Source organism: Actinomadura sp. NPDC000600, assembly GCF_040492135.1.
Taxonomy (GTDB): Bacteria; Actinomycetota; Actinomycetes; order Streptosporangiales; family Streptosporangiaceae; genus Spirillospora.
On record NZ_JBEUPD010000033.1, the window covers coordinates 1 to 56,103 of the forward strand.

The window sequence follows — 56,103 nt, forward strand, 5'->3', positions numbered from 1 at the left end:
CGCTGGTCGCCGCCCAGGTCGCGACGGCGCGGGCGCGCTCGGCGGGCGCGGGGTAGAGGCGGGCGATCATCGCCATGGACGCGGGCACGCAGGCCGCGGCGGCGGCGCCGAGGACCGCCCGCAGCGCGACGAGCGTCCACAGGTCCGGCGCGGCGGCGCACAGCAGCGATCCGGCGCCGAACGCCGCGATCCCCGCGCGGAAGACGCGGTGGGCGCCGTACCGGTCGGCGACGGCGCCGGCCGACAGCAGGAGCGCGCCGAACACGACGGTGTAGCCGGTGACGGCCCATTGCAGGCCGGCGACCGTGCCGTGCAGGGAGCGGGCCAGGTCGGGTTCGGCCACCGACAGGACGGTCGTGTCGAGCAGCACCATGAAGTAGCCGAGCGAGATGCCCAGCAGGGCGGGGCCGCGCCGCCCGGGGGCCGTGCCGGCCGGTGCGGGTGAGAGAACCGAGGTCATGGCGCCCCAGTCTGGGAATCCGGGCCGCCCGGCTCCACCGGCTGCGCCGCACGCCGCGTTCGGAATATCCGAACGCGCGGCCCGGGTTGGCACCGGCATGGAACTGCGCCAGCTGCGGACGTTCGAGGCCGTCGTCGCCCACCGGACCGTCACCGACGCCGCGAACGCGCTCGGCCTCGCGCCGTCGTCGGTGTCGGAGCAGATCCGCGCGCTGGAGGCGTCGCTGGGCGTGCCGCTGTTCCACCGCGGCCCGAAGGGCATGCGGCCGACCGAGCAGGGCGAGCGGCTGCGCGGCTGGGCGCGGCGCCTGCTCCGGCAGGCCGAGGAGGCCCGCCGCGACGTGGCCGGGGAGCGGCCGGTGCTGCGGCTCGGCGCGCTGGAGTCGATCGCCGCCGCGTACGTCCCCCGCGTCCTGGCCAGGCTGGCCGAGCGGCGGCCGGGCCTGCGGGTCGACGTCCGGTCGGACGCGGCCCGCGACCAGCTCCTCGACGCGGTCGCCGCCGGGGACCTGGAGGCGGCGCTGCTGCTGGACGCCGGCGACGACGTGGGCGGGCTCGGTTTCACGCCGCCGCCCGCACCGCTGGACTTCCTCGACCTGGAGCCGGTGCCGCTCGCGCTCGTCGCCGCGCCGGACCACGTGCTCGCCGGGGCGCGGCGCCTTGCCGCGGGCGATCTGCGCGGTGAGAGGCTGCTGGTCAACGTGCCGGCGTGCTCGTTCTGGATGGCCGGCGAGCGGCTCCTCGGCGACGCCGTCGAACGCGTCCGGGCGGGGAGCGTGACCGTGATGGCGTCCTGGGCGGAGCAGGGCCTCGGCATCGCCCTGCTCCCGGAGTTCGCCGTCCGCGACCGGCTCGCGGCCGGGACCCTCGCCCGGCTCGCGATCGACGTTCCCGACCTGGGTCTTCGCCTTGTCTGGCGGGCTGACCGGGAGACCGTACCCGGTATGCGAGAGGTCCTCTACGCGGCCAGCGCCTGAGGGCCCCGGGGCCGCCGCGGCGCAGCGTTTGCCCCAACCCGCCCCGGGTAGCCGCCCCAGGGACACGACGGCCGGGCCGGGGAGAGCTCTATGGCGGTACAAAACGGGAGAGAAAGCGCCAAATCAGAGCGGGTGCAGAAACTCTTCTGGGGCGTCAACGACCGGCTCGGCTCCACCGAGTTCCTGGACAAGAACATCCGGAAGGCCTTCCCCAAGCACTGGTCGTTCCTGCTCGGCGAGATCGCGCTCTACTCGTTCGTCATCCTCGTGTTGACCGGCGTCTACCTGACGCTGTTCTTCAAGCCGAGCGGCACGGACATCGTCTACGACGGCTCCTACGCCCCGCTCAGGGGCGTCAAGGTGAGCGAGGCCTACGCCTCCACCCTGCACCTGTCGTTCGACGTGCGCGGCGGGCTGCTGATGCGGCAGATCCACCACTGGGCGGCCAACGTCTTCGTCGCGGCCATCGTCGTCCACCTCATGCGGATCTTCTTCACCGGCGCGTTCCGCAAGCCGCGGGAGATCAACTGGGTGATCGGCACGACGCTGTTCGCGCTGGCGATGGCGGAGGGGTTCGCCGGCTACTCGCTGCCGGACGACCTGCTGTCGGGCACCGGCCTGCGGATCTTCCAGGGCATCGTGCTCTCCATCCCCGTCATCGGGACGTACGCGGCCCTGTGGGTCTTCGGGGGGCAGTTCCCCTCCGCCGAGGAGTTCATCCCGCGGCTGTTCACCGTGCACATCCTGCTGATCCCGGGCATCCTCATCGCCCTCGTCACCGCGCACCTGATGATCCTGTGGCACCAGACGCACACCATCTTCCCGGGCCGCGGCCGGCGGGAGCGGGCGGTGACCGGGGAGCCGACCTTCCCGCACTTCGCCGCGCAGAGCACGGCCTACTTCCTCTTCACCTTCGGCGTCCTGGCCCTGCTGGCGGCGTTCTTCCAGATCAACCCGGTCTGGCTGTACGGCCCGTACGAGCCCGACCAGGTCGGGTTCGGCTCCCAGCCCGACTGGTACGTCGGGTTCCTCGAAGGCTCGCTGCGCACCATGCCGCGCCTGTCCACGAACCTCTTCGGGCACACCATCGCCTGGAACGTGCTGCTCCCCGCCGTCGTCCTGCCCGGGCTGTTCTTCACGCTCATCGGCCTCTACCCGTTCGTGGAGCGCTGGGCCACGGGCGACGAACGCCTGCACCACCTGCTGGACCGGCCGCGCAACGCCGCGACCAGGACCGCGATCGGCGCCGCCGCCGTCGCCTGGTACGGCAACATGCTGGCGGCCGGCGGCAACGACGTCATCTCCGCGACCTTCAAGATCCCGCTGTTCTGGACGACCTGGTTCTTCCGCGCCGGGTTCTTCGTCTTCCCGCTCGCGGCCTTCGCCATCGCCCGGCGGGTGTGCCTGAGCCTGCAGCGCCGCGACCTGCGCACGCGGGAGGAGGGCGTGGAGAGCGGCCTCATCTCGCTGACGCCGGACGGGGGGTTCCGGGAGCGGCACGAGCAGCCGTCCGAGGACGCCGAGGCGGTGATGGAGGCCCGGCAGCCCGGCGAGCTCGTCGCGCCGTACCCGCACCACCTGATCCCGCTGCCGACGCCCGACCGCGCCCGCACGCAGGTCCGGACCCGCGTCAACCGCTTCTACCTCAACTACCAGGCCGAGTCGCACGGCGGCGGCCAGGGCGACCTGCGCGACGGCTCCGCGGAGGACGGCCGGGGCGAGTGACCGGCGCCGGCCGGACGGACGGTCACGGCGGGGGCAGCGCCGGCTCCGCCTCCTGCGGCGGCTCCTTCGGCGGGTAGTGCAGGTCGAACGCGGGGCGCGACGACCGGATGCGCGGCATCGACGTGAAGTTGTGGCGCGGGGGCGGGCAGGACGTCGCCCACTCCAGCGAGCCGCCCGCGCCCCAGGGGTCGTCGGTCTGGACGCGCTCGGCGTGCCGCCAGGACCACAGCACGTTCCACAGGAACGCGAACGTCGAGGCCCCCAGGATGAACGAGCCGATCGACGAGACGAGGTTCAGGGTCGCGAACTGGTCGGGATAGTCGGCGTAGCGGCGCGGCATGCCCTCGGCGCCCAGCCAGTGCTGGACGAGGAAGGTGGTGTGGAAGCCGACGAAGAGCGTCCAGAAGTGGATCTTCCCCCAGGTCTCGTTCAGCATCCGGCCGGTCATCTTCGGCCACCAGAAGTAGAACCCGCCGAACATCGCGAACACCACGGTGCCGAACAGGACGTAGTGCAGGTGGGCGACGACGAAGAAGGAGTCGGTGAGGTGGAAGTCCATGGGGGGCGAGGCCAGGATGACCCCGGTCAGGCCGCCGAACAGGAACGTCACCAGGAACCCCAGCGCGAACAGCATCGGGGTCTCGAAGGTCAACTGCCCCTTCCACAGCGTCCCCACCCAGTTGAAGAACTTCAGGCCGGTCGGCACGGCGATCATGAAGGAGGTGATCGAGAAGAAGGGCAGCAGCACGCCGCCGGTGGCGAACATGTGGTGCGCCCAGACCGTCATCGACAGCCCGGTGATCGCGATGGTGGCGGCGACCATGCCGAGGTAGCCGAACAGCGGCTTGCGGCTGAACACCGGGAGGATCTCGGTGATGATCCCGAAGAACGGCAGCGCCGCGATGTAGACCTCCGGATGGCCGAAGAACCAGAACAGGTGCTGCCAGAGCAGCGCGCCGCCGTTGGAGGGGTCGTAGATGTGGGCGCCGATCCTGCGGTCGGCCTCCAGCGCGAACAGCGCCGCGGCCAGCACCGGGAAGGCGATGAGCACCATCAGGCTGGTCAGCAGCACGTTCCAGGTGAAGATCGGCAGCCGGAACATCACCATGCCCGGGGCGCGCATCGCGATGATCGTGGTGATCATGTTCACCGAGGTCAGGATCGTCCCGAACCCCGACAGGATCAGTCCCATGGTCCACATGTCGCCGCCCTGGCCGGGCGAGTACGTCTGGGTGGACAGGGGCGTGTAGGCGAACCAGCCGAACCCGGGAGCGCCGCCCGGCATGACGAACGAGGCCAGCACCATGAGCGCGCCGAACAGGAACAGGTAGTAGGTGAGCGCGTTCATCCGCGGGAAGGCCACGTCCGGCGCCCCGATCTGCAGCGGGACGAGCACGTTGGCGAACCCGGCGAACAGCGGGGTGGCGAACAGCAGCATCATGATCGTGCCGTGGATGGTGAACATCTCGTTGTAGGTGTGGTTGCTCACCACCTGCTTGCCCGGCTCCAGCAGCTCGGCCCGCATCACCATGGCCATCAGGCCGGCGGCCAGGAACATCGCGAACGACGTCCCGAGGTAGAGGTAGCCGACCATCTTGTGGTCGGTCGTCGCCAGCACATGGCTGATCCTGGTCCCCTTGCGGTGCCGTGCGAGCGCGTCGGCGACGCTGGTGTCCTGCCGCCCTTGGACGGTCGTCATCCCGGCCTGCCCTCCCTCGTCCTAACCCCATCCGGCCACTTGCCTCGCAGTCCTGTTTCAAACGCCGCGCGGACCGGGCCCCGACCAGCCCCCGGCGCCCGCCCACCAGGCCGGACACCCGGTCCGGGGGCTCCTCGGCGCCGGCCGCGGGCGCGGCGCCCCCGGACCGTACGAGGGATGAAGCCGGGAACTCGGGGAAGTGCGCTCGGAAAGCACATGCGAAGGAGCTCCCCCCGATGCGGAAGGACCGGACGCCCCCGCGGGCCCGCGAGCCCGCGGAGCCCATGCGGACGCAGGACTTCGACAGCCGGGCCGGTGTCGCGGCCGCGCGGGACGAGGCCGCCCGCGCCCTCGACCGGCTGGACGGCGCGCGCAGGAGGGCGGCGCGGGCGCGCCGCGAGACCGGCGCGAGCTGGCCGCCGCCCGCGGAGGAGCAGCGGCTCGCGGAGGCGGCGCGCGCTCTGGCCGAGGCCGCGCGCGAGCTCGCCCGGCTCGTCCGCGACTCCGGCCGCCGGCCCGCCCGCGCCGGCCCCGGGGACCGCGTCCCCGCCCAGGCCCGGACGAGGCGCCCCGCCGGCGACGAGCCGCTCGTCACGCTCGACCTGGCGCACCACGTCGGGCCCGGCTGGCGGCTGCACCAGTTCACGACCGCCGACCGGGACGCCCACCGCTGGCATCTGCGGCACCACGGGCACGCCGCCGGGACCGTGACGCACGTCCTGAACCTGCGCGGCCGCCGGACGGGCTGGGAGGCCTACGACGCGCGCGGGTTCCGGCTGCGCCCGGAACCCGGGCCGGAGGCGTACCCGCCCGGCGTGCCCTACCTGTGGGCGACCAGGAGGGCGGCGGTGCGCGCCGCGGCACGGGCCCACCGCTGCCCCTGAGGGCCGCGCCCCGGACGTTTCGCCCCGGTCGCGCGGGTAGGGCCGCCTGGGACGGAGCCCCGTCCCACCGGAGGAGCACGATGAAGGCTGTCACCTGGCACGGCAAGCGCGACGTCCGCGTCGACGACGTCCCCGACCCCCAGATCAAGGAGCCGAACGACGCGGTCATCAGGGTCACCTCGACCGGCGTGTGCGGGTCGGACCTGCACCTGTACGAGGTGCTCGGGCCGTTCATGAACGAGGGCGACGTGCTCGGCCACGAGCCGATCGGCGTCGTCGAGGAGACCGGCCCGGACGTCACCCACGTCAAGCCCGGCGACCGTGTGGTCATCCCGTTCAACATCTCGTGCGGGCACTGCCACATGTGCGGCCTGGAGCTGTACGCCCAGTGCGAGACGACGCAGGTCCGCGAGCAGGGCATGGGCGCGGCGCTGTTCGGCTACACCCGCCTGTACGGGCAGGTGCCGGGCGGGCAGGCCGAGTACCTGCGGGTGCCGCAGGCCCAGTTCGGGCCGATCAAGGTGCCGGACGGCCCGCCGGACGAGCGGTTCCTCTACCTCTCGGACGTCCTGCCCACCTCCTGGCAGGCCGTCGCCTGGGCCGAGATCCCCGAAGGCGGTTCGGTCACCGTGCTCGGGCTCGGCCCGATCGGGCAGATGTCGGCCCGGATCGCCCGCCATCTCGGCCACCGGGTGATCGGGGTCGACCTCGTGCCGGAGCGGCTGGAGATGGCGCGCCGGCACGGCGTCGAGGTGATCGACGCCTCCGACGCCGACGACGTCGCGGACGCGGTCCGGCAGCTCACCGGGGGGCGCGGCACCGACTCGGTGATCGACGCGGTGGGGATGGAGGCGCACGGCTCCCCCGGCGCCAAGCTCGCGCAGACCCTCACCGGGCTCATGCCGGGCAACTCCGCCGCGCCGCTGATGTCCCGCGTCGGCGTGGACCGGCTCGCCGCGCTCACCACCGCCATCGACACCGTGCGGCGGGGCGGGACGATCTCCCTCAGCGGGGTGTACGGCGGCATGACCGACCCGCTGCCGATGCTGCAGATGTTCGACAAGGGCATCACCGTCCGGATGGGCCAGGCGCACGTCAAGCGCTGGATCGACGAGCTGATGCCGCTCGTGGCCGACGACGCCGACCCGCTCGGCGTGATGGACCTCGCGACGCACCGCTGGCCGCTGGAGAAGGCGCCCGAGGCGTACGAGATGTTCCAGAAGAAGCGGGACGGCGCCATCAAGGTGCTGCTGCAGCCGGGCACGTGACACCGGCCGGTCGGTGATCGCGGACCGGGGGGCCGGCCCTAGGCTTTCGGCACGTCCCCGGGCGTGCCGATGACCGGGGCTCTGGAGGTGGACCCGATGCACCCGTTCCGCTCGGCCGTCGAGAAGGGCGACCTGGACGCCCTCCCGGCGCTGCTGGCCGAGGACGTGACGTTCCTCAGCCCGGTGGCGTTCGCGCCGTACGAGGGGCGGGCGGCGGTCACCGCGATCCTGCGGGCGGTGACCCGGGTCTTCGCCGACTTCCGCTACGTCCGCGAGATCGGCGGCGGCCGCGACCACGCGCTGGTCTTCAAGGCGCGCGTCGGCGACCGCGAGGTGCACGGCTGCGACTTCCTGCACCACGACGACGACGGGCTCATCGACGAGTTCTGCGTCATGGTCCGGCCGCTGTCGGGCGCGCAGGCGCTCTCGGACGCGATGGCGGTGGAGTTCGAGGCGGTCAGGCGGGAGATGGGCCTGGCCTGACCGCCGTCAGGACCGGGCCGGCGCCGTGCTCCTCGGCGGCCGGCCCGGGGAGCGCCCCGTTCAGGCGCTCAGCGGCGGGGGCAGGGAGGCGTCCTCCGCGCGGCGGCCGTCGCGCTCCAGGCACGTCAGCCGCGCCGAGGTGAGAGCGGCGCGGAACAGCTGGATGCCGCGCGCGGAGCTGGGGTCGACGCCGGACAGGTCCCGGATGCGGTCCAACCGGTAGTGCAGGGTGCGGCGGTGGATCCACAGCTCCCGCGCGGCGCGCTCGCGGTCGAGGTTGCAGGCGAGCAGCACCTCCAGCGTCCGCCGCAGGTCCGTGCCGGCGTCGAGCGGGGACAGCACGGCGGAGAGCCGGCCGCGGATGGCGGGCTGCCCGAGGATCGCCAGCTCGACCAGCAGCTCGTCGGCCCGGTAGGGGCGGTCCTCGGCGTCGGGGATCGCCTTGGCGATCGTCAGGACCCGGGACGCCTCCTCCAGCGCGGCCGGGATCTCGGCGATGCCGCGCCGGAAGGACTCGGCGGCGTGCACCGGGCCGCGCGAGCGGGCGGCCAGGCCCGCGGTGAACTCGGCGGCCAGGTTCTCCGCGCGCAGCGGCTCGGCCGCGGGGAACAGCACGGTGAGCCCCTCCGGGCCGCCCGAGTACAGGACGCCCTCCCACGCCTCCAGGCGCTCGCTCTCCCGCTCCCAGTCCTCCGCCGCGAGCGCGGGGGCCTCGCACCGCAGGACGAGGTAGGCGGGAGCCAGGCGGACGCCGGCCGCGTCGGCGATGACACCGGCGGGAGCCCCGTCGATCAGGGTCTCGGCGAGCAGCCGGCGCAGCGGCCGCGACCGCGCTCCCTCGCGGGGCGCCTCCGCGTAGCCCTGGATGCAGGCCTCCCGCGCGCCGTCGGCGAGCCGGGCCGCGTGCGCGGTCAGCTCGGCCATCTCGGCGAAGCAGCCGGGCGGCGCGACCGTCCAGCAGCTCCGCGCCGCGGCGGAGAGCGCGAGGTCCCACGCCTCCGACAGCACCGGCAGCGGGACCGCCTGCCGGGCCGCGAGGACGCCGAGGTCGCGGAAGCGCCCCCGGTCGTCGTCGGGAAGGGGGGACCGGCGCAGGACGAGGCCGAGGAGCCGGGCGCAGGTCTCCCGGCGCCCGCCGAACATCGGGCCCGCCGCCCGCCTGATCGGCTGGTAGGCGGGGTGGCCGTGCAGTGCCTCCCGGATCGCCGCGGCGACCCGCGGGCAGTGCGCGGTGAGGACTTCCGGGAGTCCGCCGGAGACGGTCATCGACGGTCCTCCCCCTAGGCCACGGCCAGCCGGAGCCCGGGCAGGCGGCCGACGGTCCCGTCGACCAGCCGGTGCAGCTCCCGGACGCAGCCGGGATCGCCGCCGAGCATGTCGAGCAGGCCGTGGGCGCGGTCGATCAGGGGTGCGACGGCGGCGGCGCAGGACTCGGCGATCTCCTCGTCGAGCATCCAGGCCGCCAGTTCGGCGCGCGCGGACGCCGAGTGGCGGGCGGAGGCGTGCAGGGCGAGCGCCTCGCGGCGCCGCGCGGGGGGCAGTTCGGTGAGCAGGTGGACGAGCGGGAACGTGGCGGTGCCGGCGGCCAGGTCCTCGTACCGCCCGGTGACGAGGTCGCGCTGGTCGTCGGCGAGCCGGCGCAGCACGCCGAGGGCGCGCCCGTACGCCCGCCAGCCCGCGGTCCGGCGGCCGTCCGCCCCGGCGAGCCGCGCCGCCGAGGCCGCGGCCATGGCGTAGGGCGCGCCCGTCCCGCCCTCGTAACCGCGCAGCACGGAGGCGAGGGTCGCGTTCGACGCCCGCTCGGTGAGGCGGCGGAGCCGCCCGTCCACGGCGTCCACCCAGGCGCGCGAGAGCTCGTCCGCGAGCGCGGCGCGGACGGGGCCGCCGACGGGCAGGCCGGCGATGAGCCTGCCGGGCAGCTGGCCGCCGACGGCCAGCGCGGTGAGCACCTTCCCGCCGGTGGCGGCGGACGGCGCGCCGGCGGCCTCCGGGAGTCCGTCGAGGTAGCGGGCCGACGCCCACCAGAGCAGGTGCAGCACGGCGACGGGCCTGCCGGGGCCCGGCTCGCCGGTCTCGGCCCCGTGCACCAGCAGAGGCAGCGTGACCACGCTCTTCACGCCCGGCCGCGGGCCCTCGGCCCGGACGAGGTCGAAGAACTCCACGAGGAACTCCGACATGGCGCCCCCGACCATCTCGCGCCCCTCGTCCACCCCCATCGCCATGCCCTCGGCGAGCAGCTCGCACAGCCGCGCCATCTCCGCCTCGACCTCGGCGATCGCCCGTTCCTGGGCCGCCCTGCCGAACACTCCTTCGTCCACGTGCCAACTCCTCTGCTGCGGGGGGTCTCGGGCCGTGCCGGCGCTCCGGCGGGGCCCGTCAGTGCCGGGCGCGCCCGCCCGGGATCCGGGCCGTGCCGGGGAACGGCGGCGTCCCCGGCACGCGGTCGAGCGGGTGCCCGCTCCAGGGGGGATCACGGGGATCGAGCGCGCCGGCGGCCGGGGCACGGAATCGGTTGATGACGGACGCGGCCACGCGCGTTTCCTCCATTTCTCCGGCCCGCGCTCGCGGATCCGCGCCGAAAACGGCGCCGGCGATCCTCGGGAAGGGCGGACAATACGACCGGACGGCCGTTATCTTGCTACAGAAATGCGGGATGCTGAACTGCACCCCCGGGCAGTCCGGGCCGCGCCGGGCTGCCCGGTCCGGCAACCGGCACCGGCCGGCCGCGCTCCGCGCGAGGCGCTCCCGCCCCGGAAACCGCATGTCAGCGCCCGCTTGCAGGAGGCGGCCGGGCGGCGGGCGGCCCGGACCCCGCACGTCACCGGCCCCCGCGCGGAGCGAAAGCGGCCCGTTTCCGCCCGACCAGCGCGCGAATTCCCAGCGCATTCGCACAAGGTATATTTTCAGATGAGAATTCAATTGAGCCGGACTACGCGCGCCGCTGTGACGTTGCCCACAATTAATTGGCGGAATGCGGCCAGTGCGGCGGGGTCCGGCGCGGCGGCTCGCGCGGGCCGCCGCGCCGGACCCCGGTCCCCGATCCGCACCGCCCGCGAGCGGGAGGACGGTCCCGGCCGCCGGATCAGGCCGGCACGTGCGCCTTCTTGCGAATCCAGTGCCGGTGCGCCGCGACCGCCTCGATCAGCCTGGCGGCGAAGTCGCCGCCAGGCCCCCGCCCGGTGACGACGCTGGCGTCGTCGACGGTGTCGCCGTCCGACAACCGCACGCTGTCGATCCCGGCGCGCTCCAGCAGGCCGATGCCCGCGTCCAGCGCGCCGATCGGCTTGCAGTGCACGAACGCCTCGGCGACGAAGTGGACGGCGTCGCCGTCCTGGGCGAGCGTCCGCGCGCTCTGCTCGCCGCCCGGGACGAGCACCGCGTCGTAGAGGACGGACGCGACGGTCGGCATGGCGCGGGTCACCTCGACCTGGCCGCCGTTGGCCGCCTGGACGAAGCCGTCCTTCGCGGCGAGGATCTCGACCACCGCCCCGGCCTCGGTGAGCGCGTCCCCGACCGCGGCGACGGCCGCCGAGTCGACGCCGTCCGCCGCCAGCACCGCGATCTTGCGGCCCTGCACGGAGTCGGCGCGCGCGTTCGCCTGGCTCAGCGCGGGCGACGTGCGGACGTGGGCCGCGGCGTCCGGCTCCTTCGGCGGCTCCACCCCGACGCCCTCGGCGACCTGGACGGCGAGGGAGTGGTCGACGTGGTTGAGATGCCCGATGACGCCCTCCCGGATGTGCCGGTGGTCGCACTTGCCGAGCTCGAACCGGAACGCGCCGACGATGTGCTCCTTCTCCCAGTCGGACATGCTGTTCCAGAACAGCCTCGCCTGGGAGTAGTGGTCGGCGAAGCTCTCGCTCCGCTTGCGGATCTTGGCGCCGTCCACCCGCTCCTGGTAGTGGGTGTAGGAGCCCTCGCCGCCGACCGCGGGGCAGCCCCCCGACAGCGAGTTCTTGTGGTAGCTCGCCCGCCCCTGGTGGATGTCCGTCTGGTGGTAGCCGTCGCGGTGGTGGTTGCGCACCGGCGCGACCGGCCGGTTCACGGGGAGCTGCGGGAAGTTGGGCCCGCCGAGCCGGATCAGCTGCGTGTCCAGGTAGGAGAACAGCCGCGCCTGCAGCAGCGGGTCGTTGGTGAAGTCGATGCCGGGGACGACGTTGCCGAGATGGAACGCGACCTGCTCGGTCTCGGCGAAGAAGTTGTCGGGATTGCGGTCGAGCACGAGCGTGCCGACCGGCCGCACCGGCACCTCCTCCTCCGGAATGATCTTCGTCGGGTCGAGCAGGTCGAAGTCGAACGCGTGCTCGTCCTCTTCCGGGACGAGTTGGACGCCGAACTCGTACTCCGGAAAGGCGCCCGCCTCGATCCGCTCCCACAGGTCGGCCCGGTTGAAGTCCGGGTTCTTCCCGGCGATCTTCTGGGTCTCGTCCCAAGCGAGCGAGTGGGTGCCGAGCTTGGGCTTCCAGTGGAACTTCACGAACGTCCCGCGGCCCTGGCCGTTCACGAGCCGGAAAGTGTGGACGCCGAAGCCCTCCATCATCGCGTAACTGCGCGGCAGCGCCCGGTCCGACATGAGCCACATCATCATGTGCATGGTCTCGGGCTGGAGCTGCACGAAGTCCCAGAGGGTGTCGTGGGCCGAGGACGCCTGCGGGATCTCGCTCGCCGGCTCGGGCTTCACCGCGTGCACGAAGTCGGGGAACTTGATGCCGTCCTGGATGAAGAAGACCGGCATGTTGTTGCCGACGAGGTCGAAATTGCCCTGCCGCGTGTAGAACTTCGTGGCGAAGCCGCGGACGTCCCGGACGGTGTCGGCGGACCCGCGGGACCCCGCGACGGTGGAGAAGCGCACGAACACCGGCGTCGTCAGCGACGTGTCGCACAGGAATTCGGCCGTGGTGTACTCGGCGAGGGACTCGTGCAGCGTGAAATGGCCGTAGGCGCCCGAGCCCCGCGCGTGCACGACCCGCTCGGGAATCCGCTCATGGTCGAAATGGGTGATCTTCTCGCGCAGATGGAAGTCCTCCATCAGCGATGGACCGCGCTCGCCCGCGCTGAGCGAGTTGTCGGTGTCATCGACCCGGACCCCCTGGTCGGTGGTGAGCCGGGCCCCTTCCGGGCTCACCCGCCGATGGCCCAGTTGCTCCTGTTTCCGGTCGTCGCGGCCAGTGGGGTCGGCCATGGTGCAGCTCCCTCGGGTGGTGACTCGACGCTGGTGATCGCACACGTCTTGTGGCGGCTACCCCGGGATGCGCGCACCATGCGATGTTTGACCGGAACTTGGCGCCCGTCCGCCGCCTCGCCCGGCGCGTCCCGCCGCCATGACCGGCCCCGGAATCCGCTACGGTCAAGGTCGCCGCGTCGGCGAGGGGAAGGAAGACACAGAACACATGGCCGAGAAGGTCATTCGGGTGGACGACATCGACGGCTCCGAAGGAGCCGATGTCGCAAAGCGGGACTTCGAAGTCCTGGAGCGCACGTTCACGATCGACTTGAGCGATGACAACTACAAGCGGCTCAACGAGATGCTGGACGCCCTCGCGCCCTTCATCGAGAACGCCGCCGAGGTGAAGCCCGCCGGGAAGGGGCGCAAGTCCCGCACGGCGAAGATCAAGGGCTACACGAACGGCGATGTCCGCGCGTGGGCATTGCGAGAGGACATCGAAGTCTCCGAACGTGGCAAGATATCGGATGAGGTCTATGCTGCATTCATCGAGGCACATCCGGACGCCAAGCCGGACGCATAGCTAGAGGGAGTCCCCGCATGGCACAGAAGGTCGAAGTCCTTCTCGTGGACGACATCGACGGCGGAGAGGCTGACGAGACCGTCAGCTTTTCCCTCGACGGGACGTCTTATGAGATCGACCTGAGCAAGAAGAACGCCGCCAAGCTCCGCAGCGGCCTGGAGCCGTTCGTGGCCGGCGCCCGCAAGGCGCGCAAGGCCCCCGTCCGGGGCGGCCGCGGGACGCGCACGGCGGGCAGCCGCGAGCGCTCCGCGGAGATTCGCGAGTGGGCGAAGAACAGCGGTATCAAGGTCAATGAGCGGGGCCGTATCCCCGCCAATGTGATCGAGCAGTACGAAGCGGCGCACTAGCGGCCGCAGCGCGGCCGGCGGCGTTCCGGCGCGCACGGCGGGGCCGGGGTGGATTTGTCGACGCCCCGGCCCCGTCGCGTGCGCATCGGGCCAATTCTCCCCTCATTGAGGGAGAGAATGCCAGGAATGGTGCAAGACAACACAATAGGCTGGCGCCCGGGGCGACGGCGGAGGGGGCGGCCCGTTGACACGCGTGACGCGACGGGACAGGGTCCGGTACTGGTTCGACCGGACGATGTCGAAGGGGACGCCCGCGCTCATCGGCTGGCTCGGGCTCGCGTCCGTGGCGCTGGTGCTCGTGGTGGCGACCGCGGCGGTGCTGATCGCGCCGGGCGACAGCGACTCCCACGGGCACTGGCCCGGCATGGTCTGGCGCAGCCTCCTGCGCACGCTCGATCCGGGCACGATGGGGGACGACGCGGGCACCGCGCCCTTCCTCGGCCTGATGCTGGTCTCGACCATCGGCGGGATCTTCATCGTCAGCTCGCTGATCGGTGTGCTCACCACCGGCCTGGAATCCAAGATCACCGAGCTGCGCAAGGGCCGGTCGCGGATCGTCGAGCACGACCACACGGTGCTGCTCGGCTGGTCCGAGCAGGTCTTCACCGTGGTGGCGGAGCTGGTCGAGGCCAACCAGAGCCGGCGCAGGTCGTGCGTCGCGATCCTCGCCGACCGCGACAAGGTCGAGATGGAGGACGCCATCCGCGCCCGGGTCGGCGACCTCGGCCGCACCCGGATCGTGTGCCGCACCGGCGACCCGCTGAAGGTCGCGGACGTGGAGCTGGTCAGCCCGGGCACCGCGCGGTCGATCATGGTGGTCACCCCCCAGGTCGACGACGCCGACGCCCGCGTCATCAAGGTGCTGCTGTCGCTCGGAGCCCGCCCCTGGGGGCGGCACCGCCCGCACGTGGTCGCCGCCGTGCACGACTCGGCCAACCTGCCCGCCGCCCGGCTCGCGGGCGGCCCCGCCGCGCACGTCATCGACGCCGACGACGTGGCGATCCGGCTGATCGTGCAGTCGCACCGCCAGTCCGGCCTGTCGCAGGTCTGCACCGAGCTGCTGGACTTCGCCGGGCACGAGTTCTACATGCGCACCGAGCCGGCCCTCGAGGGCATGACGTTCGGGGAGTCGCTGTCGGCCTACGACCTCGGCGTCCCGTCCGGGCTGCGGCGGGCGGACGGGGCCGTCCTGCTGAACCCGCCGATGGACACCGTGATCCGCGCCGACGACGAGATCATCCTCCTGGCGGAGGACGACCTGCTGATCCGGCTCGCCACCGGGCCCGCGCCGCCCGTCCGGGAGGCGGCGATCACCACGGCGACCCCGCGCCCCCCGGTGCCCGAGCGCACGCTGATGCTCGGCTGGAACCACCGCGCCCCGAAGATCATCGAGCTGCTGGACGAGTTCCTCGCCCCGGAGTCGGCGCTCGTGGTGGCGGCGCCGCGCGAGGACCCGACCGGGGCCCTGCGCGAGCACGCCAACCTCAAGATCGACTTCATCCGGGCGGAGCCGACCGAGCGGCCCGCGCTGGAGTCCCTCGACCTCGGCTCCTTCCAGAAGGTCATCGTGCTGTCGGACGCCCGCCACGAGCGGGAGCACGCCGACGCCCGCACCCTCGTCACGCTGCTGCACCTGCGCGACATCGAGGACAAGATCGGTGACCCCTTCGCCATCGTCAGCGAGATCAACGACGACGCCAACCGGGAGATCGCGCAGGTCACCAAGGCCGACGACTTCGTGGTCAGCGAGAAGCTGATCAGCCTGATGCTGACCCAGCTGAGCGAGAACCGGCACCTGTACGAGGTGTTCGCCGACCTGCTCGACCCGGCGGGCTCGGAGATCTACCTCAAGCCGGCCTGCGACTACCTGGACCCCGGCGCCGAGGCCGACTTCGCGACGCTCATCGAGGCGGCGCGGCGGCGCGGCGAGGTCGCGCTCGGCTACCGGCTGACGGAGCGGTTCCACGAGCCGCCCGGCTACGGGGTGGTGCTGAACCCGGACAAGACGGCGCCGCTGACCCTGTCAGCCGACGACCGCGTCATCGTGCTGGCCGAGAACTGACCGGCCGGGGCGCGGACCGCGCCCCGGGGAAGCGGGCGGGACCGCGTGCGGCCCGGGGCCCGGCGTCATCCGAGCGGCGCGCCCAGCTCGTGCCCGGCCCGCACGGCGCCGGCGACGCGCTCGCGCAGCGCCAGCTCGGCCCGGTGGGCGTCCTCGGCCATCCCGCGGATCTGCTCCCCCGCCATCTCGTCCCCGACCGTGCTCGCCAGCAGGTCCCGGTAGCGGGCGTTCTGCTCGGGCAGTCCCTGAAGGACCCTGGACTCGTGGTAGGCGTCGTCGGCCTCGCCCGCCCGGCGCGCGTACGCCTCCAGCGCCTCGATCCGCCCGGTGACCGAGCGGACCGACAGCGCCAGGGCGCGGTCCTGCGGCTCCAGCAGGGCCCGGACGCGCGGCGAGAGCCGGTCGGGCTGCTGGGCGCGGCGCTCCCGGCGGAGCCGCGTGTGCTCGGCGAGGGCGCCGGCGATCGCCCATTCCTGCCGGGGCAGGACGACCGCGTTGTTGATGTCGTCGAGCAGCCCGGCGACGTGGGCCTGCGAGCCGAGGACGCCGTCCACGGCGCGCTGGGCGCCGACGAGCAGGCCGGAGGCGGGCCCGTCGAAGTCGGCGGGCAGCAGGTAGCGGCCGTGGTGCTCGCGCGCCGCGCGGGCGGCGGCCGGCTCCCGGACGTGCCGCAGCGCCCCGGCGACCCAGCCGGCGAAGCTCGCGGCGGCGAGGACGACGGCGGCCTCCACCTGGCCGAGCAGCAGCAGGAGGACCTGCAGCGCCGGGGTGAGCATCATCGCGAGCACGGGCAGCCTCCCCCAGCGCACCGCGCCGCCCACCAGTTCGTCGTCGTCCAGCGAGGCGACGAAGCACACGCGCAGCCATCCGCCGGGCAGCACGCCGTAGAAGAGCGCGAACGCCGGGATCCACACCAGCCGCGCCGCGACCGTGGCGGTGCGCAGCCGCGGGGGCGGCGGCGCGGGCATGCAGGCCGGGACGAGCCGCTCGGGCGCGGCGGCCAGCAGCGCGCGCTCCTCGCCGGCGATGCCCGGATCGAACACCGGACGGGGGCGGTACCGCTCGGTCATCGTCACTCCCTCCGCGTCTGGAACCCCGTGCCCGCGGGCGGTTCCGAGCCTGCCACGCGGGACCCGGCCCTCCCCGGGTTGTCACGAGATCCGGACATCTCCTGCTGTCTCGGGCACCACTCCTCCCGTACCGGCTAGTCCTGGAGCTCCGCCCAGACCTCCCGGTCGCGTTCGGCCGTCCAGATCCGGGGGCGCTCGACGCCGTCCAGCTCGTCCCAGAGGCGGGACACGTCGAACGGCAGGCAGTGCTCGAAGATCGGCCAGCGGCCGTAGGCGGGGGCGAGCGCCGCGTGCACGGCGGCGAAGGCGTCCCTGAGCGTCCCGCCGTCGCGCCGGACCCGCCCGACCTCGTCGATCATCGTGGTCAGGAAGTCGCGGGTCTGCCCGACGGCGGCGCGGGCGGCGTCCCGGCCGTGCGCGACCGCGCCCCGGCCGCCGACGAGGATCTCGGCCCCGAAGGAGTCGACGTGGTCGAGCGTGCCGGACGCCCACTCGCGGTGGAACGCGTCGCCGGTGTAGAGCGCGGCCTGCGTCTCCACGAGGTCGCCGGCGAACAGGATCCGGTGCCGGGGCAGCCACGCCACGATGTCGCCCTCGGTGTGCCCGCGCCCGCAGTAGGCCAGGTCGAGGTCGCCGCGGTCGCCGCCGAGGTCGATGGTGAGGGTGCCGGAGAAGGTCGCGCTCGGCCAGGTGAGCCCCGGTATGCCGTCCGGGTCCTTGAACAGCCGGGGCATCCGGCCGTACTCGGACTCCCAGTCCTGCTTGCCGCGCTCGGCGATCAGCGCCCGGGTCAGGTCGTGCGCGACGACCACCGGGGCGCCGAACGCGCTCGCGCCCAAGGTCCGGACGGCGTGGTAGTGCGACAGGACCAGGTAGCGGATGGGCTTGTCGGTGTGCTCGCGCAGGACGGCGAGCCAGTCGCGTGCGGCGGCGGGCGTGGCGAGGGCCTCGAAGCAGACGAGGAAGTCCTCGCCCTCCACGGCCCCGACGTTCGGGTCCCCCTCGGCGGTGAGCGCGTACACCCCGTCGGCGAGGACCTCCAGCGTCTGCGTCTTGTCGCCCAGATCCGCGGACGACGCGAACGGTCTCGGCATGGGCGCCCCCTCGCGGTCGTGGCCCCGGCCTCTTCGCCTGCAATGTGGTTCATTCCACACAGAGCGGTCGATAACCGTCCCAAGCCTCGGGGAGGGTCGGCCCGGGCGGGGGTAGAAGTGATCTCGAAGCCGCCGCGCATGAGGAGGAACCCCGGGTGAACGCCGCGCTCGGACTGCTGGCCGTCCTCGTGCTGACCGCCGCGACCGGCTACTTCGTGGCGCAGGAGTTCGCGTTCGTCACCGCGGACCGCCCGGCGCTCGACCAGCGGGCGGCGGAGGGCGACCGGGCCGCGGGGCGCGCGGTGCAGGTGATGGGGCGGCTGTCGTTCATGCTGTCGGGCGCGCAGCTCGGCATCACGGTCACCGCGCTGGTCGTGGGCTTCATCGCCAAGCCCGCGCTGGCCGACCTGATCGCCCCGGCGCTGCACGCGGCCGGGGTCCCGGAGGCGGCGTCCGGCGGGGTGGCGGTCGCGCTCGGGTTCGTCCTCGCCACCGTGATCCAGATGGTGCTGGGCGAGCTGTTCCCCAAGAACCTGGCGCTGGCGAGGGCGGAGCCGCTGGCCCGCGCGCTGGCCGGGTCCACCCTGGTCTACCTGGCCGTGGCGGGCCCGCTGATCAAGCTGTTCGACGTGTCCGCGAACCGGCTCGTCCGCGCGGTGGGCATCGAGCCGGTGGAGGAGCTGCGGCACGGCGCGACGCTGGAGGAGCTGGGGCACATGATCGGCGAGTCCGGGGAGCAGTTTCAGGCGGGCCACGCCGACCTGCTGGAGCGGGCCCTGGTGTTCTCCGAGCGGGACGCCGAGGAGGTCATGGTGCCCCGGGTCGACGTGGTGACCGTACCGGCCTCCGCGCGCGCCGCCGAGATGAGCGACGTGATCGCGGCGAGCGGGCACACCCGCTACCCCGTCCTCGGCGAGGGGGTCGACGACGTGGTGGGGATCGTCGGGCTGGAGGAGCTGGTCGCGCTCGGTCCGGGCGCGGCGGAGCGCACCGAGGTCGGCGCGATCGCCCGGCCGCCGCTGCTGCTGCCGTCGTCGCTGCCGCTGCCGGAGGTGGTGCTGCGGCTGCAGGGCGCGGGCGTGCCCATCGCCTGCGTGGTGGACGAGTACGGGGGCTTCGCCGGCATCCTCACCTGGGAGGACGTCGCCGAGGAGCTGGTCGGGGAGATCGCCGACGAGAACGAGCCGGGCGAGGAGCTCGCGATCCGCAGCGGCGAGTGGTGGACGACCGACGCGGGACTGCGGATGGACGAGGTCGCCCACGAGACGGGCATCGCGCTGCCGGAGGGCGACTACGAGACCGTCGCGGGGCTGCTGATGAAGCGGCTCGGCCGGGTCGCGCGGCCGGGCGACGTCGTCCGGGTGGAGCTGGCGCCGACCACGCTGGACGAGCCCGCCCGCACCGCCGTGGTGGAGGTCCTGACGATCCACCGGCACGTGCCGGAGCTGATCCGCATCCGCACCGTGGAGGAGGGCCGATGAACCTCGCGCTGGGCGCTCCGGTCACGCTGGCGCTGCTGGCGGGCAACGGGTTCTTCGTGGCCACCGAGTTCGCGCTGGTGGCGGCGCGGCGGCCGCGGCTGGAGCGGTCGGCCGCGCGCGGCGGGCGGGGCGCCGGCGCGGCCGTCGCGGGGATCGACGAGCTGTCGCTGACCCTCGCCGGGGCGCAGCTCGGCATCACGATGTGCTCGCTCGGGCTCGGCCTGGTGTCCGAACCGGTGTTCGCGGGTGCCCTCACGCCGCTGTTCCACGCCGCCGGCCTGCCGGAGGGCGCGGCGCACGCGGTCGCGTTCGTGCTGGCCCTCGCGCTCGTGACGTTCCTGCACATGGTCGTCGGCGAGATGGCGCCGAAGTCGTGGGCGATCGCCGACCCGGAGCGCTCCGCGAGCGTGCTGGGGCTGCCGTTCCGCGCGTTCGCCACCGCCGCCCGCCCCGTGCTGGCCGCGCTGAACGGCACGACGAACCTGCTGCTGCGGCTGGTGGGCATCCGCCCCGCCGACTCGCGGGAGGTGTCGCGCACCCCCGAGCAGCTGCGCAGCATCGCCCAGGAGTCGCGGCGGCTGGGGCTGATCGAGCAGGGCGAGCTGACGCTGATCACCGCCGCGCTGGACGCGCCGCGCGCCCCGCTGTCCGGCCTCGTCGTGCCGGTCTCCGACATCGTGTCGGTCGCTCCGGACGCGACCCCGCAGGAGGTCATCGACGTGGCCGCCCGCACCGGCCACACCCGGCTCATGCTGCGCGGCGCCGGGCGGCCGGGACAGGCCCGCATGGTGCACGTCCGGGACGCCTTCGTGGCCCGCGCGCGGGGCCGCACCACCCCCGCCCGGGACCTGGCGCACCCCGTCCCGGCGATGCCGGTCGGCACCCCCGTCGGCGAGGCCGTCGCCACCCTGAAGGCCGGCCACAGCCACCTCGGCCTCGCCGTCGCGCCGGACGGCCGCGTCGCCGGCCTGGTCAGCCTGGACGACCTGCTCACCACGCTGCTGGCCGTGCGCTGACACCCCCGCCGATGTCAACGTTGGTTGACACGCCTCGAATGTCAACCTACATTGACAGCCATGAGCGATGGAGTGACGCTCGCCCAGGAGGCGAGCAGCCGGGATCCCGCGGTGGGGCTGCGGGCCGTGCGCGCGCTGCGCGAGCTGGCCGAGCGGCTGGAGGCCCTCCAGGTCGCCAGCGCCCGCGACCAGGGCTGGTCCTGGCAGGAGATCGCCGTCTGCCTCGGCGTGAGCAGGCAGGCCGTCCACAAGAAGCACGGCTCAGGCCGCCGTATTCTCAAAAAGGAGCAGTAGGGAGATGTTCGAGCGTTTCACCGCGGACGCGCGGCAGGCGGTCACCGGCGCCCAGGCCGAGGCCCGCGCCCTGAGCGACCGCCACATCGGCACCGAGCACGTCCTGCTCACCCTGGCGGGCGCCGAGAACGCCACGGGACGCGCGCTGCGCGAGCACGGGCTCGACCCGGAGGACCTGCGGGCCCGGATCGCCCGCGTCAACCGCGCGGGGGGCGACGTCCTCGACTCCGACGCCCTGCGCAGCATCGGGATCGACCTGGACGCCGTCCGGGAGGCCACCGAGCAGAGCTTCGGCGAGGGCGCCCTCGACGTCCCCGCCGGCAAGATCGACCGGTACCGCCGGGGCCACATCCCCTTCACGCCGAAGGCCAAGAAGGCGCTGGAACTGAGCCTCCGGCACGCGATCCGGCTCCGGCAGAAGGAGATCCGCAGCGGCCACCTCCTGCTCGGCCTCCTGCACGACGAGGACTTCCTGTCGGCCCGGCTGGCCGCCGAGGCCGGGGTCGACCTCGAGGCGCTGCGCGCCGAGGTCCGCCGCCTGCTGACGTCCAAGGCGGCCTGAGCGCACCGGCCTGAGCGCCCGGTCCTCGGCCGGTCAGCGGCCGAAGACGCCGGTGAGCATGCCGACGCAGGCGGCGCTGCGGGCGGGATCGTAGGGGTAGCGCCGCTTGCACTCGTTCGTTATCCACTGCGGGGGCGCGGGCCGAGCGGCTTTCGGCGGCCTGCGCACCGCGGGCCTGTGCGGCCGCCGCACGGGGCGGTGGTGCCTGCGCGGCGGGGCGTCCTGCTTGCGGGGACGGGCCCGCTTCTTCTGCCCGGCGTGGCGGCGGTGACGGTGATCCGCCTCGCGGGGCGCCGCGACGTCCCGTCCGGGCGGCGGCGAGGAGGCGGACGAGGGCATGGCGGGCGGCGCGGGAACGGTGACGCTGTCCACCGAACGGGCCGGGGCGAGCCGCGTCGTCCCGTAGGCGATCACGAGGAGGAGCCCCGCGGCGACGGCGAGCGCCGCGACGGCCACCGACCGGCGGCGCCGGCGCCGGGCGGGCGGCCGGGGCGCGCCGCGGGTGAAGCCGGCGGGCGGAAGGCTGGAGGAAAGGCGCACCCTCCGATGGTCACGCTTAGCAGCCGACCGGACACGGAAAATAGCCGCGACGTTGCCACCTCGATACCCCCGCCTGGTCTTCGGGACGCCCCGGCCGCGCTCAGCGGCGCGCCGCCTCCCAGCCCTGCACCAGCGCGGCGGTGTGGTCGCCGACGAGTCCGACCTGGAGGCGCTCCCCGCCCTGCTCGACCTGGACGCCCACGGGCCGCAGGTCCGGGACGCGCCCGCCGAACAGGGCGTCGCGCTCGGGCAGGGCCTCGTAGTCGCCCGGCCGCCACCAGTACACCTGCGGGCTGATCGGCTTCTCCCCCGTGCCGGCGAGCCTGGCCGCGGCGTCCTGGACGGTCTTCATGGCGAGGACCAGGTGCTGCTCGGTCCCGATCTCGTGGACCATGACGTACTCCGGGAGCGGGAACGCGACCAGTGCGCCGAACGGCAGCGGCCCGGGGAAGTAGCGCCGCAGGACCTGGACGTGCGCGCCGATGTAGCGGTGCTGCTCGCCGATGTTCGCGATCTTGATGCCCTGCACGTCGGTGGCCTGGACGTAGTGGGGCTCCCGCTCGATCGACTGCGTCAGCGCGTGACCGAACGCCTCGGCCTCGGGCAGGCCGCCGAGGTCCACCCGGTTGAGCGGCACGATCGAGTCCGGATAGTCCATGACGACGGTCTGGAGCAGCCCGGGTGCGAGCGGCCGGGTCACGAGGGCGGCCCGCATCCGCTCGTCGAGCGCCTCCTCGGGATAGAGCCGGACGCGCAGGCTCATGACGTCGGGCGTTCCGCCGGCCGGAGGCGGAGCCGGGCGCCGCTCGAGCGCCTGCACCGCCTGGTCGGCGTACTGGGCCGCGATGCCCGGCAGCGCGGACCTCGGGTTCCGCCCGGCGTGCGCCCGCCATTCCGCGATGCCCGCCTGCACACGGGTGCCGTCCCTGAGCGTGACGGCGACGGTGTCGGGGTCGGGCAGCGCCGCCTGATAACCGCGCTGCGCGAACGCGTCTACGAGGGCGGTGCCGATGATGTCGTGGCTGTTGGAATTCACGATCATTTACGACTCCCCGCGCGGGCCGTGAGTTCCGGGTCGGCCCCCGAAGGTTCGCGTGCGGGTCAGCGGCCCGCGAGCAACTCCACCACCGGCGCGAATTCCTCGGCGAACGCGGAGGCGACCGACACGTATGACACGCCCAGCTCGTCCCGCCGGCGGGCGAGCGTGTCGGCCATCTCGCGGGGCGTCCCGGAGAGCTTCGCGATCGCGGCGGAACTCGCCAGGGCGGCGGTGTCCACGTTCATCTGCCGGCTCAGCCACTCCGGCACCTCGTCCCCGACGACGTGGACCTGCGTGCACAGCTCGAGGTCGTCGAACCGCTCGCCCGCCGCCTTCCGGACGATCTCCACGTACTCGGCCAGCCGCACGTCGTCGGTCATCGGCGGCACCCCGAACGCGACCGTGTCGGCCCGCCGGGCGGCCAGCTCCAGCATCCGGCGCCGCGACGCGGCGACGAGCACGCGCGGCGCGCGGCCCGTCCCCGCGAACAGGCGCTCCGGCGGGCGCGCGACCGCGTCGAGCACCCGCTCCACCCTGGCCAGCCGCTCGGCGCCCGACCCGTACGGGACGCCGAACAGCGCGGCGTCGTCCTCGCCGCCGGGCCGCCCGGCGCCGATCCCGAGTTCGAACCGGTCCCCGGTGGCGAACGCCATCGAGGCGGCCTCCCAGGCGATCATGTGCGGTGGGCGGGTCGCGGCGGAGAGCACGAACGTGCCGACCCGCAGCGTCGTCGTGGCGCCCGCCGCCGCGGCGAGGGACGCCGCGGGCATCGCCGTGCCCGAGGTGTCGGGGGTCAGCAGCGTCGCGTATCCGAGCTCCTCGGCGCGCCGCGCCTGCGCCGCCCAGTCCGCGCCGTCCCGCGCCCACGCGGCCATCACCGCGAACCTGAACCGCCGATCAGCCATCTGCCCGCCTCCCGTTCGCCGCCGGACACCTCCATTTGAGTGAGCACTCACTCATTTGTCAAGGGCCCGGGAGCCGGTCCCCGCGCGGCGGGGGCCGCTAGCCGGACTCGGTGACGGTGAAACGGCGCAGGTCGAGCGCCGGGTTCTTCGCCCGGACGGCCTTGATCCGCTCGGGCGAGACGTCCCCGGACACGACGCCGGTCCCCTCCCCCAGCGCGGCCACGACGACGCCCATCGGGTCGACGACCATGCTGTTGCCGGCGCCCGTCGGGGCGCACTGGTCGGCGGCCGCCACGTAGATCGTGTTCTCGATCGCGCGGGCCCGCACGAGCGTCCGCCAGTGGTCCTCCTTGAGCGGGCCCGGCACCCACTCGGCGGGCAGCGCCAGCACGTCGGCGCCCGCGTCCACGATCCGCCGCGTCACCTCGGGGAACCGGACGTCGTAGCAGGTCTGCATGCCGAACGTGACGCCGTCGACGGCGAAGGTCTCCGGCTCGCCGATCCCGCCGGGCCGCACCAGCGCCGACTCCTCGTACCCGAACGCGTCGTACAGGTGGATCTTGCGGTACTCGGCGACGACGTCCCCGCCTGGGGCGACGGCGACGAGGGTGTTGGAGATCCGGTCCGGGTCGTCGTCCAGCCGCTCGTTCACGCCCGCGACGACGTGGACGCCGTGCCGCCGGGCCAGGTCGCCGAGGCCGCGCACGAACGGGCCGTCCAGCGGCTCGGCCGAGTCGACGAACCGCCGGTCCATCCTCGGCGCGGTGAACATGGCGAACTCGGGCAGGACCACGACCCGCGCGCCGTGCCCGGCCGCCTCGGCGGCCAGCCCGCCGATCGCCGCGAGGTTCTCGTCCTTGTCGGTTCCGGGCGCGAACTGCGCCACCGCCACCCGCACCATCCGCTGCCTCCTACATCCGGTCGACGCCGGTCACCCGGACGACGGCCTCGCCCTCCTGGTCGGAACCCGCGAGGTCGACCTCGGCGCTGATGCCCCAGTCGTGGTGCCCCGCGGGGTCGTCGAACACCTGCCGGACCCGCCACAGGGCGTCCTCCGGGACCTCCTCGATCTGGAGCAGCTTCGGCCCCCGCGCGTCGGCCCCGGTGAGCAGCTCGTCGTGCTCCTCGAAGTAGCGGTCCATGGCCTCGGCCCACGCGCCGGCGCCGAAGTCGGGGTCCAGCGCGCCCAGCTCGCCGTAGCGCTCCAGCGCGGCCAGCTCGACCCGCCGGAACATCGCGTTGCGCACCAGCACGCGGAACGCCCGCGCGTTCGCGGTCACCTTGGTAACCCGCTCCTCGATCGGCTCGTCCAGGTCCTCGGCGGCGGGGTTGGCGAGCTGCTCCCACTCGTCCAGCAGGCTGGAGTCGACCTGCCGGACCAGCTCGCCCAGCCACTCGATCAGGTCGATCAAGTCGTCGGTCTTGATCGACTCCGGGACGGTCTGCTGGAGCGCCTTGTAGGCCCCCGACAGGTACCGCAGGACGAGGCCCTCGCCCCGCGCCAGCTCGTAGAAGCCGATGTACTCGGTGAACGTCATCGCCCGCTCGTACATGTCGCGCACGACCGACTTCGGGCGCAGCGGGTGGTCGCCGACCCACGGGTGCCCGGCCCGGTACACCTCGTAGGCGGCGCCGAGCTCCTCCTCCAGCGGCTTCGGGTGGTCGACGTCCTGGAGCAGCTCCATCCGCTCCTCGTACTCGATGCCCTCGGCCTTCATCTCCTGGACGGCCTCGCCCCGCGCCCGGTTGACCTGCGCGGCGATGATCTGCCGCGGGTCCTCCAGCGTCGCCTCGATCACCGACAGGACGTCCAGCGCGTACGACGGCGACGCCGGGTCGAGGATCTCGAAGGCCGCGAGCGCGAACGTCGACAGCGCCTGGTTGAGCGCGAAGTCCTCCTGGAGGTCGACGGTGATGCGGGCGTACCGGCCGACGTCGTCCGGCTCCGGCAGCACCTCGACGACGCCGCCCGCCAGCAGCGACCGGTAGATCGCGATGGCCCGGGAGATGTGCCTGCGCCGCGCCGCGGGCTCCTCGTGGTTGTCGGTCAGCAGCCGCTTCATGGCCTGGAACGCGTTGCCCGGCCGCGCGATCACCGACAGCAGCATCGCGTGGCTGACCTGGAAACGGGACCGGAGCATCTCCGGCTCGGCCTCCTGCAGCTTCTTGAAGACGTCCTCGTCCCAGCCGACGAACCCCTCCGGCGGCTTCTTGCGCTGGACCTTGCGCCGCTTCTTCGGGTCGTCGCCGGCCTTGGCCAGGGCCTTCTCGTTCTCCACCACGTGCTCGGGCGCCTGCGCGACGACGAACCCGACCGTGTCGAAGCCGGCCCGCCCCGCCCGGCCGGCGATCTGGTGGAACTCCCGCGCCCTCAGCCGCCGCACCCGGTGCCCGTCGTACTTGCTGAGCGCGGTGAAGACGACGGTCCTGATCGGGACGTTCACCCCCACCCCCAGGGTGTCGGTCCCGCAGATGACCTTGAGCAGCCCGGCCTGCGCGAGCCGCTCCACCAGCCGCCGGTACTTGGGCAGCATCCCGGCGTGGTGGACGCCGATGCCGTGCCGGACGAACCGCGACAGGTTGCGCCCGAACTTCGTGGTGAACCGGAAGTTGCCGATCAGCTCGGCGATCCGCGCCTTCTCCGCCTTGGTGCACACGTTGATGCTCATCAGCGCCTGCGCCCGCTCGATCGCCGCCGCCTGCGTGAAGTGCACCAGGTAGATCGGCGCCTTCTGCTCGGCCAGCAGCTCCTCGATCGTCTCGTGCAGCGGCGTGACCCGGTAGTCGTAGATGAGAGGGACGGGCCGCTCCGCCGAGGTCACCAGGGCCGTCGGCCGCCCCGTCCGCCGCGCCAGGTCCTTCTGGAAGAACGAGACGTCCCCCAGGGTGGCCGACATGAGCAGGAACTGGGCCTGCGGCAGCTCCAGCAGCGGGATCTGCCACGCCCATCCCCGCTCGGGCTCGGCGTAGAAGTGGAACTCGTCCATCACGACCACGCCGATGTCGGCGTCCGCGCCGTCCCTGAGCGCGATGTTCGCCAGCACCTCGGCCGTGCAGCAGATGATCGGCGCGTCGGCGTTCACGCTGGCGTCGCCGGTCATCATCCCGACGTTGTCGCGCCCGAACATCTCGCACAGGTCGAAGAACTTCTCCGACACCAGCGCCTTGATCGGCGCCGTGTAGAACCCGACCTGGTCCTTGCCGAGCGCCGCGAACAGCGCCCCCGCCGCCACCAGGCTCTTGCCCGACCCGGTCGGCGTCGACAGGATCACGTTCGCGCCGGAGACCACCTCGATGAGCGCCTCCTCCTGGGCGGGGTACAGGGTGATCCCGCGTCCCGACACCCACCGCTCGAACGCCTCGAAGAGCGAGTCGGCGTCGGCGTCGTTTCCGGAAGGAAGCTCATCGATAAGGCTCACCCCTCCATCCTGCCCCCGATCGCCCACTGCCCGCGCCGGACGGCGCCCCGCGTCCCGGTGATGGCACCCCGTGCCCTGGTGACGGCGCCCCGCGTCCTAGACCACCCCGTGGCCGTACTTCTCCATGAGGGGGCCGAGGTCGGGCTCGCCGAAGGACTCCCGCATGGCCTCGAACACGGTGACCTTGTCCTCCCCGTACCGCCGGACGCGTCCGGCATAGGTGCCGGCGGACACGAAGGTCGGCGGTTCGGTCTTGCTGTGGAACTTGTCGGCGTACATGACGAGCCGCTCCTCCCCGGTCACGGCCACGTAGTCGCCCGGGGGCACCGGGAGCCCCTGCCGCGCGATGTCGTCGCGGGTCAGGCCGACACCGGTGTGGCACGAGCAGAACCGGCAGATCTCCTCGGGGAACCCCTCCTCCCGGAGTATGGCGTGGCCGAGCACCCCGTGCCGGACGTATCCCGTGAGGTCGATCTGCCCCGACGGGCCGTACAGCCGGTAGACGCCGAGGTCGTGCAGCAGGCACCCGGCCCGCACGAGGTCGGCGTCGACCGCGAGCCCGGCCTCCTCCACGAGCCGCTCGGCGATCTCGCGCACGATGACGCAGTGCGTCCATACCGCCTCGAACGCCGCGGCCCCGGGCGCGTACCGCTCGTGCAAGGCCCGGATCTCGTCGGTCCCTGGAATCTCCACCCCACGACCTTAGGCCGGGGCGGCCCCGCGGGTGGTTAGGGGCGGACCGATCGGCAAGAAAGGGCGGAACGAAACGAGGCGCACGAGAGGAGCCGAGCGATGGAGGAGAGGGAGCCGGAGAAGCGGGGGCCCGGGGCCGGTTCGGGGCGGGAGGACCAGCCGCACGAGCGGGTCGTCCCCGGCACCGACAGCGCCGATGAGGGCTACGAGAGCGACGCCGAAAGCGGGACCCGCGACGGCAACCCGATCGCGGGCGTCGAACTCGACGCCGACGACGAGTCGTGACCCGCGACCGCGCCGCCGTCCTCGCGGTCTCTGCCCCAGGGGCCGGGAAGGCGAGCGCGCTCGCGTTCCCGGCGGGCCTGGAGGGCTGACCGTCAGGCGCCCACCTCGGTGCGGTCGCCGCCCCAGAGGGTGTGGAAGGAGCCGTCGCGGTCGGTGCGGCGGTAGGTGTGGGCTCCGAAGAAGTCGCGCTGGCCCTGGGTGAGCGCGGCCGGCAGGCGGTCGGCGCGCAGCGAGTCGTAGTAGGCCAGGGCGGTGGAGAAGCCGGGCGCGGGGATGCCGAGGCGCGCGGCGGTGGCGACCACCTCGCGCCAGGCGTCCTGCGCGTCGCCGACGGCCTCGGCGAAGTGGTCGTCGGTCAGCAGCGTCGGCGTCTCCGGGTCGGCCTCGTAGGCGGCCCGGATGCGGTCCAGGAAGCGGGCCCGGATGATGCAGCCGCCGCGCCAGATCGTGGCCATCGCGCCGAGGTCGATGTTCCAGCCGTACTCGGCGCTGCCCGCCTGGATCTCGTGGAACCCCTGCGCGTACGCGACGATCTTCGAGGCGTACAGGGCCTTCTCCACGGCGTCGGCGAAGCCGGAGCCCGCGACGGCCGTGCGGGACGGCCCGGGCAGGCCCCGCGCGGCCTCGCGCAGGGCGGCGTGGCCGGACACGGACCGGGCGAACACGGCCTCGGCGATGCCGCCGACGGGCACGCCGAGGTCGAGGGCGGTCTGCACGGTCCAGCGGCCGGTGCCCTTCTGCTCGGCCTGGTCCAGGACGACGTCCACGAACGGCTTGCCGGTCGCGGCGTCGGTGTGCGCGAGGACCTCGGCGGTGATCTCGATCAGGTAGGACTCCAGGCGGCCGGTGTTCCAGGTGCGGAAGACCTCGGCGATCTCGGCGGGCGCGAGTCCGGCGGCGTGCCGCAGCAGGTCGTAGGACTCGGCGATCAGCTGCATGTCGGCGTACTCGATGCCGTTGTGCACCATCTTCACGAAGTGCCCGGCGCCGTCGGGGCCGACGTGGACGCAGCAGGGCGTCCCGTCGACCTTGGCGGAGATGTCCTCCAGCAGCGGGCCGAGCGCCTCGTAGGACTCAGCGGAGCCGCCCGGCATGATGCTCGGGCCGTGCAGCGCGCCCTCCTCGCCGCCGGAGATGCCGGTGCCGACGAAGTGGATCCCGCGCTCGCGGAGCGCGGCCTCCCGGCGGCGGGTGTCGGCGAAGTTGGCGTTGCCGCCGTCCACGATCATGTCGCCGGGTTCGAGCAGCGGCGCGAACTCGTCGATGACGGCGTCGGTCGGACCGCCCGCCTTCACCATGATGACGAGCCGCCGTGGCCGCTCCAGGGACTCGACGAACTGCTCCGGCGTCTCCGCCGGCAGGAACGTCCCCTCGCCGCCGAACTCCTCCACCAGCGCCTTGGTCCGGGCGGACGTGCGGTTGTGCACGGCCACCGGGTGCCCGTGCCGGGCGAGGTTGCGGGCCAGGTTCCGTCCCATCACCGCGAGTCCGGTGACACCGATTCGCGCCTTGTGCATTGGCTGACTCCTCCTCGTGTGCGACCCTGGCCAAGGGGTTGTACGCGGCTCATGATCCCCCCGTTCGAGCGCCCGGGCCCGCATGTCCGCGCTCGGCGCGGGAACGGGTCGCGCTTAAAAGGATCACTTCGATACTGCCATCTGCCAGGGGGTGCGATGCTGGGACTGCCGGACGGGGCGGCCGCGTGTCTCTTCGATCTCGACGGGGTGCTGACCCGTACCGCCGCCGTTCACGCGGCGGCGTGGAAGGAGATGTTCGACGGCTACCTGCGCGAGCGCGCGGAGCGGACCGGTGAGCCGTTCACCGAGTTCGACCCCGTGCGCGACTACGGCCGGTACGTCGACGGCAAGCGGCGCGAGGACGGGACGCGCTCCTTCCTGGAGTCGCGCGGCATCACGCTGCCCGAGGGCGACCCGGACGATCCGCCCGAGAAGGAGACCGTCAGGGGCCTCGGGACCCGCAAGAACGCCCTCGTCCTGAAGCTGATCGAGGAGAAGGGCGTCGAGACGTTCGACGGGTCGATCGACTACGTCCGCAAGGCGCGCGAGGCCGGGCTGAAGACGGCCGTGGTCTCCTCCAGCGCCAACACCGTCCAGGTCCTGCGGACGGCGGGCATCACCGACCTGTTCGACGCGCGCGTGGACGGCGTCGTCGCGGCGGAGCGGCACCTGCCCGGCAAGCCCGCCCCCGACACGTTCCTCGCGGGCGCCGAGGAGCTGGGCGTCCCGGCCGAGAAGGCCGTCGTCTTCGAGGACGCGCTCGCCGGCGTCCAGGCGGGCCGGGCCGGCGGGTTCGCCTACGTCGTCGGCGTCAACCGGGTCGGCGACGAGCACGCGAAGGCGCTCGCCGAGAACGGCGCCGACGTGGTGGTCGACGACCTGTCCGAACTGCTGGAGGCGCCGTGAGCGACAGCCAGATGAACGCCGACCGACCCGTGTTCTCGGTCGAGCCCTGGTGCGTGCGCGAGCCGGAGCTGCGGCTCGACCGGCTGGCCCAGACCGAGTCGGTGTTCGCCCTCTCCAACGGGCACGTCGGCATGCGCGGCAACCTCGACGAGGGCGAACCGCACGGGCTGCCCGGCACCTACCTGAACTCCTTCTACGAGCAGCGCCCGCTGCCGCACGCCGAGACCGCCTACGGCTACCCCGAGATGGGCCAGACGGTCATCAACGTCACCAACGGCAAGGTGATCCGGCTGCTCGTCGACGACGAGCCGCTCGACGTGCGCTACGGACGCCTCCACCACCACGAGCGGATCCTCGACATGCGCGCGGGGACGCTGACCCGGCACGTGGAGTGGACGTCCCCCGCCGACCGGACGATCAGGGTGACGTCGGTCCGGATGGTGTCGCTGACCCAGCGGGCCGTGGCGGCGATCTGCTACGAGGTCGAGCCGGTCGACGCGGCGGTCCGGGTGGTCGCCCAGTCGGAGCTGGTGGCCAACGAGGCGCTGCCCGGCGGCGGCAAGGACCCGCGCGCCTCGGCGATCCTGAGCAGCCCGCTCGTCAGCGAGGAGCACGTCTCCAACGGCACGAAGGTGCTGCTGCTGCACCGGACGCGGCAGAGCGGCCTGCGGATGGCCGCCGGGATGTCGCACGACATCGAGGGCCCGGAGTCGATGGCGATCGACACCGAGAGCTCCAAGGACGTGGGGCGGTTGACGGTCGCGACACGGCTGGAGCCGGGGCAGCGGCTGCGCATCGTCAAGTACATCTCCTACGGCTGGTCCAGCCGGCGGTCGCGCCCCGCGCTGCACGACCAGGTGGTGGGGGCGCTGGCGGGCGCGCGGCAGACCGGCTGGCAGGGCCTGCTGGACGAGCAGCGCGAGTACCTCGACGAGTTCTGGGAGGGCGCGGACGTCGAGGTCGACGGCGACGCCGAGATCCAGCAGGCGGTCAGGTTCGGGCTGTTCCACGTGCTGCAGGCGGGCGCCCGCGCGGAGCGCCGCATGATCCCGGCCAAGGGGCTGACGGGGCCGGGCTACGACGGGCACACGTTCTGGGACACCGAGACGTTCGTGCTGCCGGTCCTCACCTACACCTCCCCCGGCGCCGCGGCCGACGCCCTGGCCTGGCGGCACATGACGCTGCCGCTGGCACGGGACCGTGCCAACCAGCTCGGCCTGGAGGGCGCCGCGTTCCCCTGGCGGACGATCCGCGGGCACGAGTGCTCGGGCTACTGGCCCGCGGGCACGGCCGCGTTCCACATCAACGCCGACATCTCCGACGCCGTCGTCCGGTACGTGGACGCCACGCAGGACGAGCAGTTCGAGCGGGAGATCGGCCTCGACATCCTGGTGCAGACGGCCCGGCTGTGGCGGAGCCTCGGCCACCACGACGTGGGCGGGGTGTTCCGCATCGACGGCGTCACCGGCCCCGACGAGTACAGCGCGGTCGTGGACAACAACGTCTACACCAACCTGATGGCGCGCCGGAACCTCCAGGAGGCCGCCGAGACGGCGATGCGCCACCCGGACGTGGCCGACCGGCTCGGCGTGAACGCCGAGGAGGCGGCGTCGTGGCGGGACGCGGCGGCGGCGATGCTCATCCCCTACGACGAGCGGCTCGGCGTCCACCCGCAGAGCGAGAGCTTCACCAACCACGCCCGCTGGGACTTCTCGGCGACCAAGCCCGACCACTATCCCCTGCTGCTCAACTACCCGTACTTCGACCTCTACCGCAAGCAGGTGGTCAAGCAGGCGGACCTGGTGCTCGCCCTGCACCTGTGCGGGGACGCGTTCACCGACGAGCAGAAGGAGCGCGACTTCGCCTACTACGAGGGCCTGACCGTCCGCGACTCCTCCCTGTCGGCGCAGACGCAGGCGGTCGTCGCCGCCGAGGTCGGCCAGCTGGAGCTGGCGCACGACTACCTCGGCGAGACCGCGCTGATGGATCTGCACGACCTCAACCACAACACCCGCGACGGCCTGCACATCGCCTCGATGGCGGGCGCGTGGAGCGGGCTCGTCGCCGGGTTCGGCGGCATGCGGGCGGGCAAGGGCACGCTGCGGTTCGCCCCGCGGCTGCCCGGCGGGATCAGCCGGCTGGCGTTCCGGATGCGGTACCGGGGCAACCGGATCAAGGTCAGCGTGACCGGTGAGGCGGCCCGCTACGAGCTGCTGGACGGCAAGGGCCTCACGCTGTGGCACCACGGCGAGCGGTTCACCCTCGCCGACGAGCCCGTCGAGCTGCCGATCGAGCAGATCCCGGTGTGCCCGCCGGTGACGCAGCCGGCGGGGCGGGAGCCGGCCCCACGGCGCATCGACCCGCACGGCCGCGACCCCCGCCGCCGCTAGGCGGGGCCGCTAGGCGGGGCCGCCCTCCGGAGGGCAGGGGCCCTCGCAGCCGTCGTCGGGCGGGGCGTGGCGCGTCCCGCCCGCCGGGCGGGGCGCGGCCTCGCCCGCGCCGGCGCGGACGAGCAGCCGGCGCGGGCCCGGTCCCTCGTCCCCGAGCCGGTCGTAGGGGTTGGCCAGCGCGCACTTGCTGATCGACAGGCAGCCGCAGCCGATGCACTCGGTGAGGTCGTCGCGGAGCCGTTCGAGCTGCCGGATGCGCTGATCGAGGTCGCTGCGCCACGCCTCCGACAGCCGCGCCCAGTCCGCCGCAGTGGGGGTGCGCTCCTCGGGGAGGGTGGCGAGCGCCTCGCGGATGTCGCTGAGCGGGATCCCGACGCGCTGCGAGACCTTGATGAACGAGACGCGGCGGAGCGTGTCCCGGCTGAAGCGCCGCTGGTTGCCCGCCGTGCGGCGGCTCCTGATCAGCCCCTTGGACTCGTAGAAGTGCAGCGCCGAGACGGCCACGCCGCTCCGCTCGGCGAGCTGCCCGACGGTCAGTTCGTGCACCCGGTGCTCCAGCCGCGTCATGCACCGCATCCTACGCGTTCCTCAACCGCACTTGAGGTTCCGCCGTGCGGCCCGCCGCACCGGGCGGCCGAGGGTCGGGCCCGGCCGTGATCAGGCCGGGCCGGGGGCGGGGGCCGCCTAGAAGTGGTGGGCGGCCGGGCTCGTGCCGCCGGGCCGCTCGGCCACCTGGCCGAGCCGGCGGAGCCGGAACGCCGCGCCGATCATGGCGGCGCCGGTCAGGATGGCCAGCAGCCCGATCAGCCAGACGATGGCGATCGCCCCGGACACGGGCCAGGCGAACAGCATGATCCCGAAGATCAGCGAGACGGCGCCGGTGAGGACGTACGCCCACTCGCCCTTCAGCTCCTTGCGCAGCGCGAGCGCGACCCCGATCTCCAGCACGCCGGTGGCGACCGCCCAGGCGGCGATCAGCATCAGCAGGACGAACGCGGTGATGCCGGGCCACACCAGCGCCGCGATGCCGAGCGCGACCCCGGCGGCCCCGGACAGGGCCAGCAGCCCGCGCGGCCCGCCGGAGGTGCCGCGGATCGCCTGGGCCACCGCGAACACGCCGTCCACCAGGGCGTACGCGCCGAACAGCAGGACCAGCGCGAAGACGGTGATGCCCGGCCACACCCAGGCGACGATGCCGAAGATGATCGCGAATGTGCCGCGCAGGGCGAGCACCCACCAGTGGCGGGTCATCAGGTCGAACATTCCGGCCTCCCGGGGACGAGGACTCTTTCCAGTGTTGACCCCCGCTCCCTGTGGGAAACGCCAAGGCCGGTCGCGGACTTCGCAAAGTCCGCGACCGGCCCGTGCATGCGGCCGGCGGCCCGGTGCCGCCTCCGCGTCAGTTCTCCAGGCGGCGCACCAGGTCGTGGTACTCGTCCCACAGCGCCTTCGGCGTGTGGTCGCCGAACTTCTCCAGGAACTCCGGCACGAGGGCGGCCTCCTGCTTCCACACCTCGGTGTCGACCGACAGCAGCGTCTCGAGGTCGGCGTCGTCGAGGTCGAGGCCCTCGGTGTCGAGCGCCTCCTTGGTCGGCAGGTGCCCGATCGGGGACTTGGCCGCGTCGGCCTTGCCGTTGAGGCGCTCGACGATCCACTTCAGCACGCGGCTGTTCTCGCCGAAGCCGGGCCAGATGAACTTGCCGTCGGCGCTCTTGCGGAACCAGTTGACGTAGTAGATCCGCGGCAGCTTCTCGGGGTCGGTCGCCTTGCCGATCTCCAGCCAGTGGCCGAAGTAGTCGCCCATGTTGTAGCCGCAGAACGGCAGCATCGCGAACGGGTCGCGGCGCAGCTCACCGACGGTGCCCTCGGCGGCGGCGGTCTTCTCGGACGCGACGTTGGCGCCGAGGAACACGCCCTGCTGCCAGTCGAACGACTCGGTGACGAGCGGGACGGCGGAGGCGCGGCGGCCGCCGAACAGGATCGCCGAGATCGGGACGCCCTTAGGGTCCTCCCACTCGTCGGCGATGATCGGGCACTGCCCGGCCGGGGTGGTGAAGCGGGCGTTCGGGTGGGCGGCCGGGCTCTCGGAGTCCGGCGTCCAGTCGTTGCCCTTCCAGTCGGTCAGGTGCGCGGGCGGCTCGTCGGTGAGGCCCTCCCACCACACGTCGCCGTCGTCGGTGAGGGCGACGTTGGTGAAGATGCTGTTGCCCCACAGCGTCTTCACGGCGTTGGCGTTGGTGCTCTCGCCGGTGCCGGGCGCGACGCCGAAGAAGCCGGCCTCCGGGTTGATCGCGTACAGGCGGCCGTCGTCGCCGAAGCGCATCCAGGCGATGTCGTCGCCGATGGTCTCGACCTTCCACCCGGGGATGGTCGGCTCCAGCATGGCGAGGTTGGTCTTGCCGCACGCCGAGGGGAACGCCGCGGCGACGTAGCGGGTCTCACCGGACGGCGGGGTCAGCTTCAGCACGAGCATGTGCTCGGCCATCCAGCCCTCGTCGCGGGCCATGGTCGAGGCGATGCGCAGCGCGTAGCACTTCTTGCCGAGCAGCGCGTTGCCGCCGTACCCGGACCCGTAGGACCAGATCTCCCGGGTCTCGGGGAAGTGCGTGATGTACTTGGTGGAGTTGCACGGCCACTTGACGTCCTCCTGGCCCGGCTCCAGGGGGGCGCCGACGGAGTGGACGGCCCTGACGAACGACCCGCGCTCCTCGATGAGCCGCAGCGCGCCCTCGCCCATCCGCGTCATGATCCGCATGGAGACGGCGACGTAGGCGGAGTCGGTGATCTCAACGCCCAGCTGCGAGATGTTGCCCCCGAGCGGGCCCATGCAGAACGGCACCACGTACATGGTGCGGCCCTTCATGCAGCCGTCGAAGAGACCGTTCAGGGTCTCCCGCATCTCGGTGGGGGCGATCCAGTTGTTCGTCGGGCCGGCGTCCTCCTCCTTCTCGGAGCAGATGAACGTCCGGTCCTCCACGCGGGCGACGTCGGTGGGGTCGGAGGCCGCGTGGAAGCTGTTGGGCCGTTTGGCCGGGTCGAGCCGGGTCAGGGTGCCCTGCTCGACGAGGAGACCGGTCAGCCGCTCCCACTCCTCCTCCGAGCCGTCACACCACTCGACCCGGTCGGGTCGGGTCAGCTCGGCGATCCCGCGTACCCACTCAATCAGTTCGGTGTGGCCGGTAGGGGCCTGGTCGAGGCCGGGGACCTGGTTGGACACGGGCGTCTCCTTCAGCTGTTCGCAGGATGTTTGCATGATGAACAAGACCCGTCGTTTTTGCCATTTGGTCTGGACCAATCACGTCCGCTTTTGGGGCATGGTGCCCGATTTTGTGAGGGATATCACCAAGCGTCGGTACCGGTCGGCGGCACTCGGCCACCTCCCGGCATGGACGCGCTCAAGCTGGGTAAACGTGGGTCTCCGTGGCCTTCACGGCCGCCCATATGGAGGTTCCCTCCGACAATTGGAGCTCCGCGACGGCGGCCGGAGTGACGTCCGCGACGGCGTCGAAAGGCGGTCCCGTCAGCCGCACCCGCACGCGGTCCCCGTGCCGTTCGACCGCGCCCACGCGGGTGCGCCAGAGGTTGCGCGGGCTGCCGTCGGGACGGGTCCGGTACAGCGCCACCGAGGATGGCGAGAAGGCGAGGAACACCTCACCTTCGAGCGAGTCGACAGTGTCGAGGGTCGCGGCGCCGCCGCCCAGCACGACCGTGCCCGCCTCGGCCCGGCCCCGGTAGAGGTTCAGCCCCACCAGCCGCGCGACGTAGCCGGTGCGCGGGCGGCGCGCCACCTCGGCGGGCGTTCCCTCCTGGACGAGCCGCCCGCCCTCGACGACGGCGATGCGGTCGGCGAGCACCATGGCGTCCAGCGGGTCGTGCGTGACGAGCACGGCCGCGCCCTCGAACCCGGCGAGGTGGCGGCGGAGCGCGGCCCTGATCTCCAGCCGGGTGTGCGCGTCGAGCGCCGCGAGCGGCTCGTCCAGCAGCAGTAGGCGCGGGTCGACGGCGAGCGCGCGGGCGAGGGCGACCCGCTGCGCCTGCCCGCCCGACAGGGCCCGCGGGCGGGCGGAGGCGTACTCGGCGAGCCCCACCCGCTCCAGCCAGCCGGCGGCGATCCGCCGCGCCGCGCGGCGCCCGGCACCCTGGGAGCGCGGCCCGAAGGCGACGTTGTCCAGCGCCGTGAGGTGCGGGAACAGCAGGTAGTCCTGGAAGACCATGCCGATGCCGCGGCGGTCGGGCGGCAGCGGGCGCAGGTCCGCGCCGTCCACCCGGACGTGCCCGCCCGCCATCGGGACGAGCCCGGCCAGGGCGCGCAGCGCGGTGCTCTTGCCGGCGCCGTTCGGGCCGAGCAGGGCCACGACCTCGCCCGGCCCCGCGGTGAGCGCGAGGTCGAGGTCGAACGCGGCGCGCCGGACGACGAGCCGCGCGTCCAGCCCCTGGGAGCCGCTCCCGGCCCCGGACCGGGCCGCTCCGCCCGTCCCGCGTGTCACGCCGTGCCCGCCCGTCCCGGTGCGTCCGCTCATCTGGTGCCGTCCACCCACCGGTCCCGGAGCGCGGCCAGGACGACGACCGAGACGGCGAGCAGGACCAGGCTGAGCACGATCGCCGCCTGCGGGTCGGTCTCCAGCGCCAGGTACACCGCGAGCGGCATGGTCTGCGTCCGGCCGGGGAAGTTGCCCGCGAACGTGATCGTCGCGCCGAACTCGCCGAGCGCCCGCGCCCAGCACAGGATCGCCCCGGCCGCGACGCCGGGCGCGACCAGCGGCAGCGTGACCCGGCGGAAGACCGTCCAGCGGCCGGCGCCGAGGGTCGCGGCGGCCTCCTCGTAGCGCAGGTCGGCGGCGCGCAGCGCGCCCTCCACGCTGATCACCAGGAACGGCATCGCCACGAACGCCTCGGCGAGCACGACGCCCGCGGTGGTGAACGGGAACGTCAGTCCGAAGGCGCGGTCCAGCCACCCGCCGACCAGCCCGCGGCGGCCGAGCACGAGCAGCAGCGCGACGCCGCCGACCACCGGCGGCAGGACCAGCGGCACGGTCACCAGGGCCCGGACGAGCCGGACGCCGGGGAAGCGGACCCGGGCGAGCGTCCAGGCGAGCGGGACGCCCAGCAGCAGGCACAGGCCGGTGGCGAGGGTGGCGGTGAGCAGGGACAGGCGGAGCGCCTCCAGGACCTGCGCCTGGAGGAGCCGCGTGCCGAGCGTCGACCACGGCGCCCTGACGAGCAGGCCGAGCAGGGGCAGCACCAGGAAGGCCAGCCCGGCGAGCGCGGGCACGAGCAACACCCAGGGCGGCCTGCCCGGCAGCCGGTCGACCACCCCCGCCGCCTGGAACGCCTTCCGCGGACGCCTCACGGCAGCTCGAAGCCCGCCCCGCTCAGCGCCGACCTGCCCTGCTCACCGGCCACCAGCCCGATGAACTCCTTGGCGAGCTTGCCGTGCGGCGCCTTAGCGACCTCGACGATCGGGTAGTCGTTGATCGCCTTGCCGGCCTCCGGGAACTCGATGCCCGTCACCTTGCCGGCCGCGGCCTTCACGTCGGTGCGGTAGACGAGCCCCGCGTCGGCCTCCCCCAGCCCCACCTTCGTCACCACGGCCTTGACGTCCTGCTCACGCGAAACCGGCTTGACCTCGACCCCGGCCGCGGCCAGGGCCGTCTTGGCGGCGGCCCCGCACGGGACCTGCACCGCGCACAGGACGACCTTCAATCCCGGCCTGCCGAGGTCGCCCACCTTCGCGACCTTGCCTGGATCCCCCTTCGGGACGGCGATGACCAGGCGGTTGCGGGCGAACACCCGCGGCTGCCCGGACGCGTCCCCGGCGGCGGTCACGGTCTTCATGGTGGCGGGGCTCGCGGCCGCGAACACGTCCGCCGGGGCGCCCTGCGTGATCTGCTGGGCCAGCGTCGAGCTGCCGCCGAACTGGAACCTGACCCGCACGCCGGGATGCGCGTTTTCGAAGGCCTTGCCGAGCGCGGTGAACGCCTCGGTGAGCGAGGCCGCCGCGAACACCGTCACGTCCTTGCCGCCGCCCGCCTCGCCCGTCCCGGTCGGGCCCTTGTCGGGGACGTCGCCGCAGCCGGCCAGGACGGTGAGCGACAGGGCCGCCACCGCCGCGGTGCGCTTGAGCATGGTCCCTCCTCAGCCCTGGTCCGGCACTTCGACGACGACGTTCGTGGACTTGACGACGGCGTCGGCGACCACGCCCGGCTCCAGGCCGAGGTCGTCGGCCGCCTCGCGGCTCATCAGCGACACGACGCGGAACGGCCCCGCCTGGATCTCGACCTGTGCCATCACCCCGTCGCGCCGGACGTCGGTGACGATCCCGCGCATCCGGTTGCGCGCCGACGAGAAGCGCTCGCCCTGCTCGGACGGCGCGCCGCCGCGCGCCTGGTCGCGCACGAAGGCGGCCAGCTCCGCCCCCGGCACCCGCCGGTGGCCGTGCTCGTCCCGGGACGCCGGGAGCCGGCCGCCGTCCACCCACCGGCGGACGGTGTCCGCGCTGACCCCGAGAAGCGCGGCGGCCTCGCTGATGCTGAACGTCGTCACCCGGCCCAGCCTAGCCAGCCGCACATGCGAGAGAAAGAGCGGCCTGCAACTTGATATTGCGAGGAGTGCCACGACGTATGACTCGCAGGTGCTACAGGACCCTCCCCCGCCTTCCCCGCCCCTCCCTCCGAATGTCACCATCTACTTACATCCCCCGTCCGCGAGGAGGACCCCCGTGACAGCGCAGGACCACACGGCGCAAGGCGAGACGGTGCAGGCCGAGACCGTGCAGGCCGAGACCGTGCAGGCCGAGACCGTGCAGGCCGATACGGTGCGGGCCGGGACGGGGCGAGGACCCGCGACCCTGGTGATCGAGCGGCACGGGACGGCGAGCCTGCGCTCCCGGGCGATCTCGGCCGGCGTCCGGCGGCTCGTCCGGCCCGGCCTCGCCCGGTACGCGGGCCGCCCGTTCGACGAGGCGGCCCTGCGCCGCGCCGCGCACCTCGACCGGCTCGCGGCGCGGGTCTGGACCCCGCGGCGGATCCGCGTGGAGAAGGTCGGCTTCGACGGCTTCGGCGCGGAGTGGGTGCGCACGCCCGACACCGCACCGCCCCGGGACCGGGCGATCCTGTACCTGCACGGCGGCGGCTGGATCGCCTGCGGCCTCAACACGCACCGCCGGATGATCGCCTCGTTCGCCGCCGCGGCCGGCGTCGCGGCGCTGTCGGTGGACTACCGGATGATCCCCGCGGTCCCGTTCGAGCGGGAGGTCGAGGACTGCGTCACCGCCTACCGGTGGCTGCTGGAGGAGCGCGGGATCGACCCCGCGCGCATCGTGATCATGGGGGATTCGGCGGGCGGCCACCTCACCTTCGCCACGGCGCTGCGCGCCCGCGACGAGGGGCTGCCGATGCCCGCCGCGCTCGCGGCCCTGTCCCCCATGCTCGACATGGACCTGACGAGCAAGCTCGCGCACGCCAACATGGGCCTCGACCCGTCCGACCCCGGGCCGCTGCTGGAACGCCTCGTCGAGGGGTTCCTCGGGCATCTCGACCTCACCGACCCGGCGGTCTCCCCCGTCCGCGCCGACCTCGCCGGCCTGCCGCCCGTGCTGCTCACCGCCGGGTCCACCGAGCTGCTGTACTGCGACTCCGAGCTGATGGCGCGGCGGCTCGCCGAGGCCGGGGTCCCGGTCACGCTCCAGGTGTGGGACCGGCAGCTCCACGTGTTCCAGATGTTCGGGCCGTACCTGCCGGAGTCGCGCGCGGCGATCGCCGCGCTCGGCGCGTTCGTCCGCGACGCCCTGGACGGCTGAGTCAGCGCGCCTCCAGCAGCGCCTCGGCGATCATCCCGAGGTTGGCGGCGTCCACGAGCCCCTCCCGCCTGATCCGCCCGAAGGAGGCCACCTCGACGTAGGTGCGCTCGCCCGCCGCCGCCACCCCGAACGGCCCGGCGCCCCGGAGCCGCTCCAGCTCGCCTGCGGTGACCTCGGCGGAGAACAGGTGGGCGCGGTGCGCGGTCAGCGTCGCGTTCAGCTGCCGGGAGCGGTGCTCGCGCAGCCGGCCCGGCTCCAGCGCGAGCCCGGTCTCCTCGGCGACCTCGGCGACCGCCACCTCCAGCGGGCGGCCCGGCCCCGAGCCGCCCGGCAGCTCGCGGACGGCCCCGTCGGCGCCCGCGCTCCGGAACTCCCGGACGAGCACGACCTCCGTCTCGTCGAGCGTCGCGCCGGGCCGGTACAGCACGACGGCCGAGATGTCCGGGCGCCCGATGACGATCTCGTTGTCCTTGACCCGGTCCTCCGCGGCGACGCGGACCCGGACGTGCAGGCCCCAGCAGACCCCGAACCGGAACACCACCCGCGCCCCGAGCAGCTCGTTGCCCGCGTCCCGCTGCCCGGTGTACCAGCGCTGGAACGCCGCGTCCCGCCACAGCAGCAGCGGGATCTCGCGCTCGCCGCCGGCCCGGGGCGCGCCCGCGCCGATCCGGCGCAGCGCCACCGCGACCGTCTCCGGCAGGGCGGCGGCCGTCGGCACCGCGGACTTCTCCGCGTAGTGCAGCAGGTAGCCGTTCCTCGGCGCGTCCGGCGGCGCGCCGAAGACCACCCGGCCGCTGTCATGCCACATCCCCCACTCCACGTTCGTGGTGAAGGCGGGCATGGTCGCGAGGTCGCGCGGAACCCAGAAGACGACCTCGTCGGCCAGGTGCAGGCAGCTCTCCTCCCACTCGATCTGGCCGTCGTAGTCGTCGTAGCGGCCCTCCCGGTGCTCGGGGTCGAACACCACCAGCCGCCCGCCGCCCTGCCAGCGGGCCCGGAGCTCGACGTGCGCGTCCGGCCGCCACGAGGCGACGCCGGGCGTCCGGGGCGTGGGCCCGGCGAGGAAGACGGCCGCGTCCCAGCGATCCGGCGGCTCCTCCCGCGCGTGGACGACGATGACGTCGTTGTCCATGCGGCGCCTCCTATCCGGTCGTGTGGACCGCCTACTAAGGGGTAAACGCTGTTCATAACAGAATCACACGCCCGGTCAGGAGGAATCGATCATGGCTGGGACCATGCGAGTTCCGCGCACCCGGGGCGCCCTCAGCGGAATCCTGCTCATCCTGCTGGGGCTGTGGGGGGCACTGCTGCCCCTCGCCGGCCCCTACTTCGACTTCGGATTCGCGCCGGACGACACCTGGGTCTACAACACCGACCGCCTGCAGCTCAGCATCGCCCCCGGAGCCGCCGCCGCGCTCGGCGGGCTGATCCTGCTGTTCAGCGCCAACCGCGCGGCCGGGATGTTCGGCGGCTGGCTGGCCGCGCTCGGCGGCGCCTGGTTCGCCGTCGGACCGGTCCTGTCCCCGCTGTGGGACGTGCGGGGCGTCGGCGCCCCGCTCGGGACGACCGAGGGGCGGCACGTCGCCGAGTACCTCGCCGGGTTCACCGGCCTCGGCGTCGTGATCGTGTTCCTCGCCGCGCTCGCGCTCGGCAGGTTCGCGGTGGTCGGCGTCCGCGAACGGCGGCTCGACGAGCCCGAACCGCCCGGCTCGAACACCACCCAACCGCTCGTGTACGGGCGCTACGCGCGGGAGAACCAGCCCGGGCAGGGCCAGCCGCCGACCGGTGACCAGCACGTCGCGGGCGAGCCGCGCTGGGAGCGCTAGCGGCTCCGGCGCCGCATGTTGCGGACGGACTTGGTGGTCTCGTAGCTGCCGCGCTCGTCGTCGAGCCGCACGTCGTCGCGGTCGGTGAACATGGCGACGAAGGCCACCAGCAGGCCGACGCCCCCGATCCAGGGCTCCCGCCACGCGAAGCTGAGCGCCACGCAGACGACGGCGACGGAGATGAGCAGCAGCAGCTTCACGTCACACCCCTCGACTGCGCCCGGGCGTCCGGAAGCCCCGGGAGCCCGGACGTGCTAACGCGTCCGTCGCGGGATCAGCGAGTAATGGAAGACTTACTCATCCCGCATGGGCATCCTGCCATGCGAACGGCCCGCCGGGAAAGATCCCCGGCGGGCCGCGGGCGCGGTATTTCGGCTACTTCTTGCCCTTGCCGCGCTTTTCGCGGATCTTCATGGTGATGTCGAGGGGCGTCCCGTCGAACCCGAACTCCTCCCGCAGCCGCCGCTCGATGAACCGCCGGTAGCCCTCCTCGAGGAAGCCCGACGTGAACAGCACGAACCGCGGCGGCCGCACCCCCGCCTGCGTCGCGAACAGCACGCGGGGCTGCTTGCCGCCCCGCACCGGGTGCGGATGCGAGTTCACCAGGTCGGCGAAGAACTGGTTCAGCTTGGACGTCGGGACGCGGGTGCCCCAGCCCTCCAGCGCCGTCTCGATGGCCGGCACGAGCTTCTCCATGTGCCGGCCGGTCTTGGCGGAGATGTTCGCCCGCGGCGCCCACCGCGCGTTGTGCAGCTGCCGGTCGATCTCGCGTTCGAGGTAGTGGCGGCGCTCCTCGTCCAGGAGGTCCCACTTGTTGTAGGCGATGACCAGCGACCGGCCCGACTCGATCACCATGGAGATGATCCGCAGGTCCTGCTCGGCGAGCGGCTGGTCGGCGTCCACCAGCACGACCGCGACCTCGGCGCGCTCCAGCGCCGACCGCGTGCGCAGCGTCGCGTAGAAGTCGGCGCCCTGGTTCTCGCGGTGCCGGCGCCGGATCCCGGCGGTGTCGATGAACCGCCACGTCTTGCCGCCGAGCTCGATCAGCTCGTCGACCGGGTCGCGGGTCGTGCCCGCCACCGAGTCCACGACGGCGCGGTTCTCCCCCGCCAGCTTGTTCAGCAGGCTCGACTTGCCGACGTTCGGGCGGCCCAGCAGCGCCACCCGGCGCGGCCCGCCCGTCTCGCCGAACGTCTCCGCCGGGGGCTCCTCGGGCAGCGCCTCCAGCACCGCGTCGAGCAGGTCGCCGCTGCCGCGCCCGTGCAGGGCGCTGACCGGGAGCGGCTCGCCGATGCCGAGCGACCACAGCAGCGCCGCGTCGGACTCGGCGGCCACGCCGTCGACCTTGTTGGCGACCAGGATCACCGGCTTGCCGGACCGGCGCAGGATCTCCACCACGGCCTCGTCCACGTCCGTGGCGCCCACCGTCGCGTCCACCACGAACATCACGACGTCGGCGAGGTCGACCGCCAGCCGGGCCTGCTCGGCGATCGCCGCGGCCAGGCCGGAGGAGTCCGGCAGCCAGCCGCCGGTGTCGACGACGGTGAACCGGCGCCCGCTCCACGTCGCGTCGTAGGCGACCCGGTCGCGGGTCACACCCGGGACGTCCTCCACGACGGCCTCGCGGCGGCCGAGGATCCGGTTGACCAGGGTGGACTTGCCGACGTTCGGCCGCCCCACCACGGCCACGACCGGCGCCGGGCCCGCGTCCTGGTCGAGGTCCTGGTCGACGTCCAGGACGGCGTCCACCGTCTCGATCTCGAAATCGCTCACTGTCACATTCCCCGGCGGGGGCCCTCAGGCCGCCCGCTCACTCATGCTCTTTGGCGAGGCGGACGACCGCCTCGATGACCTCGTCCAAGCCCAGCCCGGACGAGTCGATCTCGTGCGCGTCCGCCGCCTTCGCCAGCGGCGACGCCTTGCGCGTCGAGTCGAGCCGGTCGCGCCGCTCCTGCTCGGCCTGCGTGACCGTCACCGACGCGCCCGGGTCGGCGGCCAGGTCCTTCGCGCGCCGCGCCGCGCGCACCTCGGGACTCGCCGTCAGGAACACCTTGACCGGCGCCTCCGGAACGACGACCGTCCCGATGTCGCGCCCCTCCACCACGATGCCGCCGCTCCCGATGATCTCGCGCTGCAGCTCCACGAGCCGGGCGCGCACCGCCGGGACGGAGCTGACGGCGCTGACCGCGTTGGTGACCGCGCGGGTGCGGATCGGGCCGGACACGTCCGTCCCGTCCACCGTGATCGTCGGCGCCGCCGGGTCGGTGCCGGACTCGATCACCGGGTCCTGCGCGCGGGCCGCGACGGCGGCGCCGTCCTCGACCGGCACGCCGTTCTCCAGCATCCACCACGTCATGGCGCGGTACATGGCGCCCGTGTCGAGGTAGCGCAGCCCGAGCGCCCGGGCGACGCCCTTGGACGCGCTGGACTTCCCCGACCCGGACGGACCGTCCATGGCGATGACGAGCGGCACGATCGCTCCCTCTCTGTTCGTCGTGAAGCGGGCGGCGCTCGTCGCCGCGCCGGCGCGCAGAAGTCCCCCCGGAACAAGCCTTTAGCGCTCCAGGTTACCGGCCCGCCGGTACCACTGGGGCCTAGCCGGGCACGGACCAGCCGCGCCCGCGCAGCTCCTGCGCCAGCCGCTCGGCCGCCTCCGGGACGACCGACAGCTCCAGCACGCCGAGCGGGCGGCCCGGCGAGTGCTCGATCGTCACGTCCTCGATGTTGACCTGCGCGATCCCCGCCGCCTGGAAGATCATCGCCAGCTCGCCCGGCCGGTCGGGGATGACCACCTGGACCGTCGCGTAGGCGGGCTGGTCGCCGCCGTGCTTGCCCGGGATGCGCGACCGGCCCGCGTTCCCGCGCAGCAGCAGGTCGGCGACGTGCGTGGCGGCCTCCTCGCTGCCGTCGCGCAGCAGCGACGCCGCCACCGCGAGATCGGTGGCGACGGCCTCCAGCACGTCGGCGACGGGCTGGGAGTTGGCCGACAGGATCCCGATCCACAGCCGCGGGTCGCTCGCCGCGATCCGGGTGACGTCCCGCACGCCCTGCCCGGACAGGCCGAGCGCCACGTCGTCGGCGCCGGTCAGGCGGGCGGCGACCGCGGCCGACACCACGTGCGGGGCGTGCGAGACGAGCGCGACCGCCCGGTCGTGCTCGTCGGCGTCCACCTGCACCGGCATCGCGCCGCACGCCTTCGCCAGGCCGGTGACGACCTCGACCGTCTCCGGCGTCGCCTCCGGGGTCGCGCACAGCGCCCACGGCCGGCCGAGGAACAGGTCCGGCCGCGCCGCGCTCGGCCCGGACCGCTCGCTCCCGGCGAGGGGATGGCCCGCCACGAACGTCGTCAGGTCGCAGCCCAGCTCGGCGGCCTGCGCCAGCGGCAGCGCCTTCACGCTCGCCACGTCGGTGTAGGCGGTCGCCAGGCCGCGCTTCTGCGCGTCCAGCAGCGTCACCGCCACCGCCGCCGGCGGCACCGCGAGGACCGCCAGGTCGGCGGGCTCCGCACGCGCGCCGTCCGGCAGGGCCTCGCCCGCGCCGAGCTCCACGGCCAGGGCCAGTGCGGCCGAGTCCCGGTCGGTCAGCAGCACCTCGACGCCGCGCTCCCGCATCGCCAGGGCGATCGACGTCCCGATCAGGCCGGTCCCGACCACGACGATCCGCCGCGGCACCACGTCCTCGTTCACGCTCGAAACCCTACTGTGCGATGTCCAGCCGGAGCGCCGTCGCGCCGCGCAGGTACACGTGCTGGACCTCCGAGCGGGACCGGTCCGTCGCGATGTGCGCCATGAGCCGGATGACCCGCGGCAGCGCGCCGGGGACGCCGATCTCGGTGGCGCACAGCAGCGGCACCTCGTGGAACCCGAGCTTGCGGGCGGCGAGCGCCGGGAACTCCGCCGTCAGGTCCGGCGTCACCGTGAAGACGACGCTGATCACGTCGTCGGTGGACAGCCCGTTGCGGGCCATCACCTCGGAGACGAGCTCGGTCGTCGCCTCCAGGATCTGGTCCCGGTCGTCGGCGTCGATCTGCGTCGCGCCACGGACCGCGCGTACCGCCACAGTCGTACCCCCTCTGGTCCCGGTGTCCCTCGTGGTGCCGTGTTCTCGTGGTGCCGTGCTCTCGCCGTGCCCGGGCGCGCTAGAGCCCGACGGCCTTGTAGAGCTCGCCGACCTCCTGGACGGTGAGCGCCCGCATGCCGCCCGGCTTCAGCTGGCCCAGCTTGATCGGGCCGAACTCGACGCGGGCGAGCTGCTGGACGGGGAAGCCGACCTCCTTCAGCAGCCGCCGGACGATGTGCTTGCGCCCCTCGTGCAGGGTGATCTCGACCAGGACGCGCCGGCCGACCTGGTCGAACACGCGGAACTTGTCGGCCTTCGCGGGCCCGTCGTCCAGGACGACGCCGGCCTTGAGGCGCTTGCCGAGGTCGCGCGGGATCGGGCCGTGGATCTCCGCCAGGTAGGTCTTGAACACCCCGTAGGACGGGTGGGTCAGCCGGTGCGACAGCTCGCCGTCGTTGGTGAGCAGGATCAGTCCCTCGGTGTCGGTGTCCAGCCGCCCGACGTGGAACAGCCGCTCGGGCACCTCCACGTAGTCGGCCAGGGACTTGCGGCCCCGCTCGTCGGCCATCGTGGACACCACGCCGCGCGGCTTGTTGATCGCGTAGTAGCGCATCTCGGAGCGGGTCTCGACCCGCTTGCCGTCCACGTGGATGACGGCGCGCTGGGGGTCGACGCGCTCACCGAACCGGAAGACCTTCTTCCCGTTGACGGTGACGCGGCCCTCGCCGATCAGCTCCTCGCAGTGGCGGCGGCTGCCGATCCCGGCCTCGGCCAGGACCTTCTGCAGGCGCACGCCCTCCTTCTCGTTCACTGGTCCCCTCACCTGGCGGCTCGTGGCCGGGGAGCGGGCGCCGCCGCGCCCGCCCGGTTCGCTGCGTTCCCCGCCCAGGGGCTCGTCACTTCGCTCACGCGTCCTCAACTATGTCGTCTGGCAGGTCATCGGGGAGGTAGGGGGCGAGCTCGGGAAGCTCGTCGAGGTCGCGCAGCCCCAGCCGCTCCAGGAAGTAGCCGGTGGTCCGGTAGAGGTGGGCCTGCGACTCCGGATCCTGCCCGGCGTCCTCGATCAGGCCCCGCAGCGTCAGCGTCCGCATGACGCCGTCGCTGTTGACGCCGCGGATCGCCGACACGCGGGCCCGGCTCACCGGCTGCCGGTAGGCGACGACGGCGAGCGTCTCCAGCGCGGCCTGGGTCAGCCGCGCCTGCTGCCCGTCGGTGACGAACCGCTCCACCACCGGGGCGCAGACGTCCCGGGTGTAGAACCGCCAGCCGCCGGCGACCTCCCTGAGGTCGAACCCCCGGCCCTGCTCGGTGTATTCCGCGGCCAGCTCCCGCAGCGTCTCCGCGACCTCCCCGCGGGGGCGCTCCAGCAGCTGCGCGAGCGTCATCTCGGTGACCGGCTCGTCCACCACGAGCAGGATCGCCTCGATCGAGGCGCGCAGCCCCGGAAGCTCCGGCGCGTCCACGCCGGGTTCCTCACTCATCGTCTTCCTCGTCCTTCCGGCTCTTCCCGTCGGCTCCGGCGGCGTCCCCGGCGCCCTCCGCGGGGTCCTTCTTCGGGGCGCCCTCGTAGTCGTCGCCGACCTCCACGTCGCCCGCGTCGGTGCCGGTCCAGGTGATGTGGAGCTCGCCGAGGGGCTCGTGCTGCTCGAACGTGACCGCCTGCTCCCGGTACAGCTCCAGCAGCGCCAGGAACCGCGCGACCACCTCGTAGGTGCCCTCCGCGTCGGCCGCCAGCACCCGGAACGTGGTCTGCCGCAGCCGGCGGAGCCGCTCCACGACGATCGCGGCCTGCTCCTTGACGCTGGCCTTCGGCTGGTACATGTGCTCGACCGAGACCGCCGGCGGCGCCTTCGGCGTGAGCGCCTTGGCGGCGAGCCGGGCGAACTCGTCGGGGCCGAGGCCGAGCAGCACCTCCGGCAGCAGGTTCGCGAACTTCGGCTCCATCGGGACCAGGCGCGGGAACCGGCGGCTCGCGTCGGCGGCGCGCGCGGCGAACACCCGCGCCACCTCCTTGTAGGCCCGGTACTGCAGCAGCCGCGCGAACAGCAGGTCGCGGGCCTCCAGCAGCGCCAGGTCCTCCTCGTCGTCGACCTCACCGGACGGCAGCAGCCGCGCGGCCTTGAGGTCCAGCAGGGTCGCGGCGACCAGCAGGAAGTGGCTGGCCTGGTCGAGGTCCCAGTCGGCGCCGTGCGAGCGGATGTGGGCGATGAAGTCGTCGGTGACCTTGTGCAGCGACACCTCGGTGATGTCGAGCTTGTGCTTGGAGATCAGCCCGAGCAGCAGGTCGAAGGGGCCCTCGAAGTTGTCCAGGCGGACGCGGAACCCCTGCTCCTCCTCGGTCTCCTGCCCCGGTTCGGGCGACGTCGCGTCCACGTCGCTCACGGTAGCGGAGAGCTCCTCGTGCGCTGTGCTCACCGGCCCCATCGTCCCATGCCCGGCGCGTGCCCGCGCACTCCGGCGGCCACGGGCGGTGACGCGGCGGGCCGGGCGCTACTCGCCGGTCAGCTTCCGGACGACGGCCCTTGCGTCCTCGCGGGTGAAGCCGCCGGCGGGTCCGGTCATCTGGACTCTGCCGCCGGTGATGGCCTCCATCACCTGCGCGGGCTGGGACACGAGCGACCCGCCGACCAGCATGGCCATCCGCCCGCCGGGCGCCTGGGCGGCGGAGGCGTCGGCGGCCTTGCGGGTCAGGGCTGCGAACCGGGGCGCGTCCGCCGAGGTCAGCGTCAGCTCGACCGACCAGGCAGGGCTGCCGCGCGCGGGATCGGGCGGGACGGCCTTGACCCCTTCCAGCCGGTGCACCGTCAGCGCGTCCGGACCCAGGACGTAGCACTCGGAGGAGCCGGAGACGGTGACGCCCGCGCACGGCGGGGCCGAGACGCCCGCCAGGAGCCGGAACGTCAGCGGCACGCGCAGGTCGACCGGCCCGGACGAGGACCCGTCGTCCTTGTCGCGCAGGGCCAGGTAGGCCCCCGTGCCGCCGACCGCGACGAGCACCACGGCCGCGACGACGATCAGCATGATGGCCGGCGTGCCCAGGCCCCGGCGGGGCGGGGGCGGCGGCAGGGCGCCGGGCGGCGGGCCCGGCGGCGGGTCGTAAGGCAGGGGCGGGGGGGTGCCCATGTGCGCTCCGTCGGGGGTCAGGGGGCGCCGGACGGCGTCACTCGGTCTCCGCCCACCTGACCAAGACCTCCCGGGCCAGGCTGCGGTAGGCGTTGGCGCCCATCGAGCTGGGGTCGAAGAACGTGATCGGCTCCCCCGCCACGGTCGCGTCGGGGAACCGCACCGTGCGGTTGATCACGGTGTGGAACACCGTGTCGCCGAACGCCTCGACGATGCGCCCGAGGACCTCGCGGGTGTGCAGCGTCCGCGAGTCGTACATGGTGCCGAGGACCCCGTCGATGACCAGGCCCGGGTTGATCCGGCCCTGCACCTTCTCGATCGTCTCCATCAGCAGCGCGACGCCGCGCATCGCGAAGTACTCGCACTCCAGCGGGATCAGCACGCCCTCGCTGGCTGCCAGCGCGTTCACGGTGAGCAGGCCGAGCGACGGCTGGCAGTCGATGAGGATGTAGTCGTAGTGCTCGACGGCAGACTTAAGCGCGCCCTGCAGGATGTACTCGCGGCCGACCTCGTGGACGAGCTGGACCTCGGCGCCGGACAGGTCGATGTTGCTCGGCAGCAGGTCCATCCCGTCGACGCCGGTCTCGATGACGACGTCCTCCCACTCGGTGTCGCGTTCGAGCAGCAGGTTGTGGATCGTCACGTCGAGCTGGCGCGGGTCGCCCTTGCCGAGGCCGACCGACAGGGCGCCCTGCGGGTCGAAGTCGACGAGCAGGACGCGGCGGCCGTACTCGGCGAGCGCGGCGCCCAGGTTGATCGTCGTGGTGGTCTTGCCGACCCCGCCCTTCTGGTTGCAGACGGCCACGATCCGCGCGGGCCCGTGCTCGGCCAGCGGCTCCGGCTCCGGGAACACCGGGACGGGGCGCTGCGTGGGCCCGAGGGCGCGGCTCGGATCGGTCTCTATGGTGGCGGAGGAGAGGACTCCATCCGCACTGTTAGTGCTGGTCACCAGATCCCTCCCCGACGGCCCGGAAATGCCATCCAGAACGGGGACTCTAGGGCCGTCCACCCCGTCGCTCAAGCCGACGCGCAACGAACGTCGCGATTTGTCGATGGGGCGGATGATCCGATTCGTCCCTTAGTGCGTGTCCGCTGCGCCCGCCGGGCGGTCAGTTCCGCGCCCGCGGGTGCGAGGTCGCGTAGACCTCGCGCAGCAGCTGGACGGTGACGAGCGTGTAGACCTGCGTGGTGGTGACCGACGCGTGCCCGAGCAGCTCCTGGACGACGCGGACGTCGGCGCCCCCGTCCAGCAGGTGGGTGGCGAACGAGTGCCGCAGCGTGTGCGGGGACACCTCCGACAGCTTCGCCCGGTCGGCCGCGGCGCGCAGCACCATCCAGGCGCCCTGCCGCGACAGCCGCCCGCCCCGCGCGTTCAGGAACAGCGCCGGGCCGCCCCGCCCGGCCCCGGCCAGCTCGGGCCGGGCCCGCACGAGGTAGGCGTCCACGGCCTCGCGGGCGTAGTCGCCGATGGGCACCACCCGGGCCTTGCCGCCCTTGCCGGCGACGCGCGCGAACCCGTCCCGCAGGTCGAGGTCGTCGACGTCCAGGCCGACGGCCTCGGAGATGCGCGCGCCCGACCCGTACAGCAGCTCCAGCAGCGCCCGGTCGCGCAGGCCGCGCGCGGTGCCGGGGTCGCCGGACGGCCCGGCCGCCGCCGCGAGCAGCCGCTCGACCTCCTCCAGCGAGATCGCCTTCGGCAGCCGGCGCGGCGGCGTCGGCGGCTTGACGTCGTGCGCGGGGTCGCCGGCGGCGAGGCCCTCGCGCAGTGCGAACCGGTGCAGCCCGCGGACGGCCACGAGCGCCCGCGCCGCCGAGCCCGCCGACAGCGGCGGATGGTCGTCGTCGCCCTCGCGCAGCCCCACCAGGAACGCGCGGACGTCGTCCTCGGTGATCTCCCCGATCGACCCGCGCCCCCGCTCCTCCTGCGCCCGCGCGTACCGGCGCAGGTCGCGGCGGTAGGAGCTGAGCGTGTTGGCGGCGAGACCGCGCTCGACCGCGAGGTGCCCCAGGTACCCGCGCACCGCCGAGTCGAGCGCGGAACCCGCGCCGGGGTCAGGGGCGGGGCGCCGCGCGGTGCTCCGGGAGGACGGGCTCGGGGACAGGGCGGCACCTCTTCCGGCCGTGGGGTCCGGGGACCCGCCCATCATGCCCCCTCCGGCCGCCGGAGGGGGACCTCATCCGGCTCAGTCCTCCGGCGCGTCGACGGGGCGCAGGTCCGCGAAGTCCGAGCCGCGGGCCGCGTGCACCGCGAGGATCCCCATGCACGCGATCATGTTGTGCAGCTCGCCGGCGAACACCTTGCGGACCGCCTCCTCCAGCGGCACCCACACGACCGGCATGTCGGCCTCCTCGTGGACGCGCTCGAAGTCGATCTGGTCGGCGGGCACCTCGGTGAGGCCGCGCGCCAGGAAGATCCGGATGCGCTCGTCGGCCATGCCCGGCGAGGGGTACACGTCGAGCAGGGTGTCCCAGCGCTCGGCGCGGTACCCGGCCTCCTCCAGCAGCTCGCGCTCCGCGAGCTTGTGCAGGGGCTCGCCGTCGACGTCGCGCAGCCCGGCGGGCGCCTCCCACAGCAGCCGCGACACCGGGTGCCGGTACTGGCGCAGCAGCAGCACCCGGTCGCGGTCGTCGACCGCGATGACGCCGACCGAGCCGATGTGCTCGATCACGTCGCGGCCGACGGCCTCCGTGGCGTCGCCGCGCGGCATCTCCACCCGGTCGCTGCGGACGCTGAAGACGCGCCCTTGGTAGACCGTGGACGACTCCACGACCTTCCATCTGTCAGGGCGGTCTCGGACGTCGTCCGGGCCGAGCTCCTCGCCGCTCATGACGCCGCCACCGTCCCGGCCTCGCCCTCGCCCGCGCGCGCCTCGGCGTAGTCGAGGGCGGCCGAGACGAGCCCGGTGAACAGCGGATGCGGCCGGGTCGGGCGGGACCGGAACTCCGGGTGCGCCTGCGTCCCGACGAAGAACGGGTGCTGCTCGCGGGGCAGCTCGACGTACTCGACCAGGCGGCCGTCGGGCGACAGGCCCGAGAACCGGAGCCCCGCCTCCTCCAGCCGGTCGCGGTAGGCGTTGTTGACCTCGTAGCGGTGCCGGTGCCGCTCGGACACCTTCGCCTCCCCGTACAGGTCCCGCACGACCGAGCCGTCGGCCAGGTCCGCCGGGTAGAGGCCGAGCCGCATCGTGCCGCCCATGTCGCGCTCCCCGGCGACGACGTCGAGCTGGTCGGCCATCGTGGCGACGACCGGGTGGGCGGTGGTGGCGTCGAACTCGGCGCTCCCGGCGTCGCCGAGCCCCCCGAGGTTCCGCGCCGCCTCGATGACCATGCACTGGAGCCCGAGGCAGATGCCGAGCAGCGGGACGCGGTTCTCCCGCGCGTACCGGACCGCGCCGAGCTTGCCCTCGATGCCGCGGACGCCGAACCCGCCGGGGACGAGGACGCCGTCGACGCCGTCGAGCTCCCGCTTGGCGCCCTCGGGCGTCTCGCAGTCGTCGCTCTTCACCCAGCGGATGTGCACCTTGGCGTCGTTGCCGAACCCGCCGTGCCGCAGCGCCTCGGTGACCGACAGGTAGGCGTCGGGCAGGTCGATGTACTTGCCGACCAGCGCGATCGTGACCTCGCGGGCGGGCTTGTGGACGCGGCGGAGCAGCTCGTCCCACGCGCCCCAGTCGACGTCGCGGAACGGCAGGTCCAGGCGGCGCACCACGTAGGCGTCCAGGCCCTCGGAGTGCAGCACCTTCGGGATGTCGTAGATGCTGGCGGCGTCCACCGCGGACACCACGGCCTCGCGGTCCACGTCGCACATCAGGCTGATCTTGTGCTTGAGCCCGTCGGTGATCGGCCGGTCCGACCGGCACACGATCGCGTCGGGCTGGATGCCGATGGAGCGCAGCGCCGCGACCGAGTGCTGCGTCGGCTTGGTCTTCAGCTCCCCGGACGGGCCGATGTAGGGCAGCAGGGACACGTGCAGGAAGAAGCAGTTCTCCCGCCCGATCTCGTGCCGGATCTGCCGGACCGACTCCAGGAACGGCAGCGACTCGATGTCGCCGACCGTCCCGCCCACCTCGGTGATGACGATGTCGACGTCGCCGTCGTCGGCCATCCCGCGGATCCGGTCCTTGATCTCGTTGGTGATGTGCGGGATCACCTGGACGGTGTCGCCGAGGTACTCCCCGCGCCGCTCCTTGGCGATCACGTTCGAGTACACCTGACCGGTGGTGACGTTCGCGGACCCGTGCAGCTCGGTGTCGAGGAACCGCTCGTAGTGCCCGATGTCCAGGTCCGTCTCGGCGCCGTCGTCAGTGACGAAGACCTCGCCGTGCTGGAACGGGTTCATCGTGCCCGGGTCGACGTTGAGGTAGGGGTCGAGCTTCTGCATGGTGACCCGGAGCCCGCGGAGGGCCAGGAGCCGCCCGAGGCTGGACGCCGTCAGACCCTTGCCGAGGCTGGAGGCGACACCGCCGGTGACGAAGAGATGCTTGGTAGGACGTGATCTACCAGTGGTAGCCGATGGCAAGAAGGCGCTCCCGTGGTCGTTGCGAGGCGGACGGTACCGCACTGTCCACGGGGTTCTAGCTTATTGCATTTCTCTCCTCCTTCGGCCCCGGGGGGCCTCCATCGTCGAGAAACGCGGGCGATCGCTGGCATCGCTCCGACTCGCCTAGCGGCTCACTGCGCGATCAGGGTCTCGCTCCGCTCGCCCCTGCCTTCGGACGCGATCGCAACGTTCCCACTGCGTCCCTCTCCTCCTTCAGCCCCAGAGGGCCTCCATCGTCGAGAAACGCGGGCGATCGCTGGCATCGCTCCGACTCGCCTAGCGGCTCACTGCGCGATCAGGTTCTCGCAAGCTCGAACCTGCCTTCGGACGCGATCGCAACCTTCCGGTCGTCGCGTTGTTGCGGCGACGGCTGATGTCGTCGCGCCCGCCACACGCGCCCGGCACGAAGGCGGGCCCTGCAACTCGCCCCGCCTACAGCCCCAAGGACAACCGGCGGATCGTCGCGTGGCCGCGACGCCGGCTCAGGTGTCGCTGCGCCGCCCCGGCTCAGCTCGGCGGGCCGCACCTGCCAACGGACGCGATCACAGCCCCATGAGCGCCGCGTGATCACTGCGCCGGCCGGTATCGACGTGGCCGTCGTGGCCGCCACACCCGCCTAGTACGACGATGGGCCCTTCAAACCACCCGCCTACAGACCCGAGCACGACCGGCGGATCGTCGCGTGGTTGCGGCGACGGCTGGGTCGACGCGGCCGCCGCGCCTGGGGGCGCGGCGGCGGCTCTGGCTTTTGCGGGCTCCGGGTGGGTGCGCGCCGCCTAGAGGCGGGGGGTGGCTGCCGTGGGCATGATGGTGCGGAGTTGCCTGGTCAGCTCGTCGATCAGGGAGCGGGCCTGGTCGGCGGCCTGGCGGGCGGCGTCGCGTTCCTGGGAGAGTTCGGCGATCTGGGCGCGCTGCTCGGTGACGGCCTGGGCCAGCTGGTCGACCCACTGGTCGCGCTCGGCGAGCTTCTCGGCGACGGCGTCGCGTTCGGCGGCCAGCTGGCGCATCGCGGCGACGGTCTTGTCGCGCTCGCGCCCGGCCTGGTCGGCGCGGCCGCGGGCCAGGGTGAGCTCGGACTCGGCGCGCGCCTGCGCCTGGACGGCGGCCTCGCGGCCCCGCTCGGCGGCCTCGCGCGCCTTGGCGCTGCCGTCGCGCTCCCGCTCGGCCTTCTTGGCGGCTTCCAGCGACTGGGCGGCCGTGTCGAGGGCCTGCTGCCGCTCGGCCTCAGCGGCGTCGGCGCGCGCGGCGGCCTCCTGGGCGCGGCGCTCGGCGTCCTGCACCCGCCGCTCGGCCTCCTGGGCGCGGCGCTCGTTCTCCTGCGCGCGGCGCTCGGCGACCTCGGCGCGGCGCCGGGACTCGTCGGCCTCCTTGCCGGCGGCGACGACGGCGTGCTGCAGGTTCTGCGCGGTCATCTCGGCGTCGGTGACCTTGGCGCGCAGCGCCGACAGCTCGCTGTGCGCGGTCTCCAGCGCGCGGGACAGCTCCCCCGCCTGCTCTGCGACGCGGTCGCGCTCGGCCTCGGCGGAGCGGCGGGCGCCGACGGCGTCCTCGACGGCGCGCAGGGCGTCGTCGCGGGCCTCGCTCATGGCGTCGCGCTGCTGGATCGCCTGCCGGACCGTCGCCTCGGCCTCGGCGACGCGGCGCTCGGCCTGCTCGACCTGGGCCTGCAGCTGCTCCATCTGCGCGCGGGTCTGCTCGGCCTGCGCGCGGGCCTGGTCGGCCTGGACGCGCGCCTGCTCGGCCTGGCCGCGGGCCTGGTCGGCCTGGGCGCGGCCCTGCTGGGCCTGGTTCCAGGCGGCGGCCGCGTCGCGCTGGGCGTTCTCCTTCTCGGTCTGGAGCGCCGCGATCTGCGTGACGGCCTCGTTCTGGACCTCGGCGGTGCGGCGCTCGGCCTCGGC

General features: G+C 73.4%; 54 protein-coding genes (1 of these 54 only partly in view). 17 read left to right on the forward strand and 37 right to left on the reverse strand.

Annotation, left to right across the window (positions count from 1 at the left end):
• A partial coding sequence (locus tag ABWI07_RS34160; protein ID WP_353821096.1) for an MFS transporter occupies positions 1–460 on the reverse strand: 460 nt, incomplete at its 3' end.
• Positions 461–557: 97 nt separating this feature from the next.
• Between ABWI07_RS34160 and ABWI07_RS34165 the strand changes: the two genes are divergently transcribed.
• Positions 558–1,436 (forward strand): LysR family transcriptional regulator, encoded by an 879-nt coding sequence (locus ABWI07_RS34165; protein WP_353821097.1) that lies wholly within the window; start codon positions 558–560, stop codon positions 1,434–1,436.
• A 132-nt stretch (positions 1,437–1,568) separates the two neighbouring features.
• Positions 1,569–3,161 (forward strand): cytochrome bc1 complex cytochrome b subunit, encoded by a 1,593-nt coding sequence (gene qcrB / locus ABWI07_RS34170; RefSeq protein WP_353821098.1) that lies wholly within the window; start codon positions 1,569–1,571, stop codon positions 3,159–3,161.
• Positions 3,162–3,183: 22 nt separating this feature from the next.
• Here the strand turns inward: qcrB and ctaD are convergent, their stop codons facing one another.
• The gene (gene ctaD, locus ABWI07_RS34175) at positions 3,184–4,860 is read right to left on the reverse strand and encodes an aa3-type cytochrome oxidase subunit I (RefSeq protein ID WP_149257153.1); all 1,677 of its coding nucleotides are present in this window, start codon (positions 4,858–4,860) and stop codon (positions 3,184–3,186) included.
• Between the two features lie 236 nt (positions 4,861–5,096).
• Here ctaD and ABWI07_RS34180 point away from each other — a divergent pair, with 236 nt between their 5' ends.
• From ABWI07_RS34180 to ABWI07_RS34190, 3 genes are all read left to right on the forward strand, one after another.
• Positions 5,097–5,744 carry a hypothetical protein gene (locus ABWI07_RS34180; protein ID WP_353821099.1) on the forward strand — a complete coding sequence of 216 codons (648 nt, stop codon included), beginning with the start codon at positions 5,097–5,099 and terminating at the stop codon, positions 5,742–5,744.
• Positions 5,745–5,824: 80 nt separating this feature from the next.
• Positions 5,825–7,012 (forward strand): zinc-dependent alcohol dehydrogenase, encoded by a 1,188-nt coding sequence (locus tag ABWI07_RS34185; RefSeq protein ID WP_149257155.1) that lies wholly within the window; start codon positions 5,825–5,827, stop codon positions 7,010–7,012.
• A 96-nt stretch (positions 7,013–7,108) separates the two neighbouring features.
• Entirely contained in the window at positions 7,109–7,495 is a 387-nt protein-coding gene (locus ABWI07_RS34190; protein WP_149257967.1) for a nuclear transport factor 2 family protein, read from the forward strand.
• 60 nt (positions 7,496–7,555) lie between these two features.
• Here the strand turns inward: ABWI07_RS34190 and ABWI07_RS34195 are convergent, their stop codons facing one another.
• From ABWI07_RS34195 to ABWI07_RS34210, 4 genes are all read right to left on the reverse strand, one after another.
• Entirely contained in the window at positions 7,556–8,761 is a 1,206-nt protein-coding gene (locus ABWI07_RS34195; RefSeq protein ID WP_149257156.1) for a PucR family transcriptional regulator, read from the reverse strand.
• Positions 8,762–8,775: 14 nt separating this feature from the next.
• Positions 8,776–9,813, reverse strand: a complete 1,038-nt coding sequence (locus ABWI07_RS34200; protein ID WP_353821101.1) for a polyprenyl synthetase family protein — start codon at positions 9,811–9,813, stop codon at positions 8,776–8,778.
• Between the two features lie 58 nt (positions 9,814–9,871).
• Positions 9,872–10,027, reverse strand: coding sequence for a hypothetical protein (locus tag ABWI07_RS34205; RefSeq protein WP_353821102.1), 156 nt, complete (start codon positions 10,025–10,027; stop codon positions 9,872–9,874).
• A gap of 550 nt (positions 10,028–10,577) precedes the next feature.
• Positions 10,578–12,674 (reverse strand): catalase, encoded by a 2,097-nt coding sequence (locus ABWI07_RS34210; protein ID WP_353821103.1) that lies wholly within the window; start codon positions 12,672–12,674, stop codon positions 10,578–10,580.
• A gap of 208 nt (positions 12,675–12,882) precedes the next feature.
• Here ABWI07_RS34210 and ABWI07_RS34215 point away from each other — a divergent pair, with 208 nt between their 5' ends.
• The 3 genes from ABWI07_RS34215 to ABWI07_RS34225 all read left to right on the forward strand — a co-directional run bounded on the left by ABWI07_RS34215 (position 12,883) and on the right by ABWI07_RS34225 (position 15,648).
• A complete protein-coding gene (locus tag ABWI07_RS34215; protein WP_149257159.1) occupies positions 12,883–13,239 on the forward strand; it encodes a histone-like nucleoid-structuring protein Lsr2 in 357 nt (118 codons plus the stop codon).
• A 17-nt stretch (positions 13,240–13,256) separates the two neighbouring features.
• Positions 13,257–13,586 (forward strand): histone-like nucleoid-structuring protein Lsr2, encoded by a 330-nt coding sequence (locus ABWI07_RS34220; RefSeq protein ID WP_149257160.1) that lies wholly within the window; start codon positions 13,257–13,259, stop codon positions 13,584–13,586.
• Positions 13,587–13,770: 184 nt separating this feature from the next.
• Positions 13,771–15,648, forward strand: coding sequence for a CASTOR/POLLUX-related putative ion channel (locus ABWI07_RS34225; protein WP_502912879.1), 1,878 nt, complete (start codon positions 13,771–13,773; stop codon positions 15,646–15,648).
• A 65-nt stretch (positions 15,649–15,713) separates the two neighbouring features.
• Here the strand turns inward: ABWI07_RS34225 and ABWI07_RS34230 are convergent, their stop codons facing one another.
• Positions 15,714–16,718, reverse strand: a complete 1,005-nt coding sequence (locus tag ABWI07_RS34230) for a hypothetical protein (protein WP_353821105.1) — start codon at positions 16,716–16,718, stop codon at positions 15,714–15,716.
• Positions 16,719–16,852: 134 nt separating this feature from the next.
• Positions 16,853–17,812 carry an MBL fold metallo-hydrolase gene (locus tag ABWI07_RS34235; protein WP_149257162.1) on the reverse strand — a complete coding sequence of 320 codons (960 nt, stop codon included), beginning with the start codon at positions 17,810–17,812 and terminating at the stop codon, positions 16,853–16,855.
• 155 nt (positions 17,813–17,967) lie between these two features.
• Between ABWI07_RS34235 and ABWI07_RS34240 the strand changes: the two genes are divergently transcribed.
• The 4 genes from ABWI07_RS34240 to ABWI07_RS34260 are packed head-to-tail and all read left to right on the forward strand — an operon-like array spanning position 17,968 to position 21,165.
• Positions 17,968–19,293, forward strand: a complete 1,326-nt coding sequence (locus ABWI07_RS34240) for a hemolysin family protein (RefSeq protein WP_149257163.1) — start codon at positions 17,968–17,970, stop codon at positions 19,291–19,293.
• Positions 19,290–20,309 (forward strand): hemolysin family protein, encoded by a 1,020-nt coding sequence (locus ABWI07_RS34245; protein WP_353821106.1) that lies wholly within the window; start codon positions 19,290–19,292, stop codon positions 20,307–20,309. The genes ABWI07_RS34240 and ABWI07_RS34245 overlap by 4 nt, the downstream gene beginning before the upstream one ends.
• A 60-nt stretch (positions 20,310–20,369) precedes the next feature.
• Positions 20,370–20,603, forward strand: a complete 234-nt coding sequence (locus ABWI07_RS34250) for a helix-turn-helix domain-containing protein (protein WP_200841653.1) — start codon at positions 20,370–20,372, stop codon at positions 20,601–20,603.
• Between the two features lie 4 nt (positions 20,604–20,607).
• Complete coding sequence (locus ABWI07_RS34260; protein ID WP_502912880.1) at positions 20,608–21,165, forward strand: Clp protease N-terminal domain-containing protein; 558 nt, start codon at positions 20,608–20,610, stop codon at positions 21,163–21,165.
• 33 nt (positions 21,166–21,198) lie between these two features.
• On the opposite strand, the gene ABWI07_RS34265 is transcribed toward ABWI07_RS34260, so the two are convergent.
• From ABWI07_RS34265 to ABWI07_RS34290, 6 genes are all read right to left on the reverse strand, one after another.
• Entirely contained in the window at positions 21,199–21,705 is a 507-nt protein-coding gene (locus tag ABWI07_RS34265; RefSeq protein WP_149257167.1) for a hypothetical protein, read from the reverse strand.
• A gap of 100 nt (positions 21,706–21,805) precedes the next feature.
• Positions 21,806–22,747, reverse strand: a complete 942-nt coding sequence (locus tag ABWI07_RS34270) for a hypothetical protein (RefSeq protein ID WP_149257168.1) — start codon at positions 22,745–22,747, stop codon at positions 21,806–21,808.
• Between the two features lie 59 nt (positions 22,748–22,806).
• On the reverse strand, positions 22,807–23,649 hold the full coding sequence (locus ABWI07_RS34275; protein WP_149257169.1) for an LLM class flavin-dependent oxidoreductase: 843 nt from the start codon (positions 23,647–23,649) through the stop codon (positions 22,807–22,809).
• Between the two features lie 97 nt (positions 23,650–23,746).
• Positions 23,747–24,550 (reverse strand): carbon-nitrogen hydrolase family protein, encoded by an 804-nt coding sequence (locus tag ABWI07_RS34280; RefSeq protein ID WP_353821107.1) that lies wholly within the window; start codon positions 24,548–24,550, stop codon positions 23,747–23,749.
• Between the two features lie 10 nt (positions 24,551–24,560).
• Positions 24,561–27,068 (reverse strand): DEAD/DEAH box helicase, encoded by a 2,508-nt coding sequence (locus ABWI07_RS34285; protein WP_353821108.1) that lies wholly within the window; start codon positions 27,066–27,068, stop codon positions 24,561–24,563.
• Between the two features lie 96 nt (positions 27,069–27,164).
• Positions 27,165–27,761 (reverse strand): HDIG domain-containing metalloprotein, encoded by a 597-nt coding sequence (locus tag ABWI07_RS34290; protein WP_353821109.1) that lies wholly within the window; start codon positions 27,759–27,761, stop codon positions 27,165–27,167.
• 99 nt (positions 27,762–27,860) lie between these two features.
• On the opposite strand from ABWI07_RS34290, the gene ABWI07_RS34295 reads away from it, so the two are divergent.
• Complete coding sequence (locus tag ABWI07_RS34295) at positions 27,861–28,046, forward strand: hypothetical protein (RefSeq protein WP_149257173.1); 186 nt, start codon at positions 27,861–27,863, stop codon at positions 28,044–28,046.
• 92 nt (positions 28,047–28,138) lie between these two features.
• Here the strand turns inward: ABWI07_RS34295 and gnd are convergent, their stop codons facing one another.
• Positions 28,139–29,563: an NADP-dependent phosphogluconate dehydrogenase gene (gene gnd / locus ABWI07_RS34300; protein ID WP_149257174.1), complete on the reverse strand. Its 1,425-nt coding sequence runs from the start codon at positions 29,561–29,563 to the stop codon at positions 28,139–28,141.
• A 156-nt stretch (positions 29,564–29,719) separates the two neighbouring features.
• Between gnd and ABWI07_RS34305 the strand changes: the two genes are divergently transcribed.
• Together ABWI07_RS34305 and ABWI07_RS34310 are read left to right on the forward strand one after the other, a co-directional pair.
• Positions 29,720–30,469: an HAD family hydrolase gene (locus ABWI07_RS34305; protein WP_149257175.1), complete on the forward strand. Its 750-nt coding sequence runs from the start codon at positions 29,720–29,722 to the stop codon at positions 30,467–30,469.
• Positions 30,466–32,859: a glycoside hydrolase family 65 protein gene (locus ABWI07_RS34310; RefSeq protein ID WP_235036517.1), complete on the forward strand. Its 2,394-nt coding sequence runs from the start codon at positions 30,466–30,468 to the stop codon at positions 32,857–32,859. The genes ABWI07_RS34305 and ABWI07_RS34310 overlap by 4 nt, the downstream gene beginning before the upstream one ends.
• Positions 32,860–32,868: 9 nt before the next feature.
• On the opposite strand, the gene soxR is transcribed toward ABWI07_RS34310, so the two are convergent.
• From soxR to ABWI07_RS34345, 7 genes are all read right to left on the reverse strand, one after another.
• Positions 32,869–33,426: a redox-sensitive transcriptional activator SoxR gene (gene soxR, locus ABWI07_RS34315; protein ID WP_149257176.1), complete on the reverse strand. Its 558-nt coding sequence runs from the start codon at positions 33,424–33,426 to the stop codon at positions 32,869–32,871.
• 117 nt (positions 33,427–33,543) lie between these two features.
• Positions 33,544–34,122: an HdeD family acid-resistance protein gene (locus ABWI07_RS34320; protein ID WP_353821110.1), complete on the reverse strand. Its 579-nt coding sequence runs from the start codon at positions 34,120–34,122 to the stop codon at positions 33,544–33,546.
• Between the two features lie 136 nt (positions 34,123–34,258).
• The gene (locus ABWI07_RS34325) at positions 34,259–36,076 is read right to left on the reverse strand and encodes a phosphoenolpyruvate carboxykinase (GTP) (RefSeq protein ID WP_353821111.1); all 1,818 of its coding nucleotides are present in this window, start codon (positions 36,074–36,076) and stop codon (positions 34,259–34,261) included.
• Between the two features lie 178 nt (positions 36,077–36,254).
• Positions 36,255–37,379, reverse strand: coding sequence for an ABC transporter ATP-binding protein (locus tag ABWI07_RS34330; RefSeq protein WP_353821112.1), 1,125 nt, complete (start codon positions 37,377–37,379; stop codon positions 36,255–36,257).
• A complete protein-coding gene (gene modB / locus ABWI07_RS34335) occupies positions 37,376–38,209 on the reverse strand; it encodes a molybdate ABC transporter permease subunit (protein WP_353821113.1) in 834 nt (277 codons plus the stop codon). The genes ABWI07_RS34330 and modB overlap by 4 nt, the downstream gene beginning before the upstream one ends.
• Positions 38,206–38,985, reverse strand: coding sequence for a molybdate ABC transporter substrate-binding protein (gene modA / locus ABWI07_RS34340; protein ID WP_353821114.1), 780 nt, complete (start codon positions 38,983–38,985; stop codon positions 38,206–38,208). Before modA ends, modB begins: the two co-directional genes overlap by 4 nt.
• 9 nt (positions 38,986–38,994) lie before the next feature.
• A complete protein-coding gene (locus ABWI07_RS34345) occupies positions 38,995–39,402 on the reverse strand; it encodes a TOBE domain-containing protein (RefSeq protein WP_353821115.1) in 408 nt (135 codons plus the stop codon).
• A gap of 175 nt (positions 39,403–39,577) precedes the next feature.
• Between ABWI07_RS34345 and ABWI07_RS34350 the strand changes: the two genes are divergently transcribed.
• Positions 39,578–40,657, forward strand: a complete 1,080-nt coding sequence (locus ABWI07_RS34350) for an alpha/beta hydrolase (protein ID WP_353821116.1) — start codon at positions 39,578–39,580, stop codon at positions 40,655–40,657.
• Position 40,658: 1 nt separating this feature from the next.
• On the opposite strand, the gene ABWI07_RS34355 is transcribed toward ABWI07_RS34350, so the two are convergent.
• Positions 40,659–41,789, reverse strand: a complete 1,131-nt coding sequence (locus ABWI07_RS34355; RefSeq protein WP_353821117.1) for a nucleoside 2-deoxyribosyltransferase domain-containing protein — start codon at positions 41,787–41,789, stop codon at positions 40,659–40,661.
• 91 nt (positions 41,790–41,880) lie between these two features.
• Between ABWI07_RS34355 and ABWI07_RS34360 the strand changes: the two genes are divergently transcribed.
• Positions 41,881–42,483 (forward strand): hypothetical protein, encoded by a 603-nt coding sequence (locus ABWI07_RS34360; RefSeq protein ID WP_353821118.1) that lies wholly within the window; start codon positions 41,881–41,883, stop codon positions 42,481–42,483.
• Here ABWI07_RS34360 and ABWI07_RS34365 read toward each other — a convergent pair.
• The 14 genes from ABWI07_RS34365 to ABWI07_RS34430 form a co-directional block, all read right to left on the reverse strand.
• Entirely contained in the window at positions 42,480–42,683 is a 204-nt protein-coding gene (locus ABWI07_RS34365; protein ID WP_353821119.1) for a hypothetical protein, read from the reverse strand. The two genes, ABWI07_RS34360 and ABWI07_RS34365, sit on opposite strands and share 4 nt — an antisense overlap.
• 175 nt (positions 42,684–42,858) lie before the next feature.
• Positions 42,859–44,256 (reverse strand): ribosome biogenesis GTPase Der, encoded by a 1,398-nt coding sequence (gene der / locus ABWI07_RS34370; protein WP_502912881.1) that lies wholly within the window; start codon positions 44,254–44,256, stop codon positions 42,859–42,861.
• A gap of 37 nt (positions 44,257–44,293) precedes the next feature.
• Positions 44,294–44,956 (reverse strand): (d)CMP kinase, encoded by a 663-nt coding sequence (gene cmk / locus ABWI07_RS34375; RefSeq protein WP_235036521.1) that lies wholly within the window; start codon positions 44,954–44,956, stop codon positions 44,294–44,296.
• 121 nt (positions 44,957–45,077) lie between these two features.
• Positions 45,078–46,169 carry a prephenate dehydrogenase gene (locus ABWI07_RS34380; protein WP_235036522.1) on the reverse strand — a complete coding sequence of 364 codons (1,092 nt, stop codon included), beginning with the start codon at positions 46,167–46,169 and terminating at the stop codon, positions 45,078–45,080.
• Between the two features lie 10 nt (positions 46,170–46,179).
• Complete coding sequence (aroH, locus tag ABWI07_RS34385; protein WP_149257185.1) at positions 46,180–46,542, reverse strand: chorismate mutase; 363 nt, start codon at positions 46,540–46,542, stop codon at positions 46,180–46,182.
• Positions 46,543–46,621: 79 nt separating this feature from the next.
• Positions 46,622–47,353 carry a pseudouridine synthase gene (locus ABWI07_RS34390; protein ID WP_149257186.1) on the reverse strand — a complete coding sequence of 244 codons (732 nt, stop codon included), beginning with the start codon at positions 47,351–47,353 and terminating at the stop codon, positions 46,622–46,624.
• Positions 47,354–47,447: 94 nt separating this feature from the next.
• Entirely contained in the window at positions 47,448–48,023 is a 576-nt protein-coding gene (gene scpB, locus ABWI07_RS34395; RefSeq protein WP_353821121.1) for an SMC-Scp complex subunit ScpB, read from the reverse strand.
• Positions 48,016–48,915, reverse strand: a complete 900-nt coding sequence (locus tag ABWI07_RS34400; protein ID WP_235036624.1) for a segregation and condensation protein A — start codon at positions 48,913–48,915, stop codon at positions 48,016–48,018. The genes scpB and ABWI07_RS34400 overlap by 8 nt, the downstream gene beginning before the upstream one ends.
• Before the next feature lie 117 nt (positions 48,916–49,032).
• On the reverse strand, positions 49,033–49,665 hold the full coding sequence (locus ABWI07_RS34405; RefSeq protein WP_353821122.1) for a SecDF P1 head subdomain-containing protein: 633 nt from the start codon (positions 49,663–49,665) through the stop codon (positions 49,033–49,035).
• Positions 49,666–49,702: 37 nt separating this feature from the next.
• Positions 49,703–50,569 (reverse strand): ParA family protein, encoded by an 867-nt coding sequence (locus tag ABWI07_RS34410; RefSeq protein ID WP_305790869.1) that lies wholly within the window; start codon positions 50,567–50,569, stop codon positions 49,703–49,705.
• Between the two features lie 205 nt (positions 50,570–50,774).
• A complete protein-coding gene (locus ABWI07_RS34415) occupies positions 50,775–51,812 on the reverse strand; it encodes a site-specific tyrosine recombinase XerD (protein WP_353821123.1) in 1,038 nt (345 codons plus the stop codon).
• 36 nt (positions 51,813–51,848) lie between these two features.
• Complete coding sequence (locus tag ABWI07_RS34420; protein ID WP_149257190.1) at positions 51,849–52,493, reverse strand: NUDIX domain-containing protein; 645 nt, start codon at positions 52,491–52,493, stop codon at positions 51,849–51,851.
• Positions 52,490–54,184: a CTP synthase gene (gene pyrG / locus ABWI07_RS34425; RefSeq protein WP_149257191.1), complete on the reverse strand. Its 1,695-nt coding sequence runs from the start codon at positions 54,182–54,184 to the stop codon at positions 52,490–52,492. Before pyrG ends, ABWI07_RS34420 begins: the two co-directional genes overlap by 4 nt.
• A 797-nt stretch (positions 54,185–54,981) precedes the next feature.
• Positions 54,982–56,103, reverse strand: the 3' portion of a protein-coding gene (locus ABWI07_RS34430) for a coiled-coil domain-containing protein (RefSeq protein WP_353821124.1). Its footprint extends 621 nt past the window's final position; only the last 1,122 of its 1,743 coding nucleotides appear in the window; its start codon lies beyond the right edge, outside the window — the gene reads right to left on this strand; its stop codon occupies positions 54,982–54,984.

Excerpts from the sequence above, each read along its gene's own strand:
- ABWI07_RS34230 (WP_353821105.1), bottom strand. The coding sequence starts at position 16,718 with ATGACCGAGCGGTACCGCCCCCGTCCGGTGTTCGATCCGGGCATCGCC.
- ABWI07_RS34420 (WP_149257190.1), bottom strand. The coding sequence starts at position 52,493 with ATGAGCGGCGAGGAGCTCGGCCCGGACGACGTCCGAGACCGCCCTGAC.
- soxR (WP_149257176.1), bottom strand. The coding sequence starts at position 33,426 with ATGACGCGGCTGGAGCACCGGGTGCACGAACTGACCGTCGGGCAGCTC.
- ABWI07_RS34270 (WP_149257168.1), bottom strand. The coding sequence starts at position 22,747 with ATGATCGTGAATTCCAACAGCCACGACATCATCGGCACCGCCCTCGTA.
- modA (WP_353821114.1), bottom strand. The coding sequence starts at position 38,985 with ATGCTCAAGCGCACCGCGGCGGTGGCGGCCCTGTCGCTCACCGTCCTG.
- ABWI07_RS34320 (WP_353821110.1), bottom strand. The coding sequence starts at position 34,122 with ATGTTCGACCTGATGACCCGCCACTGGTGGGTGCTCGCCCTGCGCGGC.
- ABWI07_RS34405 (WP_353821122.1), bottom strand. The coding sequence starts at position 49,665 with ATGGGCACCCCCCCGCCCCTGCCTTACGACCCGCCGCCGGGCCCGCCG.
- ABWI07_RS34195 (WP_149257156.1), bottom strand. The coding sequence starts at position 8,761 with ATGACCGTCTCCGGCGGACTCCCGGAAGTCCTCACCGCGCACTGCCCG.
- ABWI07_RS34245 (WP_353821106.1), top strand. The coding sequence starts at position 19,290 with ATGAACCTCGCGCTGGGCGCTCCGGTCACGCTGGCGCTGCTGGCGGGC.
- ABWI07_RS34305 (WP_149257175.1), top strand. The coding sequence starts at position 29,720 with ATGCTGGGACTGCCGGACGGGGCGGCCGCGTGTCTCTTCGATCTCGAC.
- ctaD (WP_149257153.1), bottom strand. The coding sequence starts at position 4,860 with ATGACGACCGTCCAAGGGCGGCAGGACACCAGCGTCGCCGACGCGCTC.
- ABWI07_RS34180 (WP_353821099.1), top strand. The coding sequence starts at position 5,097 with ATGCGGAAGGACCGGACGCCCCCGCGGGCCCGCGAGCCCGCGGAGCCC.
- ABWI07_RS34355 (WP_353821117.1), bottom strand. The coding sequence starts at position 41,789 with ATGGACAACGACGTCATCGTCGTCCACGCGCGGGAGGAGCCGCCGGAT.
- ABWI07_RS34280 (WP_353821107.1), bottom strand. The coding sequence starts at position 24,550 with ATGGTGCGGGTGGCGGTGGCGCAGTTCGCGCCCGGAACCGACAAGGAC.
- ABWI07_RS34295 (WP_149257173.1), top strand. The coding sequence starts at position 27,861 with ATGGAGGAGAGGGAGCCGGAGAAGCGGGGGCCCGGGGCCGGTTCGGGG.
- ABWI07_RS34185 (WP_149257155.1), top strand. The coding sequence starts at position 5,825 with ATGAAGGCTGTCACCTGGCACGGCAAGCGCGACGTCCGCGTCGACGAC.
- ABWI07_RS34330 (WP_353821112.1), bottom strand. The coding sequence starts at position 37,379 with ATGAGCGGACGCACCGGGACGGGCGGGCACGGCGTGACACGCGGGACG.
- ABWI07_RS34190 (WP_149257967.1), top strand. The coding sequence starts at position 7,109 with ATGCACCCGTTCCGCTCGGCCGTCGAGAAGGGCGACCTGGACGCCCTC.
- ABWI07_RS34415 (WP_353821123.1), bottom strand. The coding sequence starts at position 51,812 with ATGATGGGCGGGTCCCCGGACCCCACGGCCGGAAGAGGTGCCGCCCTG.
- scpB (WP_353821121.1), bottom strand. The coding sequence starts at position 48,023 with ATGAGTGAGGAACCCGGCGTGGACGCGCCGGAGCTTCCGGGGCTGCGC.
- ABWI07_RS34215 (WP_149257159.1), top strand. The coding sequence starts at position 12,883 with ATGGCCGAGAAGGTCATTCGGGTGGACGACATCGACGGCTCCGAAGGA.
- ABWI07_RS34220 (WP_149257160.1), top strand. The coding sequence starts at position 13,257 with ATGGCACAGAAGGTCGAAGTCCTTCTCGTGGACGACATCGACGGCGGA.
- gnd (WP_149257174.1), bottom strand. The coding sequence starts at position 29,563 with ATGCACAAGGCGCGAATCGGTGTCACCGGACTCGCGGTGATGGGACGG.
- ABWI07_RS34275 (WP_149257169.1), bottom strand. The coding sequence starts at position 23,649 with ATGGCTGATCGGCGGTTCAGGTTCGCGGTGATGGCCGCGTGGGCGCGG.
- ABWI07_RS34210 (WP_353821103.1), bottom strand. The coding sequence starts at position 12,674 with ATGGCCGACCCCACTGGCCGCGACGACCGGAAACAGGAGCAACTGGGC.
- ABWI07_RS34360 (WP_353821118.1), top strand. The coding sequence starts at position 41,881 with ATGGCTGGGACCATGCGAGTTCCGCGCACCCGGGGCGCCCTCAGCGGA.
- ABWI07_RS34260 (WP_502912880.1), top strand. The coding sequence starts at position 20,608 with ATGTTCGAGCGTTTCACCGCGGACGCGCGGCAGGCGGTCACCGGCGCC.
- ABWI07_RS34165 (WP_353821097.1), top strand. The coding sequence starts at position 558 with ATGGAACTGCGCCAGCTGCGGACGTTCGAGGCCGTCGTCGCCCACCGG.
- ABWI07_RS34235 (WP_149257162.1), bottom strand. The coding sequence starts at position 17,812 with ATGCCGAGACCGTTCGCGTCGTCCGCGGATCTGGGCGACAAGACGCAG.
- ABWI07_RS34250 (WP_200841653.1), top strand. The coding sequence starts at position 20,370 with ATGAGCGATGGAGTGACGCTCGCCCAGGAGGCGAGCAGCCGGGATCCC.